61 protein-coding genes (2 of these 61 only partly in view) are annotated in these 54,026 nt (G+C 69.6%); 27 read left to right on the top strand and 34 right to left on the bottom strand.

Annotated elements, in window-relative coordinates; genetic code table 11:
• Positions 1-733 carry the 3' portion of a septum site-determining protein MinD gene (minD, locus tag JOD31_RS11755; RefSeq protein WP_020185972.1) on the top strand. It extends 83 nt beyond the left edge of the window, so only the last 733 of its 816 coding nucleotides appear in the window; the start codon falls outside the window, past its left edge; its stop codon occupies positions 731-733.
• Positions 730-999 carry a cell division topological specificity factor MinE gene (gene minE / locus JOD31_RS11760; RefSeq protein ID WP_204950550.1) on the top strand — a complete coding sequence of 90 codons (270 nt, stop codon included), beginning with the start codon at positions 730-732 and terminating at the stop codon, positions 997-999. The genes minD and minE overlap by 4 nt, the downstream gene beginning before the upstream one ends.
• Before the next feature lie 240 nt (positions 1,000-1,239).
• Here the strand turns inward: minE and JOD31_RS11765 are convergent, their stop codons facing one another.
• From JOD31_RS11765 to JOD31_RS11775, 3 genes are all read right to left on the bottom strand, one after another.
• Positions 1,240-1,974 carry a cytochrome c biogenesis CcdA family protein gene (locus JOD31_RS11765; protein WP_204950551.1) on the bottom strand — a complete coding sequence of 245 codons (735 nt, stop codon included), beginning with the start codon at positions 1,972-1,974 and terminating at the stop codon, positions 1,240-1,242.
• Positions 1,975-2,112: 138 nt separating this feature from the next.
• Positions 2,113-3,129, bottom strand: a complete 1,017-nt coding sequence (locus JOD31_RS11770; RefSeq protein WP_204950552.1) for a P1 family peptidase — start codon at positions 3,127-3,129, stop codon at positions 2,113-2,115.
• Positions 3,126-4,562: a cell wall hydrolase gene (locus tag JOD31_RS11775; RefSeq protein WP_246482478.1), complete on the bottom strand. Its 1,437-nt coding sequence runs from the start codon at positions 4,560-4,562 to the stop codon at positions 3,126-3,128. The genes JOD31_RS11770 and JOD31_RS11775 overlap by 4 nt, the downstream gene beginning before the upstream one ends.
• A 375-nt stretch (positions 4,563-4,937) precedes the next feature.
• Between JOD31_RS11775 and JOD31_RS11780 the strand changes: the two genes are divergently transcribed.
• Positions 4,938-5,795 (top strand): S1 family serine peptidase, encoded by an 858-nt coding sequence (locus tag JOD31_RS11780; protein WP_204950553.1) that lies wholly within the window; start codon positions 4,938-4,940, stop codon positions 5,793-5,795.
• An 89-nt stretch (positions 5,796-5,884) separates the two neighbouring features.
• Here the strand turns inward: JOD31_RS11780 and JOD31_RS11785 are convergent, their stop codons facing one another.
• The 9 genes from JOD31_RS11785 to JOD31_RS11825 form a co-directional block, all read right to left on the bottom strand.
• Entirely contained in the window at positions 5,885-6,406 is a 522-nt protein-coding gene (locus JOD31_RS11785; protein ID WP_204950554.1) for a hypothetical protein, read from the bottom strand.
• A 25-nt stretch (positions 6,407-6,431) separates the two neighbouring features.
• Positions 6,432-7,379: an ArgK/MeaB family GTPase gene (locus JOD31_RS11790; protein ID WP_204950555.1), complete on the bottom strand. Its 948-nt coding sequence runs from the start codon at positions 7,377-7,379 to the stop codon at positions 6,432-6,434.
• 97 nt (positions 7,380-7,476) lie between these two features.
• Complete coding sequence (locus JOD31_RS11795) at positions 7,477-7,887, bottom strand: hypothetical protein (protein WP_204950556.1); 411 nt, start codon at positions 7,885-7,887, stop codon at positions 7,477-7,479.
• Positions 7,888-8,012: 125 nt separating this feature from the next.
• Entirely contained in the window at positions 8,013-8,612 is a 600-nt protein-coding gene (locus tag JOD31_RS11800; RefSeq protein ID WP_204950557.1) for a glutathione S-transferase family protein, read from the bottom strand.
• A gap of 139 nt (positions 8,613-8,751) precedes the next feature.
• Complete coding sequence (locus JOD31_RS11805) at positions 8,752-8,964, bottom strand: cold-shock protein (protein WP_204950558.1); 213 nt, start codon at positions 8,962-8,964, stop codon at positions 8,752-8,754.
• A gap of 243 nt (positions 8,965-9,207) precedes the next feature.
• Entirely contained in the window at positions 9,208-10,056 is an 849-nt protein-coding gene (locus JOD31_RS11810) for a 23S rRNA (adenine(2030)-N(6))-methyltransferase RlmJ (protein WP_204950559.1), read from the bottom strand.
• Between the two features lie 15 nt (positions 10,057-10,071).
• On the bottom strand, positions 10,072-10,461 hold the full coding sequence (locus JOD31_RS11815) for a cupin domain-containing protein (RefSeq protein ID WP_271206174.1): 390 nt from the start codon (positions 10,459-10,461) through the stop codon (positions 10,072-10,074).
• A gap of 2 nt (positions 10,462-10,463) precedes the next feature.
• Positions 10,464-11,114 carry a ribonuclease T2 family protein gene (locus JOD31_RS11820; protein WP_204950561.1) on the bottom strand — a complete coding sequence of 217 codons (651 nt, stop codon included), beginning with the start codon at positions 11,112-11,114 and terminating at the stop codon, positions 10,464-10,466.
• Positions 11,111-11,581, bottom strand: coding sequence for a hypothetical protein (locus tag JOD31_RS11825; protein ID WP_204950562.1), 471 nt, complete (start codon positions 11,579-11,581; stop codon positions 11,111-11,113). The genes JOD31_RS11820 and JOD31_RS11825 overlap by 4 nt, the downstream gene beginning before the upstream one ends.
• 188 nt (positions 11,582-11,769) lie before the next feature.
• Here JOD31_RS11825 and JOD31_RS11830 point away from each other — a divergent pair, with 188 nt between their 5' ends.
• Positions 11,770-12,999 carry a type III PLP-dependent enzyme domain-containing protein gene (locus JOD31_RS11830; RefSeq protein ID WP_204950563.1) on the top strand — a complete coding sequence of 410 codons (1,230 nt, stop codon included), beginning with the start codon at positions 11,770-11,772 and terminating at the stop codon, positions 12,997-12,999.
• A gap of 11 nt (positions 13,000-13,010) precedes the next feature.
• Here JOD31_RS11830 and JOD31_RS11835 read toward each other — a convergent pair whose 3' ends face one another.
• Complete coding sequence (locus tag JOD31_RS11835; protein WP_204950564.1) at positions 13,011-14,069, bottom strand: DUF1176 domain-containing protein; 1,059 nt, start codon at positions 14,067-14,069, stop codon at positions 13,011-13,013.
• 108 nt (positions 14,070-14,177) lie between these two features.
• On the opposite strand from JOD31_RS11835, the gene JOD31_RS11840 reads away from it, so the two are divergent.
• Complete coding sequence (locus JOD31_RS11840) at positions 14,178-14,804, top strand: BA14K family protein (RefSeq protein ID WP_271206175.1); 627 nt, start codon at positions 14,178-14,180, stop codon at positions 14,802-14,804.
• Positions 14,805-14,961: 157 nt separating this feature from the next.
• A complete protein-coding gene (locus tag JOD31_RS11845) occupies positions 14,962-15,270 on the top strand; it encodes a DUF3072 domain-containing protein (protein WP_204950565.1) in 309 nt (102 codons plus the stop codon).
• A gap of 9 nt (positions 15,271-15,279) precedes the next feature.
• On the opposite strand, the gene JOD31_RS11850 is transcribed toward JOD31_RS11845, so the two are convergent.
• The 7 genes from JOD31_RS11850 to JOD31_RS11880 all read right to left on the bottom strand — a co-directional run bounded on the left by JOD31_RS11850 (position 15,280) and on the right by JOD31_RS11880 (position 20,624).
• Positions 15,280-15,642: a tRNA-binding protein gene (locus JOD31_RS11850; RefSeq protein ID WP_204950566.1), complete on the bottom strand. Its 363-nt coding sequence runs from the start codon at positions 15,640-15,642 to the stop codon at positions 15,280-15,282.
• A complete protein-coding gene (locus JOD31_RS11855) occupies positions 15,639-16,358 on the bottom strand; it encodes a TetR/AcrR family transcriptional regulator (protein WP_204950567.1) in 720 nt (239 codons plus the stop codon). Before JOD31_RS11855 ends, JOD31_RS11850 begins: the two co-directional genes overlap by 4 nt.
• Before the next feature lie 86 nt (positions 16,359-16,444).
• Positions 16,445-17,284, bottom strand: a complete 840-nt coding sequence (gene proC, locus JOD31_RS11860) for a pyrroline-5-carboxylate reductase (RefSeq protein ID WP_204950568.1) — start codon at positions 17,282-17,284, stop codon at positions 16,445-16,447.
• A gap of 16 nt (positions 17,285-17,300) precedes the next feature.
• Positions 17,301-17,801 (bottom strand): type III secretion system chaperone family protein, encoded by a 501-nt coding sequence (locus JOD31_RS11865; RefSeq protein WP_020185992.1) that lies wholly within the window; start codon positions 17,799-17,801, stop codon positions 17,301-17,303.
• A 199-nt stretch (positions 17,802-18,000) separates the two neighbouring features.
• The gene (locus tag JOD31_RS11870; protein ID WP_204950569.1) at positions 18,001-18,303 is read right to left on the bottom strand and encodes an accessory factor UbiK family protein; all 303 of its coding nucleotides are present in this window, start codon (positions 18,301-18,303) and stop codon (positions 18,001-18,003) included.
• A gap of 73 nt (positions 18,304-18,376) precedes the next feature.
• The gene (locus JOD31_RS11875) at positions 18,377-19,342 is read right to left on the bottom strand and encodes a class I SAM-dependent methyltransferase (protein WP_204950570.1); all 966 of its coding nucleotides are present in this window, start codon (positions 19,340-19,342) and stop codon (positions 18,377-18,379) included.
• Positions 19,343-19,445: 103 nt separating this feature from the next.
• A complete protein-coding gene (locus JOD31_RS11880) occupies positions 19,446-20,624 on the bottom strand; it encodes an MFS transporter (RefSeq protein ID WP_204950571.1) in 1,179 nt (392 codons plus the stop codon).
• Positions 20,625-20,734: 110 nt separating this feature from the next.
• On the opposite strand from JOD31_RS11880, the gene JOD31_RS11885 reads away from it, so the two are divergent.
• The 4 genes from JOD31_RS11885 to pgeF are packed head-to-tail and all read left to right on the top strand — an operon-like array spanning position 20,735 to position 24,573.
• Positions 20,735-21,667, top strand: coding sequence for a LysR family transcriptional regulator (locus JOD31_RS11885; RefSeq protein ID WP_204950572.1), 933 nt, complete (start codon positions 20,735-20,737; stop codon positions 21,665-21,667).
• 46 nt (positions 21,668-21,713) lie between these two features.
• Positions 21,714-22,532, top strand: a complete 819-nt coding sequence (gene lgt, locus JOD31_RS11890; RefSeq protein WP_204950573.1) for a prolipoprotein diacylglyceryl transferase — start codon at positions 21,714-21,716, stop codon at positions 22,530-22,532.
• A complete protein-coding gene (locus tag JOD31_RS11895; protein ID WP_204950574.1) occupies positions 22,529-23,791 on the top strand; it encodes a class I SAM-dependent methyltransferase in 1,263 nt (420 codons plus the stop codon). The genes lgt and JOD31_RS11895 overlap by 4 nt, the downstream gene beginning before the upstream one ends.
• Positions 23,788-24,573 carry a peptidoglycan editing factor PgeF gene (pgeF, locus tag JOD31_RS11900; protein WP_204950575.1) on the top strand — a complete coding sequence of 262 codons (786 nt, stop codon included), beginning with the start codon at positions 23,788-23,790 and terminating at the stop codon, positions 24,571-24,573. The genes JOD31_RS11895 and pgeF overlap by 4 nt, the downstream gene beginning before the upstream one ends.
• Before the next feature lie 6 nt (positions 24,574-24,579).
• Here pgeF and JOD31_RS11905 read toward each other — a convergent pair whose 3' ends face one another.
• Complete coding sequence (locus JOD31_RS11905; RefSeq protein ID WP_204950576.1) at positions 24,580-24,942, bottom strand: hypothetical protein; 363 nt, start codon at positions 24,940-24,942, stop codon at positions 24,580-24,582.
• A gap of 405 nt (positions 24,943-25,347) precedes the next feature.
• Here JOD31_RS11905 and JOD31_RS11910 point away from each other — a divergent pair, with 405 nt between their 5' ends.
• Positions 25,348-26,280: a ribose-phosphate pyrophosphokinase gene (locus tag JOD31_RS11910; protein WP_204950577.1), complete on the top strand. Its 933-nt coding sequence runs from the start codon at positions 25,348-25,350 to the stop codon at positions 26,278-26,280.
• Between the two features lie 22 nt (positions 26,281-26,302).
• Here JOD31_RS11910 and JOD31_RS11915 read toward each other — a convergent pair whose 3' ends face one another.
• Positions 26,303-26,680 (bottom strand): hypothetical protein, encoded by a 378-nt coding sequence (locus JOD31_RS11915; RefSeq protein ID WP_204950578.1) that lies wholly within the window; start codon positions 26,678-26,680, stop codon positions 26,303-26,305.
• A gap of 179 nt (positions 26,681-26,859) precedes the next feature.
• Here JOD31_RS11915 and JOD31_RS11920 point away from each other — a divergent pair, with 179 nt between their 5' ends.
• From JOD31_RS11920 to JOD31_RS11955, 8 genes are all read left to right on the top strand, one after another.
• A complete protein-coding gene (locus JOD31_RS11920) occupies positions 26,860-27,600 on the top strand; it encodes a 50S ribosomal protein L25/general stress protein Ctc (RefSeq protein WP_204950579.1) in 741 nt (246 codons plus the stop codon).
• Between the two features lie 71 nt (positions 27,601-27,671).
• Positions 27,672-28,280, top strand: a complete 609-nt coding sequence (gene pth / locus JOD31_RS11925; protein WP_204950580.1) for an aminoacyl-tRNA hydrolase — start codon at positions 27,672-27,674, stop codon at positions 28,278-28,280.
• 62 nt (positions 28,281-28,342) lie between these two features.
• Positions 28,343-28,642: a hypothetical protein gene (locus JOD31_RS11930; RefSeq protein WP_204950581.1), complete on the top strand. Its 300-nt coding sequence runs from the start codon at positions 28,343-28,345 to the stop codon at positions 28,640-28,642.
• Entirely contained in the window at positions 28,575-29,015 is a 441-nt protein-coding gene (locus JOD31_RS11935; RefSeq protein WP_204950582.1) for a PIN domain-containing protein, read from the top strand. Before JOD31_RS11930 ends, JOD31_RS11935 begins: the two co-directional genes overlap by 68 nt.
• 12 nt (positions 29,016-29,027) lie before the next feature.
• Positions 29,028-30,125: a redox-regulated ATPase YchF gene (gene ychF / locus JOD31_RS11940; RefSeq protein ID WP_204950583.1), complete on the top strand. Its 1,098-nt coding sequence runs from the start codon at positions 29,028-29,030 to the stop codon at positions 30,123-30,125.
• Positions 30,126-30,321: 196 nt separating this feature from the next.
• The gene (locus JOD31_RS11945) at positions 30,322-30,786 is read left to right on the top strand and encodes a MaoC family dehydratase (RefSeq protein ID WP_204950584.1); all 465 of its coding nucleotides are present in this window, start codon (positions 30,322-30,324) and stop codon (positions 30,784-30,786) included.
• On the top strand, positions 30,786-31,256 hold the full coding sequence (locus tag JOD31_RS11950; RefSeq protein ID WP_204950585.1) for a MaoC family dehydratase: 471 nt from the start codon (positions 30,786-30,788) through the stop codon (positions 31,254-31,256). The genes JOD31_RS11945 and JOD31_RS11950 overlap by 1 nt, the downstream gene beginning before the upstream one ends.
• 29 nt (positions 31,257-31,285) lie before the next feature.
• The gene (locus JOD31_RS11955) at positions 31,286-31,693 is read left to right on the top strand and encodes a hypothetical protein (protein ID WP_204950586.1); all 408 of its coding nucleotides are present in this window, start codon (positions 31,286-31,288) and stop codon (positions 31,691-31,693) included.
• A 9-nt stretch (positions 31,694-31,702) separates the two neighbouring features.
• On the opposite strand, the gene JOD31_RS11960 is transcribed toward JOD31_RS11955, so the two are convergent.
• The 4 genes from JOD31_RS11960 to petA all read right to left on the bottom strand — a co-directional run bounded on the left by JOD31_RS11960 (position 31,703) and on the right by petA (position 35,470).
• Complete coding sequence (locus JOD31_RS11960; RefSeq protein WP_204950587.1) at positions 31,703-32,581, bottom strand: S-methyl-5'-thioadenosine phosphorylase; 879 nt, start codon at positions 32,579-32,581, stop codon at positions 31,703-31,705.
• Positions 32,582-32,654: 73 nt separating this feature from the next.
• Positions 32,655-33,572 carry a cytochrome c1 gene (locus tag JOD31_RS11965; protein WP_246482479.1) on the bottom strand — a complete coding sequence of 306 codons (918 nt, stop codon included), beginning with the start codon at positions 33,570-33,572 and terminating at the stop codon, positions 32,655-32,657.
• Positions 33,573-33,580: 8 nt separating this feature from the next.
• A complete protein-coding gene (locus tag JOD31_RS11970; RefSeq protein WP_204950589.1) occupies positions 33,581-34,858 on the bottom strand; it encodes a cytochrome b in 1,278 nt (425 codons plus the stop codon).
• 48 nt (positions 34,859-34,906) lie between these two features.
• A complete protein-coding gene (petA, locus tag JOD31_RS11975; RefSeq protein WP_204950590.1) occupies positions 34,907-35,470 on the bottom strand; it encodes a ubiquinol-cytochrome c reductase iron-sulfur subunit in 564 nt (187 codons plus the stop codon).
• A 218-nt stretch (positions 35,471-35,688) separates the two neighbouring features.
• Here petA and JOD31_RS11980 point away from each other — a divergent pair, with 218 nt between their 5' ends.
• From JOD31_RS11980 to JOD31_RS12010, 7 genes are all read left to right on the top strand, one after another.
• Positions 35,689-36,162 carry a tRNA (cytidine(34)-2'-O)-methyltransferase gene (locus tag JOD31_RS11980; RefSeq protein ID WP_204950591.1) on the top strand — a complete coding sequence of 158 codons (474 nt, stop codon included), beginning with the start codon at positions 35,689-35,691 and terminating at the stop codon, positions 36,160-36,162.
• A 39-nt stretch (positions 36,163-36,201) separates the two neighbouring features.
• A complete protein-coding gene (gene hemF / locus JOD31_RS11985; protein ID WP_204950592.1) occupies positions 36,202-37,083 on the top strand; it encodes an oxygen-dependent coproporphyrinogen oxidase in 882 nt (293 codons plus the stop codon).
• A gap of 142 nt (positions 37,084-37,225) precedes the next feature.
• The gene (gene coxB / locus JOD31_RS11990; RefSeq protein ID WP_246482480.1) at positions 37,226-38,227 is read left to right on the top strand and encodes a cytochrome c oxidase subunit II; all 1,002 of its coding nucleotides are present in this window, start codon (positions 37,226-37,228) and stop codon (positions 38,225-38,227) included.
• Positions 38,228-38,402: 175 nt separating this feature from the next.
• Positions 38,403-40,940, top strand: coding sequence for a cytochrome c oxidase subunit I (ctaD, locus tag JOD31_RS11995; protein WP_204950593.1), 2,538 nt, complete (start codon positions 38,403-38,405; stop codon positions 40,938-40,940).
• Positions 40,941-41,175: 235 nt separating this feature from the next.
• Positions 41,176-41,571: a hypothetical protein gene (locus tag JOD31_RS12000; protein WP_204950594.1), complete on the top strand. Its 396-nt coding sequence runs from the start codon at positions 41,176-41,178 to the stop codon at positions 41,569-41,571.
• Positions 41,568-42,227 carry a cytochrome c oxidase assembly protein gene (locus JOD31_RS12005; RefSeq protein ID WP_246482481.1) on the top strand — a complete coding sequence of 220 codons (660 nt, stop codon included), beginning with the start codon at positions 41,568-41,570 and terminating at the stop codon, positions 42,225-42,227. Before JOD31_RS12000 ends, JOD31_RS12005 begins: the two co-directional genes overlap by 4 nt.
• On the top strand, positions 42,224-43,381 hold the full coding sequence (locus tag JOD31_RS12010; RefSeq protein ID WP_204950595.1) for a c-type cytochrome: 1,158 nt from the start codon (positions 42,224-42,226) through the stop codon (positions 43,379-43,381). Before JOD31_RS12005 ends, JOD31_RS12010 begins: the two co-directional genes overlap by 4 nt.
• A gap of 119 nt (positions 43,382-43,500) precedes the next feature.
• Here the strand turns inward: JOD31_RS12010 and JOD31_RS12015 are convergent, their stop codons facing one another.
• The 6 genes from JOD31_RS12015 to JOD31_RS12040 form a co-directional block, all read right to left on the bottom strand.
• A complete protein-coding gene (locus tag JOD31_RS12015) occupies positions 43,501-43,899 on the bottom strand; it encodes a TIGR02588 family protein (RefSeq protein WP_204950596.1) in 399 nt (132 codons plus the stop codon).
• A gap of 9 nt (positions 43,900-43,908) precedes the next feature.
• A complete protein-coding gene (locus tag JOD31_RS12020; RefSeq protein ID WP_204950597.1) occupies positions 43,909-44,754 on the bottom strand; it encodes a TIGR02587 family membrane protein in 846 nt (281 codons plus the stop codon).
• Between the two features lie 69 nt (positions 44,755-44,823).
• Positions 44,824-45,531: an ATP-binding cassette domain-containing protein gene (locus tag JOD31_RS12025; RefSeq protein ID WP_271206176.1), complete on the bottom strand. Its 708-nt coding sequence runs from the start codon at positions 45,529-45,531 to the stop codon at positions 44,824-44,826.
• A 235-nt stretch (positions 45,532-45,766) separates the two neighbouring features.
• Complete coding sequence (locus JOD31_RS12030) at positions 45,767-47,671, bottom strand: dipeptide/oligopeptide/nickel ABC transporter permease/ATP-binding protein (RefSeq protein WP_204950598.1); 1,905 nt, start codon at positions 47,669-47,671, stop codon at positions 45,767-45,769.
• Positions 47,668-48,615: an ABC transporter permease gene (locus JOD31_RS12035; RefSeq protein ID WP_204950599.1), complete on the bottom strand. Its 948-nt coding sequence runs from the start codon at positions 48,613-48,615 to the stop codon at positions 47,668-47,670. Before JOD31_RS12035 ends, JOD31_RS12030 begins: the two co-directional genes overlap by 4 nt.
• Entirely contained in the window at positions 48,612-50,189 is a 1,578-nt protein-coding gene (locus JOD31_RS12040; RefSeq protein WP_204950600.1) for an ABC transporter substrate-binding protein, read from the bottom strand. The genes JOD31_RS12035 and JOD31_RS12040 overlap by 4 nt, the downstream gene beginning before the upstream one ends.
• Before the next feature lie 206 nt (positions 50,190-50,395).
• Here JOD31_RS12040 and JOD31_RS12045 point away from each other — a divergent pair, with 206 nt between their 5' ends.
• A complete protein-coding gene (locus JOD31_RS12045) occupies positions 50,396-51,565 on the top strand; it encodes a calcium-binding protein (protein WP_204950601.1) in 1,170 nt (389 codons plus the stop codon).
• A gap of 75 nt (positions 51,566-51,640) precedes the next feature.
• On the opposite strand, the gene JOD31_RS12050 is transcribed toward JOD31_RS12045, so the two are convergent.
• Positions 51,641-52,543 carry a transporter gene (locus JOD31_RS12050; RefSeq protein ID WP_204950602.1) on the bottom strand — a complete coding sequence of 301 codons (903 nt, stop codon included), beginning with the start codon at positions 52,541-52,543 and terminating at the stop codon, positions 51,641-51,643.
• 256 nt (positions 52,544-52,799) lie between these two features.
• Positions 52,800-54,026: the 3' portion of an FAD-dependent oxidoreductase gene (locus tag JOD31_RS12055; RefSeq protein ID WP_246482482.1), read on the bottom strand. It continues 156 nt past the right edge of the window; 1,227 of the gene's 1,383 nt are visible here — the last part of the coding sequence; its start codon lies beyond the right edge, outside the window; it ends in the stop codon at positions 52,800-52,802.

Here is a 54,026-nt window from a genome sequence, read left to right on the forward strand (position 1 = left end):
CCAGACCGGGCAGAGCGTCGTCGTCATCGATTTCGACGTCGGGCTGCGCAATCTCGACCTCGTCATGGGGGCCGAGCGCCGGGTCGTCTATGACCTGATCAACGTGGTCCAGGGCGACGCCAACCTCAACCAGGCGCTGATCAAGGACAAGCGCGTGGAGAGCCTCTCGCTGCTGCCCGCCTCCCAGACGCGCGACAAGGACGCGCTGACGGCCGAGGGCGTGGAGCGCGTGATCAACGAGCTCAAGGGCCGCTTCGACTGGATCATCTGCGACAGCCCCGCCGGCATCGAGCGCGGCGCCTATTTCGCGATGCGCCACGCCGACCTCGCGGTCATCGTGACGAACCCGGAAGTCTCCTCGGTCCGCGACAGCGACCGCATCATCGGCCTGCTCGACTCGAAGACCGAGAAGGCCGAGCGCGGCGAGACCATGGAGAAGCTGCTGCTGCTCACCCGCTACGACCCCGTCCGGGCCGAGCGCGGCGACATGCTGAAGGTCGACGACATCCTCGAGATCCTGTCGATCCCGTTGCTCGGCATCATCCCGGAGAGCCCGGAGGTCCTGAAGGCCTCCAACCTCGGCTCGCCGGTGACGCTCGCCAACCCGCTGTCGGCGCCGGCGCGCGCCTACCTCGACGCGGCGCGGCGCCTGCGCGGCGAGACCATCGAGATGACGGTGCCGAGCGAGAAGAAGCGGCTGTTCGGCAACCTGTTCGGTCGGAGGGCGGCATGAGCGTTCTCAAGTTCTTCACGCGCCGCACCTCGGCGCCCGCCGCCCGCGAGCGCCTTCAGCTCCTGCTCGCCCACGAGCGCGCCGTGTTCGGCCGCACCGACCTCGTCGCCCAGCTCAAGGACGAGATCCTGGCCGTCATCGCGAAGCACATCGCGATCGATCCGGAGAAGGTGCGGATCAAGACCGACACCCGCGACACGCTGGCGACCCTCGAGGTCGACATCGAGATCCGCACGCCGAATGGCGGACTGAAGCTCGCCGGCTGACGGCGGCCCCGTTCGACGCGAAATGAAACGGCGCGCTCCTTGGAGCGCGCCGTTTTTCACTCACGCCGTTCCCTCGGCAGCTTCACGAGGAGCCACGCCGTCGTTCCGGGCGAAGTCCCGGCGCCCATCAGCCCGCCGTCTGAAGAGCATCTCGACCGTGGGATCATAGGCCCCGGGACATGCCCGGGGGCTACGGCTGCGGTCGGCCCATTCGAGGCTCGGTCGAAGCGCGCGCGCCGCTCACCCCAGCGTCGCGAGCCCCGGAAACGTCTCGAGCAGCCAGAACGACGCCGTGGTGGTGAAGCCGGTGAGGAAGGCGATCCCGGTCAGCACCAGCAATCCGCCCATGACCTTCTCGACCGTGCCAAGATGCGAGCGGAAGCGGCGGAGGAAGCCGACGAAGGGTTTCATCGCAAGCGCCGCGATCAGGAACGGCACGCCAAGGCCGAGCGCGTAGACGCCGAGCAGCCCCGCGCCGGCCGCCACCGTGGTCTCGGAAGCCGCGACCGACAGGATCGCCGCCAGCACCGGCCCGATGCAGGGCGTCCAGCCGAAGGCGAAGGCGAGCCCCATCACGTAGGCGCCCCAGAGTCCAACGGGCTTCTGCACCTCCAAGCGCGTGTCGCGCATCAAAAACGGAATGCGGAACAGCCCCAGAAAGTGCAGCCCCATCACGATGATCGCGACGCCCGCGATGGTGGCGAGCAGCGGCGCGTTCTGGAGCAGCAACCGGCCGAGCAGCGACGCGGTCGCGCCGAGCGCCACGAACACGGTGGAGAACCCCGCGACGAACAGCACGGCGGCCGCCAGCGCCCGGCCGGTGGCGGCCTTGGGCGCGTCGTCGGCGGTGAGCTTGTCGAGCGTCGTGCCGGCGAGGAAGCACAGGTAGGGCGGCACCAGCGGCAGCACGCAGGGGCTTAAGAAACTGATCGCCCCGGCCGCGAAGGCGGCGGGAATGGTGACGACGCCGATCATCTCACGCTCCGGTCGCGCGAGGTCTTTCGCGCCCCCCTGCCCTAGCCCGGCTTCGGGCCGAACGAAAGGCGCCCGTTCGGCGCGGCGCGGGAACGTGAAGTAAGGGGTCGCCCCGGCGCGCGCCCGCGCCCCGAAGCTCTACGACGGCCCGAACCGGTCCCGCCACGCGGCTTGCACGGCCGGAAGCGGCAGCGCCGTCGCCTCGTACACGCCACGGGCGACGGCGCGCGCAAGCGTCAGCGCCGCCACGTGCCCAAGCGCGGTCAAGGCCGCCACGCGATCCCCCTCGAGCTCCCGAAGGCCGGTCGCGGCCGAGAACACGACGTCGCCGTCGAGCGGCGAATGGCAGGGAACGAGCGCCCGCGCGAGCCCGTCCTGCGCCATGACGGCGAGCGCCTTCGCTTCCGCCTTGGTCAGGCGCGCGTCGGTCACGACGACGGCCAGCGTCGTATGCGCCCCGGCCTGCGGCTTCGCCGGCGGGAACAGCGCCTCGGGCGGAACCACGGGCGCCGGCCCGCGCCCGCCGAACTCGTCGCCGATTTCGAACGGCGCGGCCCAGAAATGCGCTCCCTCCCCGACCGTCGCGGAGCCCAGCGCATTGACGACGGCCAGCGCGCCCACCGTGACGCCGAGGTCTTCGAGGACCGCCGAGGCCGAGCCGAGCCCGCCTTTCAGCGTGGCGGTGCGCGCGCCGAGCCCCGCGCCGACCGAGCCCAGCGCGAAGTCCTCGCCGGCGGAGAGCGTCGCGCAATAGCCGAGGTCGCGGTAGGGCGGATAACGGCCCCAGTCCTTGTCCCCGCCGTTGTTCAGGTCGAACAGGATCGCGCCCGGCACGATCGGGACCCGCGCCGGTCCCACGGCGAAGCCGCGGCCGGCTTCCGCCAGCGCCGCCATCACCCCCGCGGCGGCGTCGAGGCCGAAGGCGGAGCCGCCGGAGAAGACCAGAGCATCGATCGCCTGCACCGTGCGCTCAGGGGAGAGCAGCTCGGTCTCGCGGACGCCCGGCCCCCCGCCGCGCACGTCGACCGAAGCGGCGGCGGGCCCATCGAACACGATCGCGGTGACGCCGGAGGCGAGCCCGGCGTCGTCGGCGTGGCCCACCCGGACGCCCGCGACGTCCGTCAGGAGGTTTCGGGCGCCCGCCCGGAGCCTCACGCGTCGCCCGGCTGGGGCGCGTGCCAGCGCACCCGGTAGAAGATATGGCGGCCGATCTTGTCGAGCTTGACCATGTCGCGGATCCAGCGCGGGCGGACGTAGGTCGCGTGATAATGCGTCGAAGAGCCGACCTCGGGAAGCCACGCGCCGCCCTCGGTCACGTCGCGGGCGATGCGGGTCGCCAAGCGCCATGCGTAGACGTTGTTCACCCGGTCCGGGATCCGGTCGCAGGCGAAGGAGAACTGGCAGGCGTTGCGCCAGGCCTTGTTCTGGTAGACGACGCCGCAGACGCTGTTCGGGTAATAGCCGGAGCGCGCGCGGTTCATCACCACCTGCGCCACCGCGTACTGGCCTTCGACCGGCTCGCCGCGCGCCTCGAAGTAGATCGCTTCGGCGAGGCACTTTTCCGACGAGGCGAGCTGGGCCTCGGGGATGAACAGGCGGCGGGAGATCCGGGTCTGGATGACGCCGTCGAGGCCGCCGCGGAGCGCCGCGGTCTCAGCTTCCGAGAGCGGGCCCTTGCCCAGCGGAGCGTCGTCGGCGCGGGCGTCGACCTTCGCAAGATGACCGGCGTCGCCCTTCGTCGGCGCCACCGGCATCGCCGCCACCGCCATGGGCGGCTCCGTCTCGGGCGTGGTGGTGCGCGGGATGTGGCCGCCGGACAGGAACGCGACGGACGGCGTCGAGCCGTCGTGATTGGCGCCGGCCTCGCGGCGCGTCATCGGCACGCGCGTCACCGCGCCGACGTCCTGAACCGTCGAATAGGCGCCGTCCTCGTCGAGGCCCTCGTCCTTGGGCGCGGCGTCCGCGACCTTGGCGGACAGCTCCGCGTGGTTCGGCCGCGGCGGCAGAATGATGGTCGGAGCGGCGCGGCGGCCGTCGCCGACCAGCGGCAGGACGCTCAGCACGCCGCGGCGGTCGGGATGAAGCAGCGCGCCGATCGCAGGCAGGGTCACGAACGCCTCGCCCGACTCGACCATCGCCGCGACCGTCGGCGCCGTCGGCTCGGGGGGCGGGAGGATGGCGCTCCGGTCGCCCTTCACGGTGCGGTCGAGGAACGCTTCGGGACCCTGGCCCTTGACCGCGGCCGCGACCACCTCGGCCTTCGGCTCCTCGGCCCCCCGCAGCAAAAGGTACTCGCCGCCGCCGAGCGGATCGACGGACAATTCGGGCCCGCGACCCGACGCGAACAGGTCGGCCGCCTCGAGCGAGACGAGATCGGCCGCGCGCCGATGCCCGGCTGCGAGATAGAGCGCGCGATCGCCTTCCTCCCCCCGTGCGCGGCCCGACGAGAGGCCGAAGGCGTCCTGCCGCGCGATGGAGGTCGTGGCGAAGGGAAGCGTTGCGGCCGCGAGCGCGAGGCGCAGCATGAACGGCCCGAGCCGCCGCTCCCGCCGTCCGCCGGCGCGCCGCTTCGTCTCCCGTGACGCCATCGAACGCGCACTCCACGCGACGCCGGGGCGGACCACGTCCGCCTCAGCCGAAACCACACACGGGTATGGTTTTCGCGTTTTAACCTTGAGGAGCGGTTAACGGGGGCGATTTTGGCGGCGGGCCGAAAATTTACGCTGTATGTAAAAGGGCTTAGCCGGGAGGCCCGAGAGGCTTTTATGCCGCTGGGTAAAATGGCGTAAAATTATTGGGGGTGCGGGGCGCTGGGCGTTCGGGATGCGTTCTCGTGTCTTACGGCGCGCCCGGCACACGAAATCCCTTCTTGAAATCCTCCTCTTCCTTCGCGTTAGGATGGCGTTCAGCCGGGAAATTCCACCGCGCTGGTTTCGTCGGACGCTCGCGAGGTATTTCTCTAAATGCCCAAGATCCCGGCATCTTATTTAAATTGCACCGTTTACCTCTATAAATCGACTGAAGATGCTGAGATCGGAAAAGCAGAAGGTGGTACGGGATTTTTTGCCTTCTACCCGATCGACGACAGCAACAAGGGTTATACGTGCATCGTATCGAATTGGCACGTCGCTGTCAGAGATGGATTTTCAGTCGCTCGAATAAACAGCCCAGATGGCGGATCAGATATAATCGACCTTGACCCTTCAGAATGGTATTTTCAACCCGGAATTGATGTAGCTGTCGCCATCTATCGGCACGATCATTTAAGACATAAGGGTTCATTTGTAAGGCCAGGTGATTTTATTACGAAAGAAATTATAACAAGGGAAGAAATCGGACCAGGAGAAGATGTATTCTTAATTGGCAGATTTGTCGATCACGATGGAGGCAAAGTAAACAAGCCATCCGTAAGATTTGGCAATATCAGCATGATGCACAGTAAGCTTATAAATCCTACCGACAAATTCAGTGATATGCTTTGCGTCGACCTTAGGTGTAGAGGCGGATATTCAGGATCTCCTGTATTTGTTTACAGAACTCCTGGGTTCGATTTAACACAGCCTCCTGCAAAAAATCTTGAACAATCATTTATTATGCTAGATGGCGTAATCCTTCTCATGATGCTCGGAATGCTTACGTCACAATTTCAAGAAACTTCAGAAATACGGAAAGGGATCAAAGCAACTCAAGATCAAAGTGAGCCTCCTAACGTTCCCGAAAAAGACCATGTCAAAATACTCAGCGGAATGTCGTTAGTTACGCCCAGCTGGGACATTGAAAGAGTAATTGCTGCCGCAGTGATCCAACACCACCGATCGTAAGTTGGCGGCGCGTCGCGGATCAGCCAATACGCGACGCGCCGCCTAAGCGCTCAACCCCGGCAGGGCGTTACCGGAGGAGCGCTATCTCGTTAGCTCGCGAGGGCCGCCTTCGCAGCGGCCTCCGACGCTTCGGCCTTCTCGATAATCTGCGGGTCGGCGAGCGACGCGGCGTAGCCCACCAACAGCGCCCCTCCCCGTTCCGTGTCGGCGACGGCCGACTTTAGCCGGTCGATACGCTCGATCTCGTCGCCATGCCGGGACCGACGCCAACGGTCGCGAAGGCTCGCCTGCTGCGGCGCCGACATCCCCGACAGCATCGCCGGGCCGTGTAGCGCAGCGGCGACAACCTCATCCGCTCCCTCGGCCAGAGCCGTCTCTAGCGCTGCACGCCGCTCGTCCTCTTTAAGCTCCGACAGTCGGCGGCGGATTTCGCCGGCCAAGATCGTATCGCTCGCGTTCGTCGAACGCGGCGGGGCGAAGGTCCGAGCTTCGACGGCCTCGATCTCGCGGCGCGCAGTGCGTAGCGCCGCATCGAACTCGCGCAGCGTCGGCTCCGCAGCTTTCCAGGCGGCGTCCTTCACCAGGCGATGGCGCGCAGGCAGCGTCTGCATCTCGTCGGCAAGTAATGAGGGCGCGTCAGGGGCCGGTCAGGCGGGCGGCGAGGCGTGTGGTGACTTCGCGTTCGCGGGCGAAGGCGCCGCCGGAGAGCTCACGGAGCAGCGGGGCCGCGGCGGCCACGCCGGCCGTGCCGAAGCGGGCCTTGAGAGCCGCTTTCAGCCGGGCTTCGGACTGCCGTCTGCGTTGCGGGACGAGCTGCCCGGTCGCCTTCAGATGCGCGAGGTGCTCGTCCACCAGCGCGGCGAGGTTTTCGACGCCATCGCCGGTCTCCGAGGACACCAGCGTCACCGGGGGGCGCCAGCCGTTGGCGCCGCCGCTCGCGAGCGTCAGCGCGCTTTCGAGGTCGTCGCGGGCGCGCGTGGCCGGGGCGCCGAGGTCCGCCTTGGTGACCGCCACGACGTCCGGCAGCTCCATCACGCCCGCCTTGATGAACTGCAGCGCGTCGCCGGAGGCGGGCTGCACGGCGAGGAGGATGGTGTCGGCGACCAGCGCCACGTCCGCCTCCGACTGGCCGACGCCGACCGTCTCCACGATCACCCGGTCGAACAGCGCCCGCATCAGGATGACCACGCCGAAGGCGAGGTCGGACAGGCCGCCGAGGCGGTCGCGCGCCGCGAGCGAGCGGACGAAGACGTCCTGGTCGTCGGGGTCGGTCGGGATGCGCGCGCGGTCGCCGAGCAGCGCGCCGCCGGAGCGCATGGACGAGGGATCGACCGCCACCACGCCGACCGAGAGGCCACGGCCGCGCAGGCGCTGCACAAGCGCGCCGGTGAGGGTGGACTTGCCGACGCCCGGCGGGCCGGTGAGGCCGATCACGTCGCCCTTCGGCTCGGCCTCCGCGGCGTCGAGCAGGGCCGCGACCTCGAGGCCGCCGGCGCCGCGCTCGAGCCGGGCGAGCGCGCGCGCAAGGCCAACCTTGCCGGCGCCGCGCAGGGTCTGGAGGTCGGGAAACGGCTGGGCTGTCACGGAAACTGGCGCACCGGGGGCGAGAGAAGCGTCAGCCTCCTCTCGCACGATTCCGCGGCGCCCGCGACGGCGCCTTCGTCGGCGGGGCGCCTCGGCGTCAGGGCTTCGGCGCGGCGTTCGTCGGGGCGGGTGCGGTCTTGTAGCGGTCGCAGGCGTCCTTCAGCATGCTGTCGGCTTTCTGCAGCGCCACGTTGAACACGCGCGACTTCTCCGGCGGGAACATGGCGCGCTGCGCCTTCGCCTTGTCCACGTCGCCCATCATGTAGTCGTAGAACACCTGCCGTTCGGCGACGTCGTTGATGTGCAGGTTCGCGACCTGAACCACGCAGCCGCACAGGTCTTTCGAGACCTTCGCCGTGCAGGCGGCGGTGTAGGCGGCGTCGACCTTCGCGGATTCGGCCGGATCGGCCGGCTGTTGCTGGCCCGACGACGGCGCGCCCTGCGCGAGGGCCGCGCCGCTGGCGGCGAGGAAAACGGCGGCCGCGAGGCCGAAGCGGGCGTGACGCATAGGTGAGGTCCTCCGACGCGGGCGGCGCCGTCTGTCGCGGCGCTCGCCTTCTTATGGCGCGCTTACGTTTGGCACGCCGCGTCCGGATCAGCCACCCCCGAGGGGGGCGACGATGGGCGAAAGCGTCAGTGCGCCGCGGTGGCGTCGTAGGCGGGAGTGGTGGCGCGGAAGGCGTCGAGCCATTCGACGAGTTTCGGATGCTGCGCGCGCCATTGTCCTTCAAAGCGGAAGTCGAGATAGCCGAGCGCGCAGGCGACCGCGATGGCGCCCACGTCGCCGTGCTCCACCGGCGGCGAGGCCTCAAGCGCGGCCAGCGCGCGGGCGACCTTGCCGGCCTGCATCTCGAGCCACTTCGGCTCGATCCTGGCCTCGTCGCGAAAGCGCCGCTCGTAGATCTGCAGCAGGGCGGCGTCCATCAGCCCGTCCGCGAGCGCCTGCGTCCGCAGCGCGGCGAAACGGGCGGAGGGGTCGGCGGGGATGATCTTCCCGCCGCCGGCGAGATGATCGAGGTATTCGAGGATCACGCGGCTGTCGAACAGCGTCGCGCCGTTCTCGAACTCGAGGGTCGGGATCTTGCCGAGCGGGTTGACGTCGCGGATCGGGTCAGCCGGGTCGGCGGTGTTTGTGGCCACCACGGTGAGGCGGTCGGACAGGCCGAGGATCGCGGCCGCGATCTTGACCTTGCGCCCGAATGGCGAGGGGGCGGCGGAACGCAGGATGAGCATGGCGTCTCCAGAGCATGAGGACCTTCGGACCCCCCGGCGGCGACCGTCAGGATCGCCGTCACCCTGTAGCACGGGGAGACGCGGCGGAAACGCGCGAAGCCCCGCCGCCCGCGATCCCTCTGCTCCGCCCGCAGGCGCGTCAGCCGACGGTGAGGTTGACCGCCTTGGGACCCTTGCCCTTGCGGTCCGGCTCGACCTCGAACGTCACCATCTGGCCTTCCTCAAGACCCGTTAGACCCGAGCGCGTCACGGCCGAGACATGCACGAAGATGTCGGCGCCGCCGCCGTCCGGCTTGATGAAGCCATACCCCTTCTCGGCGTTGAAGAACTTGACCGTCCCGCTTTGCGCCATGTGGCGCCCCCTTCGCTCGCATGTGAACCACCCGCGCCCCCTCCGGCGCGTATCGAACGCCGCCCGCCCGCCTGGGCTGCAAAGACGAAGGTTTCACCTGCGCCGCCTCGCCCATCACGCTCGGCCTCCCCATTTTGGTAACGTTTCGCACCTGCGAAAGGCAAGGCGAAAAGATGGCGCGTTCCAAGGGCGCGGCGCCTCAGGAGGGGGCAGATCGGCGTCGACGACGGGCGGACGCGCTGGTCAGGCGCTCAGTTCTTCAACGATCGCCCGCCCGCCTGCGTCCTGTTGGAGAGCCTGGGCGATTTCCGGCAGTCCGGAACGGCAGTCGTCGGCGAGCGTCCAAGGCGGGTTGGCGAGGATGAGCCCGGACCCGTTCAGCAGCCGGTCGTCTTCGCACCCGCGAACATGGACCTCGACGCGCAGCAGCTTGGGCCGGCCCGAAGCCTTCAGCGGCTCGATCAGCGCCTGGAGGTCGCGGGGGTCCTTCACCGGATACCAGAGCGCGAAGACGCCGGTCGGCCAAACGGCGTGCGCCGCGAGAAAGCGCTCCGCCATGCGGGCCAGTTCGCCCGGCTGCTCGTAGGGCGGATCGACCAGCACGAGGCCGCGGCGCTCCCGCGGCGGCAGCCAAGCGTTGAGCGCGGTCCAGCCGTCGATCTCGACCACCTTCACGCGCTTGTCCCGGCCCATCGCCTGCCCGAGGGCGGCGGCGTCCTTTGGGTGCAGCTCGCACAGGCGAAGGCGGTCGTCGTCGCGCGCGAGCCGGCGGACGATCTCCGGCGAGCCGGGATAGCGCCCCGGCCGCCCCGCGCCGTCGTCGAACTCGGCCAACACCTGGCGCCATGGCGCGAGCAGCCGCTCCGCCGCCTCCCCCAACCGCCGCCCGGCGAGGCGGCCGACGCCGTTCCGCCATTCCGCGGTCCGGCTCGCCTCCTCGCCTTCGAGATCGTAGACGCCGACGCCCGCATGGGTGTCGAGATACCCCCAGGGCGCACTCTTCAGGTTGAGGTGTTCGATGACGCGGGCGAGCAGGACGTGCTTGAGCACGTCCGCGAAATTGCCGGCGTGAAAGGCGTGACGGTAGTTCACGTGCGGCGACCGGCGTCAGGCGTCGTCGGACGGCGGCGGGAGCATGACCACGAAGTCCTTCTCGCAGGCCTCCACGACCGTCCAGACGCCGACGAATCCGGGCTCGATGACGATCGTGTCGCCGGCCTCGTAGTCGACCGGCTCGCCGCCCTCGGGCGTCAGCACGCAGCGACCGGACCGCAGACGGCACCACTCCCATTCGTCGTAGGCGACGCGCCACGCGCCCGGCGTCGCGGACCAGACGCCGGTGATCAGCCGTCCGTCCGGCGACTCGTAGTGCACCGAGGTCCGGAAGGTGGGCGCGCCTTCGACGATGAGCTCGGGCGCGGGCGCGCCGTCCTCGAACGCGGCGCCCGGTCCTCCCACGAGGTGCAGGCGCATGGCGGCTTCGACGTCGTCACCCACGGTCACTCTCCCCGCATCGGCGGAAACGCCACGCGGTCGGCGCGGCAGGCGCGGCGGTCGACCTCGCCGCAGGCGCGGAACTCCAGGTCCTTGGTCATGCAGATTCTCACTTCGCGCAGGTTTCGCCGCGCACAGTCGACCGCGACCATGTCCGCGTTCAAGCCGGGATTGGCCGCGACGAAGGCGCGCTCGACGTCGTCCGGCGAGGTCGTAAGCCAGCGGTCGAGCGCCCGGTAGGGCGTCGGGATCGTCACCTTGTCGTAGGCCGCGCGGGCTTTCGCGAAGTATCCGGCCGGATCGAGCCCCGAACACGTCCCGTGCTTGCGCCACTGATAGCGCACGAGGCCCGGGCTCGGCATGACGTCGAGCATCCCGTCGACGGTGCGGCGCGAGGGGCCGCGGCTGTCGGCGCCGCAGGACGACGGAAAGCCGCGCTCGTACTGCGGCCAGAGCCCGTGCAGCACAAAGGCGAAGGGCCTGGGACCCGCGCATTGCATGCGGTCGGCCCGTCGACCGCGGTCGGCGCAATAGGTCGGCGACCACGACAGCGAGAGCACGTAGAAGTCGAAGTCTCCGGCCCGCCCGCGTTCCTGCGCCGAGGCTGGGGCGATGGCGGCGAGCAGGAGCGCGGCGGCGAGAAGGCGTCGGATCACGGACGAACCATCTTGCAGCCCGGAGCGAAGGCGCGGTGACGATCGAGCCCGGTGACGCACCAGTTCACGCCCCAGCCGATGCCGGCGAAGCCGTCGCCCTCGATGATCTCGTAGAACACCCGGCGCGGGCGCCGGTCCGTGGTGAGGGTCTCGGCGGCGCAGAACCGGCGGGGCACGAAGCTCGCCCCCCAGCTGCGGTAGCCGATCTCCCGAGGGTGACCGACGGCCTCGAGAGCGAGGTCCGAGCCCCAGTAGCCGCGTTCGCGGGCGGCGAAGGCCGAGGTTATACGGCCGATCACGCCGCTGTCGCCGCAGGCCGGCAGGCGGCCCGAGAACCCGCGATAGAACGGCGCCGGTTCTACGACGGTCGCCGCGTAAGTCTTCGTCGTCGCATAATCCGCGGCCACGGCGGCGGGCGCGGTCGCGACCGCCGCGAGGATCGCGCAGGCGCCTGCAAAGCTCTTCATCCGACCCTCCGCTGCGTCGTCTTTGGGCGCACGCGCGCCCGAAAGCGACATCAAGCGCCTTACTGGTTAAAATCAAGCGTTTGCGCCCGACATGGTTACGTCGGCCGGCCGGTCTTTGGACCGTCGCGGAGCGGATGCTAACGTCCGGCCGCCCGACCGCCCGCTCGCGAAAGGATACGTCGCCCCCGATGCAGAGGTTCGAGACCGCCCAGGACGCCGCCCTCGCCCTCCGGCCCGACCAGCCCGTCTACGCGTTCCGGCCGAGCGTCCTGGCGACCGACGCCAAATCGTTTCTCAGCGCCTTCCGTGGACAGACGGCCTACGCCGTGAAGACCAACGGCGAGCCGTTCGTCCTCGACGAACTGGTGAAGGCGGGCGTGACGGCCTTCGACGTCGCGAGCCCGGCCGAGTTCGCCGCCGCGCGCGCCGCCTCAGCCGATGCCGGGATGTTCTACATGCACCCGGTGAAGGCGCAGTCGGACATCCGGCTCGCGCTCGAGACCTACGGCATCCGCCATGTCGCCCTGGACCACGAGGACGAGATCGCGAAGATCCTCCGGATCGTCCGCGCACAGGACATCGCGCCGAGCGACATCACGCTGTTCGTCAGGCTCGCGACCAAGGGGCACGCCGCCTACGAGCTGTCGAAGAAGTTCGGCGCGACCGCCGCCCACGCCGTCGAACTGCTGCAGCGCCTCGACCGGGTTGGCTTTCGCGCGGGCCTCACCTTCCACGTCGGCAGCCAGGTCGAGGATCTCGACACCTACGAGCGGGCGATCGGCACCGCCGCCTGGGTGAAGGGGCGCGCCGGAGTCGACATCACGGCGCTCGACATCGGCGGCGGCTTTCCCGCGCCCTACGGCCGCGACCTCAAGAAGGACGCGCGGCCGACGCCGGAAATCGGGAGCCTGGTCGCCAAGATCGAACAGGAGATCGACGCCTGGGGCCTCGGCGACCTGCCCCTGATCGCGGAGCCGGGCCGGGTCGTGGTGGCCCGCTCGCTGTCGGTGGTGGTCCGCGTGCTGTTGAAAAAGGGCCAGCGGCTCTACATCAACGACGGCGTCTGGAGCTCGCTCTCCGACAGCTGGACCGGCAAGATCACCCTGCCCGCCCGGCTGATCCCGGATCCCGCGCGCCGCCGCGCGCCGCGGTCCTCCGCGCCGAAGCTCGCGCCTTACCGGGTGATGGGCGCGACCTGCGACTCTGTCGACATCCTCTCTCGGCCATTCTGGCTGCCGGACACGGTGGACACCGGCGACTGGATCGAGATCGGCCACATCGGCGCCTACAGCCTCGCGCTGCGCACCCGGTTCAATGGCTTCTATCCCGACACCTTCGTGGAGGTGGCGACGCCCTATGAGGACGAGGAAGGCCTCGAAGGAGTCGCGACGGTCGAGAGCCGCGGCGCGGTGCGCTGAGCCGCCAAGCGTCAGCGCTCACCGCGGAACACGATCGGGAACTTGCCGGGCTCGCCGACGCCGTCGCACTCCTCCTTGGCCCGGTACTCGACCATGCGGAAGGCAGCGCCGCCCCACTCCCATGCCCCGACCTGCCCGCAATCGCCCTGGGCGCGGCCGCGGTCGAAGGCGGTGAGCTGCTTCTTCGCAGGGTCGTAGGCGACGTTCGAGAGCACGTCGACGCCGGTCCAGCCGACCGACTCCAGGAAAGCCGCGAACAGCAGCGGTTCGAACCGCCCCGCCGCCCGCGACGGATCTTCGAGAAAAAGAGTGAAATCGACGTTGGTCGCGCCCGAGGCGCAGACCATCGCCCAGAGGGTCAGCCCCCCGCCGAGATCCGCCGCGAAGGATTCCTCCGCCAGGAACGAGGCGTCGGTTTCGTTGCGGTCCCAGACCGGGCAGTCGCGATCGACCATGATCTGACGCAGGGCCGGGGGCGCATTCTCCCGGCTCACGTCGCGCACCTGCCCCGAACGCGCCGCCGGCGTGTCGCCGCCGACGAGAGCGACCAGCGCGTCCGGACGGTCGACGCGGCCCTGCGCGCGATCGACCTCGGCGAAGGCCGGCGCCAGACCCGGCAGAGCGAATTCGGCCGAAACGGCCCGGCGATCCTCCGCGATGATCTCGACCGCGAGCGTCTTGCCCCGCCGGAAGAAGGGCAGGAGCTTCCGGGTGGCCGCGTCGGAGAAGCGAATCTCGACGCCGCCGGCCGGCCCTGGGGCGCTTGCGAGATCGGCGCCTGAGGCGAAGCGGATCGGCGGGCCCCCGTCCACCGCGAGCGCCAGGCGGGGGCGGTTCAGGGCTTCGGCGACGTCGACCGACAGCGCCAGCCTGGGCTGGGCCTCCTTGAGGCCCGCGCGCTGGGCGACGAGCCTGGCCGAGTTCCCGGTCGTCTTGAGCGCCGTGGTCTCCACCCGGCAGTCAACCGCGGCCCCGCCAGCGCCGCAGACGACCGTCCAGCCCTCGAATTGCAGGGCGTTCGCCGCGCCGCCGGCGACGATCAGGACGAGGCTTGCGAGCAGACGGCGCATGGCGGGACGCGACCTCGGATGCAGCGGCGGAGGCGCGACCCTAATCCGGAATCACGCCGAGAGGTACCGGCCCGAAGGCTGACGTGTCGGAGGCGTCGTCACGCAGACGTGAGGCGCATCGCCGATGCGCGCGAAACCTTTCTCCGGACGGGGAAGTTATCTCCTGTGGGAGAGGCGCAGAAACTGGCGCGCACGCGCGCCCTCAAGAACCAGGAGCTTCACGATATGCGAAAGACGCTCGCCATAGCGATCGCCGCAACGATCGGCCTGACGGGAGTCGTCAGCGCCGAAGCCGCCCCGCTCCGCGCTCCGGAGCCGCGCGTGACGTTGGATCAGGTGCGCGCCCAAGCGCTCGCCGACATGCAGACCGGAAACATTCAGAAGGTGGATCGGCGCCGGTGGCGCGGCGGCGGACGCCACTGGGGTGGACGTCGCCACTACGGCGGTCGCCGGCATTACTCCAGCCGTCGCTATTATGGCGGCCGGCGCTATTACGGCGGACGGCGGTATTACGGTCGGCGCTACCACGGCCGGAGGTACTACCGTGACCGGGATTACGGCGGGTACGCCGCGGCCGGCATCGCCGGCCTTGCAGCCGGCGCGCTGATCGCCGGAGCGGCGAACGGCCGCAGCTATTCGCGCAGCGACAGCTACTGTGCGCAACGGTTCCGCTCGTACAATCCGCGAACCGGCACCTATACGGGCTATGACGGGCGTCAGCACGCCTGTCCGTAAGACGCCATGCGAACGGCGACGCCGACCAGCGTCGCACGTTCCTCCGAAGCCCCGGCGCGCGCCCCGCGCCGGGGCTTTTTCATGTCCGCCGTCGAGGAACCGTCATTCCCGCTGGGCGTTTCCCTTTGTGAACGAAGACAGAACGAGGACACGCCCCATGGCCGAAAGCCGCCCCCAAGCTCATGTCGACGCCCGCCGCGCGGCGGACCCCGATGCACCGACGCCCGGCGCGCCGGCTCATGAGGTTCATCCCAATCCGAAGACCGCGCCCGATCCCGAGAGCAATGCGGAAAAGGACCCGAGCGACTGGGTGTCCGGCGACGAGCCGATGACCGGCGCGCAGGCCTCCTACCTGAAGACCCTCTCGGAGGAGACCGGGGCCGAGGCTTACAAGCCGGATCTCACCAAGGCCGAAGCTTCGATGGCGATCGACGAGCTCAAGGACGCCCGCAACCGGAAGCGCTGACGCGAGCGTTCAGAACAGACGGCCGCCGTTCGGGACGGCGGTCGTCGGCGACAGCAGCACGACCTCGCCGTCAGCGTCGGGCACTCCGAGCGTCAGGACCTCGGACATGAACTTGCCGATCTGCCGCGGCGGAAAGTTCACCACCGCAACGACCTGGCGGCCGATCAGCGAGTCCGGCGTATAGTGCTTAGTGATCTGCGCCGACGATCGCTTCACGCCGATGTCCGGACCGAAGTCGATCCTGAGCTTGATCGCGGGCTTTCGCGCCTCGGGATAGGGCTCGGCTTCGACGACGACGCCGACGCGGACGTCGACCTTCAGGAAGTCGTCGAAGGCGATAACGGGTGCCGCGGTTTCGGCCGTTCCGCTCACGCAGCGCTCGCCACGTCTTCGGCGACGTCGTCCTTGCGGCGCTTGCGACCGAAGGCGCGGTCGCACACGTCGCGGAACGGAGCCGTCAAGCGCAGCGCGCCGTCAGCCCTTTGCGCCCAACGCTCGGCCTTGCGGAGCTCCTCATCGAGCGCCTTCATGGTGCGGGCGAGGCCCTGATCGGAATCGTTGAGGAAGGTCTCGAACACGCGCGCGTTGACGAGCACGAGCGCCTGCGCCCGGGCGGCTCCCAGCGGGCCGGACTCCTGCACGCCGGCCGCCGCGAGCATCCACTGCATCGACGAGACCGCAACCTTGTTCATCTCGGCCGCACCGAGCGGATCGCGCATCACGCCGCGGCGGGCGGCGCGCAATCCCTCACGGTAGGGAGCCAGCGCCTCGAAACGCCGCATCAGCACGTCGAAGAGACGCTCGCGCGCAGGCTCGTCCGCCATGTCCTTGACGTCGTGCTTGAGCACGTCGAGATCAATCTTGCGGACGAAGCCAGCAAGCACCGCGCCCTTCGAAGGGAACAGGCCACGAAGATCCGCCAGGCCGATCCCGGCCTGCTCGGCCAGATCGTGGAGACCGATGTCGCCCCAGGGCTTCTCGGCGAGCAGCGAAAACAGCGCGTCGATCGCCTTGTCGCGTGGATCGGGTCCGGGCTCAGACTTCGACGGCTTCGCCGAAGCGTCGCTGGACGATGGATTGCGTGCCATGGCGCGTCTCCTCGCGTGTCTGTGGTGACCGCTCGTCACACGATTATGGGCGCGCCGCGCGTCCGTTCCAAGGCGGCCCGTGCGGCTCAGCCCGCAAGTTCGCGGGAGCGCGCCGTCGCGGCCGCCACCGCCCGCTCCAGCAAAGGATCGAGGCCGTCGGCCGCCATCAGCACGCCCAGCGCCGCGGCCGTCGTGCCGTTCGGAGAGGTCACGTTCTTGCGCAGCGTTTCCGGCGTTTCGGGCGAACGGTGCAGCAGTTCGCCCGCTCCCTCGACGGTGGCCCGCGCGAGCTTGCCGGCGAGGTCCGGCGGCAACCCGGCCGCGACGCCTGCGCGGGCGAGCGATTCCGCCATAAGGAACACGTAAGCCGGGCCCGAACCGGACACGCCGGTGACGGCGTCGATCAGCGCCTCGTCGTCGACCCACACCACCTCGCCGCAGGCCTGCAGCAGGCGGTCCGCCAAAGCCCGCTGCGCCGCGCTGACGCCCTCGCCCGCGACGCAGGCCGTGATCCCGCGGCCGACGGAGGCCGGCGTGTTCGGCATGGTCCGCACCACGGCGGCGCCGTTGGGAAGCCCGCTGCGCAGCGTCTTGAGCGTCGTTCCGGCGAGGATGGACACGACGACCGTATCGGGGCTTACGAACCCTGCGACGCTTGGAAGCGCGTCGGCCGCCATCTGCGGCTTGACCGCGAAGAGGATCGCGGCCGGCGGCGGCAGGTTCCCCGGCTCAGGCGCGAGGATGACGCCCTGTGCGCTGAGGCGCTCCGCGACGTCAGGCGGCAGTCCGGGATCGACGACGGCGACCAGCGCCGGATCGAGCCCGCCCGCAAGCCACCCGTCCAGAAGGGCGCCGCCCATCTTGCCGGCCCCCACGAGAAGGATCGGGCCGCCCGGAGAGAGCGGCCCGATGGAATGCTCGGTCATGAAAGGCTCAACGCCGTCACGCCTCCCCCGCCGTTTCGAAAGCCACCACCTGCATGGCCTCCTCGGCGCTCTTGCCTGCCCAGACCACGAACTGGAACGCTTGGTAGTGACGTTCGCAGGCTTCGAGGGCCCCTTGCAGCAGGGCTTCGCATTGGGGGGCGCTCGCCTCCGCCCCGCCGGTGAGCAGGAGAGAGTGCCGGTAGACCACCACGCCCTCCTTGCTCCACAGATCGAAGTGACCCAGCCACATCTGCTCGTTGACGAGCGTCAGGAGCTGGAGAATCTCCACCTTGCGGCGGTCGGGAACCTTGAGGTCGAAGGCGCAGGCGAGGTGAAGGGACTCCAGATCGTCCATCCACGTGAGAGACACGTGGTAATCGGACCAGGATCCATCGACGGAAATCGTGATCTCGTCGTCGTCGGACCGGTCGAAAGACCAGTCGTTCAACGTCGCGATGCGTTCGATCATGTCGACAGGGTGGCCGTGACGCTCGGCGTCCACGTCGATGAGAGCCATGAGCTCCTCCCCAGGTGAAGGCCCTGCTCGAGGGCGTGGGAACGACGTCGCGCGTGACCTGCGGACCAAGGGCGGTCCGCCGACCGAGGCTCCGGATCGCGTGGCGCAAAGCCAGCGATTCGAGCCCCCTCAAACAGTATATGGCGCCCGTTTCCGCGCTGCACACATGCTGTCGTACTTGTATGAGCGGATCGGCCCGTCAAATCGCGACTGTGTCTTCCGGACCGCTGCCGCCTTGCGGCGTCGAGGTCGCGCCCGCGAGCTTCGCTTCGAGCGCGTCGAGCCGGGCGGAGAGCGTCTCGTTCTCCTCGCGCGCCTTTACCGCCATGGCGCGCACGATCTCGAACTCGTCGCGGCGGACGAGGTCGAGATCCGCGAGGATCTTGCTGGCCTGCGCCCGCACGATCGTCTCGACCTCGCGCTTCACCCCGGAGGCGGCGCCGGCGGCGTCGGTCATCAGGCGTCCGATCTCGTCGAACACGCGGCCGCGGGTCTCGGTCATGGGGTCAGGCCTTTCGCAGGGAAAACGCTCGTCACACATGGCCCGCCGCCGCCCTCCCCGCAAGATCGGACGCTCATGCGGCAGCCGGCTTCCGCGCCACGAGGAAGGCGTCCACGTCCGGAGCGTCGCTCGGAACCGGCCTGAAGGGCACCGCGAGACGCGCCAGCGCGTAGGCGAGGACGAGGCTGACGTGCCAAGACCACCGGTGCCCGACATACCGGGCTTGGGGCGGCGGATCCGTCCGGCGCGCGAGCAGACGCCACAGCCAGAGAATGACGCCCTGATGGGGCGAGACCGGCAGCGTCTCCAGAGCGACGACCTCGAGGCCGAGCTCCGCCGCCAGCGCACGGAACGCGCCCGCGTTCCACCATGTCACGTGGTGCGGCGGCAGATTGAGTGGAAAGTTAGGAATGTCCGTCAGCGGCGACGGGTGCAGCGGCGCCGCGAGGATCAGCAGGCCGCCGGGTTTCAGCAGCTTCGCCATCAGCCTGGCGTGGCCGAGCGGATCAGTCACGTGCTCGATGACGTGGAACGCCGTCGCGACGTCATAGGCGGCGGGATTCGCCTCCGCATGGCGCTCGAGCGTCTCGCGGATCACCGTCTCGTCGGCGCCTGGGCCGGCGTAGGGGTCGAGCCCGACGAACCGGGCGTGCGGCAGGTGGCGGCGAAACAGGCCCGGGCCGCAGCCGATGTCGATCACCGTGGCGCCTTCGGGCACGGAGCGGGCCGCGCGACGGAAATCGACGCGGCGGTCGACCTCTTCCGTCAGCCCCTTGTGGATGTCCCACTTGGCGTAGAACCGGGCGTAGAAGGCCGCGTCGCCGACGATCGGCGGATCGAAGAACATGAGGCCCGACGGGCTTTCGTACAGCGTCAGCCGCTTCACGCCTTTGAACAGGCGCGCCACGTCCACCCCCTGCCCGAACCGCCAGAGGTGCCGCACGAACTTGGTCGACACGCTTTGCACCGCGCGGGCCGGCTCGCCGGTGATCGGGCAGGTCGGGCCGACGGCTCCGGACGTCTCGGCGGATGTCATCATGATGTTCGCCGCCGGAAGGCGCCTTTACGCAACTGCGAGATGCCCTGTATCGCCCGCGCGGCCGGCGGCGTCCATGGAAAGCGTGGGCGAGCCGGACGCCTGCTCAGGTCCGGCAGCTCGCCGCCGCCATCGGCGTCGGGCGGTCAAGCCGCAGGCTGAAGGCCGCGACGGCGAGCCCGGCGAAGGTGATCGCGGCCGCCACCAACGGCACCGACCAGAGCCCCGGCCCGTGGTCGATCGTCGCCCCGCCGGCCCAGGCGCCGATGGCGTTGCCGAGGTTGAAGGCTGCGATGTTGAGGCTGGAGGCGAGGTTGCGGCCATCCGCGCCGGCCTTCTCCATCACCCGCATCTGCAACGGAGCGACGGTGGCGAAGCTCGCCGCGCCGAGCAGGCCGAGGACCGCGACCATGGCGATCTTGTCGTAGGCGGCGACGGTGGTCAGCGCGAGCGTCAGCCCGAGCGCGGCCAGCGTGCCGATCAGCGCCAGCCCGACGTTGCGGTCCGCGAAGCGCCCGCCGGCGAGATTGCCGACCGCGAGCCCCGCGCCGAACACCAGCAGGATCGGCGAGACCGCGGCCTCTGAAAACCCGGTCAGCTCCGTCAACAGCGGCTGCACATAGGTGAAGGCGGCGAAGACGCCGGCGAAGCCCAGCACGGTCATTAGGAAGCCGAGCTGCAGCTGCGGGTTCTTCAGGCTTGCGAGCTCGCGCTTCAGCGGCGGGGCGGGCTCGGAGGCGACGTCGCGCGGCACCGCGAGCGCAATGATCACGAACGCGACGAGGCCGATTACGACGACCGCCCAGAACGTCGACCGCCAGCCGAACGCGAGGCCGAGCCAGGCGCCGGCGGGCACGCCGAGCAGGGTCGCCGCGGTGAGGCCGGTGAACATCACGGCGATCGCGGACGCCTTCCGCTCCTGCGGCACAAGGCCGGTGGCGACCACAGAGCCGACGCCGAAGAAAGTGCCGTGGGCGAGGGAGGTGACTACCCGCGCCGCCATCAGCCAGCCGTAGTCGGGAGCGAGCGCGCAGGCGAGGTTGCCCACCACGAACACCCCCATCAGCGCGAGCAGCACGGTCTTCCGCGGCAGCTGGCGGCTCGCGATGGTGAGGACGGGGGCGCCGATGAACACCCCGAGCGCGTAGCCCGAGATCAGCAGTCCGGCGGCGGGGATGGAGACGCCGAGGTCTCCGGAGACCTGCATCAGCAGGCCCATGATGACGAACTCGGTGGTGCCGATGCCGAAGGCGCCGGCGGCGAGCGCATAGACCGCGAGGGGCATGGAAGCCGCTCCTGAACGCGTGGAGTGGAAGGATTGGCGTCAAGGTAGCGGACCCGGCGTCTTTGGATTAGCCTTCACAAGATCCAACCACCTGTGACGCGAAGGAATTAATGAGCCGATCCGACGCCAATCGCGCCGCCGAGATGGAGACCTTCGTCCGCGTGGTGGAGCGGGGCGATTTCTCGGCCGCCGCGCGCGAGCTTCGACAATCGCCGTCCGCCGTCAGCAAGCTGGTCGCCCGGCTCGAGACGCGGCTCGGCGCTCAGCTCATGACCCGCACCACGCGCAAGCTGCTGCTCACGGCCGAGGGCGAGGCCTTCTATGACCGTGCGACGCGCATTCTCGCCGACATCGACGAGGCCGAGCGGGAGGCCTCCGGCGGCGCGGTTCCCAAAGGCCGCGTCCGGGTGAACTGCAGCGTGTCGTTCGGGCAGCTCTACGTGCTGCCGCTGGTGCCGGCGTTCCTCGCCCGCTATCCGGAGGTGACGCTCGACATCGTGCTGACCGATCAGGTGGTGGATCTGTTGGAGCAACGCGCCGACGTGGCGATCCGCATCGGGTCGCTCGCCTCCTCCCGCCTCGTCGCCCGCAGGCTCGGCGAGAGCCGTCTGGCGGTCGTCGCCTCGCCGGACCACCTCGCCCGCCACGGGGTCCCGAAGACGCTGGAGGACCTCGAGCGACATCCTCGAATCGGGTTCAACTTCACCCGCCGGACGCCCGGCTGGCCGTTCCTCATCGACGGACGGACGGTGACCGTCCCACCCATCGGCCCGGTCCAGGTCGGCGATGGCGAGACCTCGCGATTGCTGGCGCTCGCGGGCGTCGGCCTCGCCCGCCACGCGCTGTTTCACATCGGGTCCGACATCGCGGCGGGAACGCTTGTGCCGGTGCTCGAGGAGTTGAACCCCGGCGACACCGAGGAGATCCACGCCGTGTTCGTCGGCCGCCCGGGCCGGCTCCCGGCCCGCACGCGCGCCTTCCTCGATTTTCTGGCTGAGGCCGCGGGCGAGCTGAACCGCAGCGGCTGGACCACCCCGCCTTGACGCTGGGCGTCGCCACGTCCATCACCGCGCCGACCCTGGAGCGCGCATGCCGCTGTTCGCAATTCCGTTTCCGATGATCGATCCGATCGCGGTGTCCGTCGGCCCGCTCGCGGTCCGCTGGTACGCGCTGGCCTATGTGGCCGGGCTGCTGATCGGGTGGTGGCTCGCCAAGCGCATCGCCGCCAACGACGCCCTTTGGGGCGCGACGCGACGTCCGACGCCGCTCGAGGTCGACGATCTTATTCTGTGGGTCGCCTTCGGCGTGATCCTCGGCGGCCGCGTCGGCTATGTGCTGTTCTACAACCCGCTCTATTACCTCGACAATCCGCTTGAGGCGCTGCAGGTCTGGCACGGCGGCATGAGCTTCCACGGCGGGCTCGCCGGCGCGGCGCTCGGGATCATCCTGTTCGCTCGGTCCCGCACCCTGCCGGCGCTGCCGATCTTCGACCTTTGCTCGGCGGTCGCGCCCATCGGCCTGTTCTTCGGCCGGGTCGCGAACTTCATCAACGGCGAGCTGTTCGGCCGCGTGACCGATGTGCCTTGGGCGATGGTCTTCCCCACCGCGGACGCCCAGCCGCGGCACCCGAGTCAGCTCTATCAGGCCGCGCTCGAAGGGCTGGCGCTGTTCGTGCTGGTTCAGGTCCTCGTGCGCACCGGCGCGCTGAAGCGTCCCGGCCTCGTCGGGGGCGCCTTCCTCGCGGGCTATGCCGTCTGCCGCATCGTCGGCGAGGAGTTCCGAGAGCCGGACGCGCAGATCGGCTTCCTGCCCGGCGGCCTGACGATGGGCATGGTGCTGTCGCTGCCCATGCTGGCGCTCGGCGTCGTCGTCGTGGTCCTCGCGCTGAAGCGCGCCCGGCGGGCATGACCCCGCTCGGCCGCGAGATCGCCGAGACGATCGCGCAGGACGGGCCGATCACCGTGGAGCGCTACATGGCGCTCTGCCTCGGGCACCCCTCTCACGGCTACTACGCCACCCGCGACCCCTTCGGCGCCGGCGGCGACTTCGTCACCGCGCCCGAGATCAGCCAGATGTTCGGCGAACTCGTGGGCCTGTGGTGCGCCGAGGTGTGGCGGCGCATGGGCGAGCCCGCACGCGTGCAGCTCATCGAGCTCGGCCCCGGCCGCGGCACGCTGATGGCGGACGCGCTGCGGGCGGCGAAGGCCGTACTCGGCTTTCGCGACGCGCTCGACGTGACGCTGGTGGAAACCAGCCCGACGCTGCGGGAGATCCAGCGGGAGAAACTGGCCGCGACTGGCGTTCCGATCCGCTGGGCTTCAACGATCGAGGATGCGCTCAGGGGTCCCTCCCCTTGCAAAGGGGAGGGTGGCCCCGCGCCAGCGGGGTCGGGTGGGGTCGGGGCCGCAGAGCGCTCGACATCCGAGGCCCCACCCGACCTCGGCTTCGCCGAGGCCACCCTCCCCACGCCTGCGGCGCGAGGAGGGCTGATCGCGCCTTCTGCGACGGGAGCGTCTCTTCCCGTCCTTGTGCTCGCCAACGAGTTCTTCGACGCGCTCCCCATCCGCCAGTTCGTGCGCACCGAGGCCGGCTGGCGCGAACGGATGGTGGGGCTCGTCGACGGGGCGCTCGCCTTCGGCCTCGCCTCCGAACCGCCCGCGGGCCTGCCGCTGCCCTCCCGACCCACCGGCTTCGTGCTGGAGCTCAACCCGCAGGGCGTCGCGATCGCGACCCGCCTCGGCGCCCACCTCGCGATTCACGGCGGCGCGGCGCTCGCGCTCGACTATGGCGAAGGCCACAGCGCCGGCGACACGCTGCAGGCGATGCGGCGCCATGGCTTCGTCGATCCGCTGGCGGAGCCCGGCGCAGCCGACCTGACCGCGCAGGTCGATTTCGGCGCGCTCGCCCGCGCGGTGCGGGCGGCCGGCGCCACGACGATGGCGCTGCTGCCGCAGGCCGACCTGCTCGAACGGCTCGGCCTTCACGCCCGCGCGGCGCAGCTCACGCGAAACGCCACGCCCGCGCAGGCCGAAGCGGTCGAGGCCGCCGTCCGGCGATTGACCGACCGCTCCCCTTCCGGCATGGGCGCGCTGTTCAAGGCGCTGGCCATCGGTGATCCGAGTCTCGGCGCCCCTCCCGGTTTCGAACTCGACGGAGAACCGCGATGACCCTGACAGTCCCGACCGTCCAGTCCGAGGCTCTGGCCGTGCTTCCGGGCGTGCGCCATGCTTTCTTCACCCGGCAGGGCGGCGTCTCCACGGGCGTGCTGTCGAGCCTGAACGGCGGCCTCGGCGCCAAGGACGATCCGGCGAACGTGCACGAGAACCGCCGTCGCATGGCGGCGACGCTGGGCCTGGAGGCCGGTCGGATCGCCCTGCCCTGGCAGGTGCACTCGGCGGACGTCGCGGTCGCGACCGCGCCATGGACGCGCGAGACCGCGCCGCATGTGGACGCGGTTGTCGTGGCGATCCCCGGCCTCGCCGCGGGCGTCACCATCGCCGACTGCGGGCCGATCCTGTTCGCCGACGCCGAAGCCCGCGTGGTCGCCGCCGCCCACGCCGGCTGGCAGGGCGCATTCAAGGGCGTGGCCGAGGCGACGCTAGCGAGGATGGAGGAGCTGGGCGCCCGCCGAGAGCGTGTGGTCGCCGCGCTCGGCCCCTGCATCCGCCAGGCGAGCTACGAGGTCGGGCCCGAGTTCGCCGCCCGCTTCGCAGCGGTCGACGCCGACAACGCCCGTTTCTTCGAACCCTCGGGCAAGCCGGGCCACGCGCTGTTCGACCTCGGCGGCTACGTCGTGGCGCGGCTGAAGGCCGCCGGCGTCGGCACGGTGGAGGACCTCGGCCTCGACACCTACGCCGACGAGGAGCGTTTCTTCAGCTACCGCCGCATGACCCACCGCGGCGAGGACGACTACGGCCGGCTGGTGGCCGCAATCGCGCTGTCGGACTAGTCCGACCTAGGGCGGGCCAAACTCGATGGCGATCGAGTAGTTCAACCCCGACGTCTGAACGCCGCTGACCTTAAGAATGTAGACTTGGTTCGGCGTCAGGCTCGACACGTCGAGCGTCGAGACCGCCGCGCGGGTGGCCAGCGTTCCTGTGAAGGCGTCCGATCCGACGAGGGCTCCGTCGCTCGTGGTGAGGTCGACGTTGACGCCGACGAAGCGCGTCCGGTTGTAGATGTTCCAGGTGATCGTCGCCCGCATTTCGTTCGACGGCGCGGTGAAGCGGACCACGTGGGAGATCTCGCCGGTCCCGCTCCTCGGCACCTGCCCAGTGAGAACCATCACGTCGTTTTGCGACACGCGGTCCAGAAACACGCTGACCTTCCGGCCAGAGAGCGAAAAGTACAGACTTTCCGCTTGCGACGGCGACGCGCAGAGCGCGGCGACGAAGATCGCGGCCCATCGAAATCTCATCGTGAACATGCCGGCGCCCCCTCGGCTTGCGCGATCATGCTCCCGCTGTTTCGTCACCGCAAGTAAAGACTAAGTCGGAACGCCCCCTTCACTTGTAGGTAAGCATGCCGCCCCCTTCGCCTGGACGATCGCCGCCGAGCGGCGGCCGTAAAGGCTTCTGTGACCCTTCTGCGACGAAGGTGCGCATCCGGCTCGCAGTCGGTTGAGAGCGGTTGGAATAGTTGTTAAGAGCCGCACGCCTTTCCTCGGCGTCACGGTCGTGGGCAGCACAACGGCGCCGCGGGGCGCGCACGAAGGTCGTTCAGCATGAAGGTCGTCGCCGGCAACTCCAACCGCGGGCTCGCCGAAGCCATCGCGGCCTATCTCGCCACGCCGCTCACCCGCTGCAACGTGCGCCGCTTCGCGGACATGGAGGTGTTCGTCGAGATCCTGGAGAACGTGCGCGGCGAGGACGTGTTCGTCGTCCAGTCGACCTCGTTCCCGGCGAACGACCACCTGATGGAGCTGCTGATCATCATCGACGCGCTGCGGCGCTCCTCGGCGCGCCGCATCACGGCCGTCATGCCCTACTTCGGCTACGCCCGGCAGGACCGCCGCGCCTCCGGCCGGACGCCGATCTCGGCGAAGCTCGTGGCCAACATGATCACCCAGGCCGGGGCCGACCGCGTCATGACTCTCGACCTGCACGCCGGGCAGATCCAGGGCTTCTTCGACATCCCCACCGACAACCTGTTCGCGGCGCCCGTGATGGTGCGCGACATCAAGGACCGGCTGCCGACCGACAACGTCATGGTCGTCTCGCCGGACGTCGGCGGCGTGGTGCGCGCCCGCGCCATCGCCAAGCGCATCGACGCCCAGCTCGCCATCGTCGACAAGCGCCGCGAGCGCCCGGGCGAGTCGGAGGTGATGAACGTCATCGGCGACGTCGAAGGCCGATCCTGCATCCTGGTCGACGACATCGTCGATTCCGGCGGCACGCTGGTGAACGCCGCCGAGGCTCTGCTCGCGAAGGGCGCGAAGGACGTCTACGCCTACCTGACGCACGGCGTGCTGTCGGGCGGCGCGGTCGCCCGCGTCACCGCCTCCAAGATCAAGGAAATGGTGATCACTGACTCGATCCAGCCGACCGAGGCGGTGCGGGTCGCGAAGAACATCCGCGTGATCTCGATCGCGACGCTGATCGGAGAAGCCATCGCGCGGACGTCCAGCGAAGAATCGGTGTCGAGCCTGTTCGATTGATCCGATCAGGCGCCGCCGCCGGTCAGCGGCGCGCCGTCCCACGCTCGTACCGCCGGATCGTCGTCGTCCGGCGCGTCTCGACGACAGCCGGCTCGTAGCCGGGAACGTCCGCCTCGACCCACATGCCGCGCACCTGCTGGGGCAGGCGCCGGGATGTGAACACCGGTTCGAACAGCCCGTAGAAATCGTCCTCCAGCAGCACGCGCGGCCCTCGCTCCACGACGACCTGCCGTGCGGCGTCCCGCAGCGGCAGTTGCGGGCCGTAATAGCGCTCGGCGGCGCTCGGCCGGTAGGAGCGCTCCACGGGCCGCGTGACGACGCGCTCCGCAGGGTCGGCCGCCGTGGCGGCCCCCGAGCCGAGGGTGAGAAGAACGAGGACCAAGCCTCCGACGCGCATCATGCCGACCTCCCGGGAACTGCAGCATGGAGATGGAGCGCTGCGACCGGCCGTCGAGACCGGACACGTTGCGCGGGAACGGCGTTTCTGCTAGCTCACGCGCGCGGCGTCCCACACCCCTGGAGGGGTTCGCCGCCTGAGGCCGTCCGCATCGGGCGGCCATTTCATTTCGGAGAACTGATATGTCCGCGACCAAGCCGCTCAAGGCCGAAGCGCGCGAGAAGGCCGGTAAGGGGGCCGCCCGCGCACTTCGCCGTCAAGGCAAGATTCCCGCCGTGATCTACGGCGGCAAGAAGCCCCCCGTCAGCATCGCGCTCGACGGCCACGAGGCGTTCAAGCTGCTGCACGCCGGCGGCTTCAAGACCACGATTTTCGAGATCGACACCGGCGGGGCCAAGGAGCGGGTCATTCCGCGCGACTACCAGCGCGACGTCGTGACCGACACCCTGCTGCACGTCGACTTCTTCCGCGTCACCAAGTCGTCGATCGTCGACGTCGAGGTCCCGGTACACTTCCTGAACGACGAGGCCGCCCCCGGCATCAAGCGCGGCGGCGTTCTGAACGTCGTGCTGCACACGGTGCACGTGGAGGCGGGCATCGACGACATCCCGTCCGCGATCGAAGTCGACCTGACGGGCCTCGAGATCGGCGACATCGTCCACGCCAGCTCCGTGAAGCTGCCGCAGGGCGTCGCGTTCAAGGCCGAGAACCTCGAAGAGCTGACGATCGCCACCATCGCCGCGCCGACCGTGGTCGCGGAAGAGGTGGCCGAGGAGCAGGCTGAGGCCGCCGCCGAGAACCGCGGCGAGACCATCGAGCCGGAAGAAGGCGCCGAGAGCGAAGGCGAGACGGCGGCCGACGAGGCCGACGCCAAGCAGGACGAGGACAAGAAGTCCGAGAGCCGCAAGTCGCAGGACGATTGATCGATCCGCGCGTCATGCCCGCGACCGCGCGGGCATGACGCGACGGGCCGTCCCTGTTGGGAGCTTCCGACATGCTGCTCCTGGTCGGCCTCGGCAATCCGGGGTCGAAGTACGAGAAGAACCGGCACAACATCGGCTTCATGGCCGTCGACCGGATCGCGTCCCGCCACGGCTTCGGCCCCTGGCGGGCGCGCTTTCAGGGCGAGACGGCGGAGGGCGCGATCGGCGGCGTGATGACGCTGCTGCTGAAGCCGCGCACCTACATGAACGAAAGCGGCCGCGCCGTGGCCGAGGCCGCCCGCTTCTTCAAGATCCCCCTGCCAGACATCGTGGCGCTGCACGACGAGCTCGACCTCGCGCCGGGCAAGCTGCGCGTGAAGGTCGGCGGCGGCAACGCCGGCCACAACGGCCTGCGCTCGATCACCGCCCATATGGGCAACGACTACAAACGCGTCCGCCTGGGGATCGGCCACCCCGGCAAGGACGCGGTGCTGTCCTATGTGCTGAACGACTTCGGCAAGTCCGAAATGGGCTGGGTCGACGTGCTGACCGAGGCCGTCGCGGACGCCGCCGACCTGCTGGCGGGCGGGCAGGACGCGAGCTTCCAGAACAAGGTCCACCTCAGGATGGAGGCGGCAGGCTTCGGCGAGGTGGAGAAGCTCGGAGCGCCCAAGACCTGACGCCCCGCGCCTTGACCGGCGGACACGGAAACACGAAGTTCGTGTCGAGGAGCGCAGGACCTATGAAGAACGTGACGATTTCGATGGACGACGATGTGTTGAGCTGGGTGCGTGTGGAGGCCGCAAAGCGGGGTGAGAGCGTTTCGCGCTACTTTGCGACCCTCGCTTTGGAGCGAAAGCAGCAGGGTCCGCATGTCAGCCAACGCGAGAGCCTGGAACGGTTCCTGTCCTATCCGAGGCGGGATCTGACGCGCGCCGACGGGACGCTGCCGAGCCGCGAAGAGATCTACGACGATGCGTTGCTTCATCGATTCGAACATCCTGATCTATCTTCGGGACCGGCGAAGCCCGGCGAAGACTGAGCGCGCGACCGGGTGGGTGCGTGAACTGTCGGACCGCGAGGGCCTCGTCGTCAGCCCCCAGGTGATCAACGAGTTCACGGCGGTGCTCACCCGGAAGCTCAGGATGTTCAGCCTCTCCGAAGTGGAGCCGATGGTCGCCGAGATCGGCCGCTGGTGCGATGCGCCGCTGACGTTCGAGACCTCGAGCCTCGCCTTCGGGGTTCACGAGCGGTTCGGCTTCGCCTGGTGGGACAGCCTCATCGTCGCCTCCGCGCTCCAGTCGAACTGCGAGCTTCTGCTGTCCGAGGACATGAGCCATGGCCAGCGCATAGGCCCGCTCATGACCATCAATCCCTTTCTCGTCCGACCGGACGAGATCCTCTCTCAAGACTGATCGGTTCCTGCCATGGGCTTCAAATGCGGCATCGTCGGCCTGCCGAACGTCGGCAAGTCGACCCTCTTCAACGCGCTGACGCAGACCGCCGCCGCCCAGGCCGCGAACTATCCGTTCTGCACCATCGAGCCCAACGTCGGCGAGGTCGCGGTGCCCGATCCGCGGCTTGGCAAGCTCGCCGCGATCGCCGGCTCCAAGGAGATCATCCCGACGCGGCTGACCTTCGTGGACATCGCGGGCCTCGTGCGCGGCGCGTCGAAGGGCGAAGGCCTCGGCAACCAGTTCCTCGCCCACATCCGCGAGGTCGACGCCATCGCCTACGTCCTGCGCTGCTTCGAGGACGACGACATCACCCATGTCGAAGGCAAGATCGACCCGCTGTCCGACGCCGACACCGTCGAGACCGAGCTGATGATCGCCGACCTCGAGAGCCTCGAGAAGCGGGTGGTCGCACTCGAGAAGCGGGCGCGCTCGAACGACAAGGAGGCGAAGGAGCAGCTCGAGCTCGTCAACCGCGTGCTCCCGCTGCTGCGCGACGGCAAGCCGGCCCGCCTCGCCAAGATCTCGGACGACGAGCGGCCCGCCTTCGACGCGCTCAACCTGCTGACCTCGAAGCCGGTGCTCTACGTCGCCAACGTGGACGAAGGCTCCGCCGTGGACGGCAACGCCTACTCCGCGCGGGTCGAGGAGCGCGCGAAGGCCGAAGGCGCGGTCGCGGTCGCGATCTCTGCCCGCATCGAGAGCGAGATCGCGGTGCTTCCGGAGGACGAGCGGACGGAGTACCTCGAAGCGCTCGGCCTGCACGAGCCCGGCCTCGACCGCCTGATCAACGCCGGCTACCAACTGCTTGGGCTCGTGACCTACTTCACCGTCGGCCCCAAGGAGACCCGCGCCTGGACGATCGAGCGCGGCACCAAGGCGCCCGCGGCGGCGGGCGTGATCCACTCCGATTTCGAGAAGGGCTTCATCCGCTCCGAGACCATCGCCTACGACGACTACGTCACGCTGAAGGGTGAGACGGGCGCGAAGGACGCTGGCAAGATGCGGCTCGAAGGCAAGGAGTACGTCGTCGCCGACGGCGACGTGCTGCACTTCCGCTTCGCGAACTGAGCGTTGTTTCGGTATCCATCGATCCGCTGAACCAGGCCGTCGTTCCGGGCGAAGTCCCGGAACCCATCAGCCCACCGGGTCAGATTTGTCCGGATACGTCGGGGTTATGGGTCCCGGCACTTCGGCCAGGGCGACGGCGGAGCGAGGAACGCAAGGCGCATTCCCTGACGCCGAACCTGCTCAAGGAGCGCCACAGATGCCCAACCCCCGCTACGCCTTCGAGGACTTCGCGCCCGGCGACACGGCGGAGTACGGCGACCTCGTCGTCGATCGCGACGACATGGTGGCCTTCGCCGAGGAGTACGATCCGCAGCCGATGCACCTGTCGGAGCAGGCCGCGCGCTCCAGCATGCTGGGCGAGTTGATCGCGTCCGGCTGGTACACGGCGGCGCTGCTGATGCGGATGAACTGCGACCGCTGGCTCGTCGACAGCACCTCGATGGGCTCACCGGGCGTCGACAGCGTCGAGTGGCGCGCGCCGGTGCGCGCCGGCGACCGGCTGACGGTGCGGAGCGAGGTCGTCGCCGCCCGCGCCTCCCGCAGCCGGCCGGAGATGGGCGTGGTCTCCTTCGCCTTCGATGTCGTGAACCAGGACGGCGTGGTCGTGATGCGGCAGGTCAACGCGGTGATGTTCGGCCGTCGCGACGCGGGAGCGGTCTGATGCATCTCGAGGACTACGCCCCCGGCGACCGCGCCGAGATCGGCTCGCACCTGTTCACGGCCGACGAAATCCTGCGCTTTGCGCGCAAGTACGACACCCAGGCCTTTCATCTCTCCGAGGAGGCCGGCCTCGCCGGCCCGTTCAAGGGCCTTGCGGCCTCCGGCTGGCACACTTCAGCGGTGTGGATGAAGCTGATGATAGCCTTCCAGACCCGGATGGCGAAGGAACGGATGGCGGCGGGCCTGCCGGTCGGCCGCGTCGGCCCCTCCCCCGGCTTCCGGGATCTGCGCTGGAAAGCGCCCGTCATGGCCGGCGACACCCTGACATACTTTTCGGAAGTGCTGGAGACGCGGCCGAGCGCGTCCCGCCCCGGCTGGGGCGTGCTCACGGCCCGCAACACGGCGACGAACCAGCACGGCGTTGAGGTTTTCGAGTTCACCAGCGCAGTGTTCGTCGGCGTGCGGCCCTGAGCGCGGATAACGTTCGCGCGAGGGGCGGAATGTTCTCGGGCCCGGCGCGTTATTCAGCGCGGAGCGGCCGGATCGAATCGCGTGCACGCGACGAGGACACCCGAATGACCCTGCCCAAAATTGCTGCGCTGACGCTCGCCGGCGTCGCCGTCCCGCTGCTCGGCCTGAGCGAGGCGACCGCGCGCCCGCTGGCTTCCGTAGCGGCGCCGCTGGCGCCCACGGCGGGAGCCGGCCTGCTGCTCGTCGAAGATGACGACGACGACCGTCGCCGCGACGGCGCGCGCGTCCGCTCGGGCGACGACGATGATGACGATGACGACCGGTCGCGCCGTAGGCAGGGCCGCGACGGCGATGAGGACGATGACGACGACGCCATGTTCGGCCGGAACGACGACGATGACGACGGCCGCCGCGGACGCGGGGAGCGCGACGACTGACGCCGTGCGTCAGCGGGGGCCGAACACCCGCCCGGCGACCGCGTCGAGCTTCGCCAGCAGTTGCGGATCGCGGTGCTCCGGCGCGGTGACGATGGCGTAGTCGAGCGCCCGGTCGGATCCGAGCGGGCACGGCTCGTGCTCCTCGGGGAAATCGGCGGCGAGCCGCGCCACCAGGCGGCGGGCCTTGTCGCCGTTGGCGTGCATCACCGCGAGAATGTCGGCGACGTCGACCCCGGCCTCGTGCGGCCGCCAGGCGTCGTAGTCCGTCACCATCCCGACAGTCGCGTAGGACAGCTCCGCCTCGCGGGCGAGCTTGGCTTCGGGCATGTTCGTCATACCGACGATGGACGCGCCCATGGCCTTGTAGGCGACGGATTCCGCCCGAGTGGAGAACTGCGGGCCTTCCATGCAGACGTAGACGCCGCCGACCACATGCGGCACGCCTTCGGCCGCCGCGGCCCGGGCGATCCGCGCCACGAGGTTCGGAGCGACGGGGTCGGAGAACGCCACATGCGCCACGCAGCCGGGGCCGAAGAAGGTGGGCTGGCGGCGGAAGGTGCGGTCGATGAACTGGTCCGCCAGCACGAAGGTCCCCGGCGGAAGCTCCTCGCGGTAGGAGCCGCAGGCCGAGAGCGACACGAGATCAGTGACGCCCGCCCGCTTCAGGACGTCGATGTTCGCGCGGTAGTCGATGTCGGAGGGCGACAGCCGGTGGCCGGCGCCATGGCGGGGCAGGAAGACGATCGTGGTCGCGCCGATCCGGCCGCGCTTCGGCTTGGCCGAAGGCAGCCCCCAAGGACTCGCGAGATCGAGCTCCTCGACGTCTTCGAGGCCGGGCAGATCGTAGATCCCCGACCCGCCGATCACGCCCAGAACGGCCTTCGCCATCGTTCGCTCCTGACAATGAAAAACGGCGGACCCGAAGGCCCGCCGCTCTATAGCACGGGGTCGCCCGCCAGAATCAGGCGATCGCCTTCGGCTTCGCGCCGGCCCAGATGCGCTTCTTGACCAGATAGACCAGCGAGCCGAACACCAGCAGCCAGATCATGACCACAAAGCCGGTCTGCTTGCGGACCGCGAGGTGCGGCTCTGCCGCCCACATCATGAAGGCCGCGGCGTCCTTGCCGTACTGGTCCACCGTGGTCGGCGTGCCGTCGGTGTACTCCACCTGGCCGTCCTGGATCGGCTTCGCCATCGCGATCCAGTGGTTGGGGAAGTACTTGTTGTAGTGCAGGTTCGCCGCAGCCGGCTTTGCGCCGGCCGGGGGCTCCTCGTAGCCCGTCAGCAGGGCATGGATGTAGTCCGGCCCCTGCTCCTGGTACTGGGCGACGATGTCCCACAGGAACCACGGGAAGCCGCGCTCGTAGGTCCGGGCCTTGGCCAGCAGCGAGAAATCCGGCGGATAGGCGCCGCCGTTAGCGGCGCGGGCCGCCTGCTCGTTGGGGAACGCCTTCGGAAAGGCGTCCGACAGGCGGGCCTTGCGGGTGAACATCTCACCCTCGTCGTTCGGACCGTCCTGGACCTCGTACTCGCTGGCGATCGCGCGCGCCTGGCCCTCGTTGAAGCCGAGGCCGCCCGGCTCCATCAGGTTTCGGAAGGAGACCAGCGAGAGCGAATGACAGCTCGAGCAGACCTCCTTGTAGATCTTGAAGCCGCGCTGCAGCTGGGCCTGGTCGAACTTTCCGAACGGACCCCAGAAGGTCCATTTCTGCATCGGCGGCTGCGGCGTGTGGTGGGCGCCGCCTTCCTGCGCGCCCTCCCCGCCGGCCGCGAGCGCCCCGCTGGCGCCGGCCAGCGCGCCGAGGCCGATGACGGCCGCGGCGGCGACGGCGCGAAGAGAACGCAGGCTCATGGTCTTGCCTTCGAAACGCAGGGTCATGGGCCCGATCATCCCTTCGTCTCGGGCGACGCCGCCGCGCCGCCCGGGAAGCCATGGCCGCCCGAAGGACCGAGGACCGATTCCGCGATCGAGGCCGGGAGCGGCTTGGTCTTTTCGATCCTGCCCAGGACGGGAATGACGATCAGGAAGTGGATGAAGTACCAGGCGGTCGCGATGCGGGCGTAGGTGATGTAGGGCTCCTCGGCCGGCTTCGAGCCGAGCCAGCCCAGGATCACCGCGTCCGCCACGAAGATCCAGAAGAAGATCTTGAACATCGGACGGTACTTGGCCGAGCGCACCTTCGACGTGTCGAGCCACGGCAGGATGAACAGCACGGCGATGGCGCCGAACATCATCAGCACGCCGCCGAGCTTGGACGGGATCGCGCGCAGGATCGCGTAGAACGGCAGGAAGTACCATTCCGGCACGATGTGCGACGGCGTCACCAGCGGGTTCGCCTCGATGTAGTTGTCGGCGTGGCCGAGGTAGTTCGGGATGTAGAACACGAACCAGGCGAAGAACGCGATGAAGCAGATCATCGCGAAGCCGTCCTTGATGGTCGCGTAGGGCGTGAAGGGCAGCGTGTCCTTGCGGAAATCCTTCACCTCGACGCCGGTCGGGTTGTTCTGCCCGACATGATGGAGAGCCCAGATGTGCAGCGCGACCACGCCCGCGATCATGAAGGGCAGCAGGTAATGCAGCGCGAAGAAGCGGTTCAGCGTCGGGTTATCGACGGAGAAGCCGCCCCACAGCCAGGTCACCACGGCCTGGCCCACGCCCGGGATCGCCGAGAACAGGTTGGTGATCACGGTGGCGCCCCAGAACGACATCTGGCCCCAGGGCAGCACGTAGCCCATGAAGGCGGTCGCCATCATCAGCAGGAAGATCAGCACGCCGAGGATCCACAGGATCTCGCGGGGCGCCTTGTACGAGCCGTAGTACATGCCGCGGAACATGTGGATGTACACGGCGATGAAGAACATCGAGGCGCCGTTGGCGTGCAGGTAGCGCAGCAGCCAACCGTAGTTCACGTCGCGCATGATCTTCTCGACCGAGGCGAAGGCCTTGGTCGCTTCCGGCGTGTAGTGCATCGCGAGCACCACGCCGGTCAGGATCTGGGCGACCAGCATGAACATCAGGATGCCGCCGAAGGTCCAGAAGTAGTTCAGGTTGCGCGGCACCGGGTAGGCGATCGCGCTGGAGTGCACCAGGCCGACGATCGGCAAGCGGCTCTCGAACCATTTGGCGAGACCGCTTTTCGGCTGGTAGGTCGAATGTCCTTGCATCGAATTCACCTCGTCGCGCCGCGCGGGCGTGAACCTGCGGGGGCGGCCTCAGCCGATGGTGATCTTGGTGTCGCTGTCGAAGGCGTAGGGCGGGATGTGGAGGTTCTCCGGCGCCGGCCCTTTGCGGATGCGTCCCGCACTGTCGTAGTGCGAACCGTGGCAGGGGCAGAGCCAGCCGTCGAATTCGCCGGACTTCGAGGTCGGAACGCAGCCGAGATGGGTGCAGATGCCGGTGACGATCAGCCAGTTCTCCTTGCCTTTCGCCGCGCGGTTCTCGTCCGTCGCTTCAGCGTCCGGGGCGAGGTTCTCGTTGCGCGCGTTGCGGTCGGGCAGCTGGCTGACCTTGACGGCCTTCGCCTCTTCGATGTCCTTCGCCGTGCGGTTCCACACGAACACCGGCTTGCCGCGCCATTTGACCGTGATGATCTGGCCTTCAGCGATCTGGCTGATGTCGACTTCGCTGGTCGCGAGCGCGAGCGCCGAGGCGTCGGGGTTCATCTGAGCCACGAACGGCCACACGGTGAACCCGGCCCCGACGGCGGCTGCGGCCCCCGTCGCCAGATACAGAAAGTCGCGACGGGTCGGCTCGGCGGCGTCGTGCGTGGCTGCCACGATCAGTCTCTCCCAAAAGCTTCCTCAGTGCGGCGGAACGGCAGGCGAAGCTCGTCGGTCCAACGCGCGGCCGTCCTTTGGAACGGCTCTTATCTCTTGCGCGCTTTGTCGCACCCGATGTCGCGGCCTGTCCAGCCCGCCTAAGACTTTAGGACACAGTGTCGCATCTTCACCACCCGGATTCCGCCACGATTCCGTTATGGGAGGCTATTTTCCCTTTGCGTCTCGCGCTTTACCAACCCGACATCCCCCAGAACGCGGGCACCCTGCTGCGGCTCGCAGCCTGCCTCGGCGTCGCGGTCGACATCATCGAACCGGCGGGATTCCCTGTGTCCGATCGGGCATTTCGCCGCGCGGGGCTCGACTACCTCGACCATGTGGAGATCGTTCGCCACGTCTCGTTCGCGGCGTTCGAGCAGGCTCGCCAGGCCGCGGGCGCGCGGCTGGTGCTTCTGACGACGCGAGGCGCGGTCGCCTATGTGGACGCCGCCTTCCGGGCCGACGACGTGCTGATGCTGGGCCGCGAATCGGCCGGCGTCCCGGACGCCGTCCACGCCGCAGCTGATCTGCGCGTGGTGGTGCCGATCCGCGCCGAACTCCGCTCGCTCAACGTCGCGGTCGCCGGCGCGATCGCCCTCGGCGAGGCGCTGCGCCAGACCGCGGGGTTTCCATCCCGCCGCTCACCACCCTAAATGCCGGCCTCCCGCCCTCGCACTCGCGGATCGGTCGCCATGCCCTCGCCTCTCGTCGACGTCGACTCCCGAAAGACCCGCGTCCGCGCCTGGTTCGAGGAGCTTCGCGACCGGATCCACGCCTCGTTCGAGGCGCTCGAGGACGAAGCGCCGGGCGACGCGCCGGCCGGCCGGTTCGAGCGCACGCCCTGGTCGCGCAAGGACCACACCGGCGCGGACGGCGGCGGAGGCGTCATGGGCATCATGAAAGGCCGGCTGTTCGAGAAGGTCGGCGTGCACTGCTCGACTGTCTACGGCGAGTTCGCGCCCGAGTTCCGCAAGGACATCCCCGGCGCGATGGAGTCGCCCGGCTTCTGGGCCTCGGGCATCTCGCTGATCGCCCACCCCGTGAACCCGAACGTGCCGACCGTGCACATGAACACCCGCTTCGTCGTGACGAGCCGCGCGTGGTTCGGCGGCGGCGCCGACCTCACGCCCGTGCTCGATCGGCGTCGCACGCAGGAGGATCCGGACACGGTCGCCTTCCACGCCGCCTTCGAGCGCGCCTGCGAGGGCCACGCGGTTGCGGACTACGCCCGCTACAAGGCGTGGTGCGACGAGTACTTCTTCCTGAAGCACCGCAACGAGCCGCGCGGCATCGGCGGCGTGTTCTACGACTGGTTGGACAGCGGCGACTTCGAAGCGGACTTCGCCTTCACCCGCTCGATCGGCGAACGCTTCGCCGAGGTCTATCCGGAGATCGTACGCGCCAATTTTGCGAAGGACTGGACCGAGGCCGACCGCGCCGAGCAGTTGGTGCGCCGCGGCCGCTACGTGGAGTTCAACCTGCTGCACGACCGCGGCACCATCTTCGGCCTGAAGACCGGCGGCAACGTCGCGTCGATCCTGTCGTCGCTGCCTCCGCTCGCCGCCTGGCCGTAGAGCGGCCCGCGTCATCGACCGCGCCGTCGCTCCGGGCTCTCGCTTCACAGGCCCGTGATCTTGTTGGAAAAGCGCCAATTCGTGACGCTTTCGCACTGGCGCGGCGGACCTCGGCGCTTAGTTCGACCCAAGCAAGCACGTCTTGGGGGCCACCATCATCGCCGCACGCATTCTGATCCGCCTTCCGGCGTTCGGGCTGGTCGCTCTCGCGCTCGGGGCCTGCTCCGGCGTGCAGTCCGCGCTCGACCCCGCCGGCCGCGAGGCGCGCGACGTTGCGGACCTGTTCTGGGTCATGTTGATCGGCGCGGGCGTGGTCTGGACGATCGTGCTGGGCGTCGCGGTCTACGCCACCCGTGTCCGCACCGACGCACACGAGGAAATCGTCGGCAAGCGGCTCATCCTCTGGGGCGGCGTCGTGTTCCCCGTGGTCGTGCTGGCCGCCCTGCTGGTCTACGGGCTGCGGCTGATGCCGGAGCTGCGCCAGCCGGGCGAAGGCCTGCGGGTCGACGTCGCCGGCGAGCAGTTCTGGTGGCGCGTGCGCTACAAGCCGCTGAACGGCCCGGAGGTCGTGAGCGCCAACGAAATCCGCATGCCGGTCGGCGAGCGCGTCGAGTTCGCGCTGACGAGCCCGCATGTGATCCACGCCTTCTGGATCCCGACGCTCGGCGGCAAGGTGGACATGATCCCCGGCCGCGAGAATCGGCTGGTGCTGGAGGCGGAGAAGCCGGGGACCTACCGCGGCGTCTGCGCCGAGTTCTGCGGCGCGAGCCACGCGCTGATGGCCTTCGACGTCGTCGTGATGGAGAAGCCGGCGTTCGACGCCTGGCTCGCCGCGCAGGCCGCGCCGCAGCCGGCCCCGACCGGCGATCTCGCGCGCGGCCGCGACCTGTTCCTGCAGAACGGCTGCGGAGCGTGCCATGCCGTGGCCGGGACCGAGGCCAAGGGCGAGGTCGGCCCCGACCTCACCCGCTTCGGCGCCCGCAAGACGCTCGGAGCCGGCACGCTGCCGAACACCGCCGACAACGTCGCCCGCTTCATCGCCGAGACCGACACGGTGAAGCCGCGCGTGACCATGCCCGCCTACCCCGCCCTGCCGCGCGACGACCTGACGGCGATCGCCGCCTATCTCGGGAGCCTGAAGTGATGGCGATCGTGGCCGCGCCCTTCCTGATCCCTCCTCAAGCGAAGCTTGGGGAGGGTGGCCCTTCGCGGAGCGAAGGGTCGGGTGGGGCCTCGGGCGTCGAGCGCCATCCTGAACCCACCCCACCCGGCCGGGCTTCGCCCGTCCACCCTCCCCTCTCCGAGGGAGGGAGAAGAGCATGACCGACGCCGCGCTCGCCTCCCCCCAGGACGATCCGGAGGTCCGCAAGGGCCAGGAGGAACGCCTCGAGAAGGTCTGGGAGACGCCGAAGGGCGTTCGCTACTGGTCGGCCGTGAACAATTCCGAGGTCGGGATCTGGTACACCGCGACCGCGCTGTTCTTCTTCCTGTTCGCGGGCGTGCTGGGGCTGCTGATCCGCACGCAGCTCGCCGTTCCGGACAACGATTTCCTGTCCGCCACCTTCTACAATCAGGTCTTCACGCTGCACGGCACGGCGATGATGTTCCTGTTCGCGATCCCGATCTTCGAGGCGGTCGCGATCCTGATCCTGCCGGAGATGCTGGGCGCCCGCGACCTGCCCTTCCCGCGGCTGTCCGCCTTCGGCTACTGGAGCTTCCTGCTCGGCGGCGTGTTCGTCTGCGGCTCGATCTTCTTCAACGCCGCGCCCGACGGCGGCTGGTTCATGTACCCGCCGCTGACCACCGACGAGAAGCAGACCGGCATCGGCGCCGACGTCTGGCTGCTGGGGCTGTCCTTCATCGAGGTGGCGTCGATCGCTGCCGCGGTGGAGCTCATCGTCGGAACTTTAAAATGCCGGCCGCCGGGCATGCGCATCAACCTTATGCCGCTCTACGCCTGGTACGTGCTGGTGGTCGCCGGCATGATCCTGTTCGCCTTCCCACCGCTGATCGCGGGCGACATCCTGTTCGAGCTCGAGCGGATGTTCGGCTGGCCGTTCTTCGATCCCGCCAAGGGCGGCGATCCGCTGCTGTGGCAGCACCTGTTCTGGATCTTCGGCCACCCCGAGGTCTACATCATCTTCCTGCCGGCGATCGCGCTGCTCGCGATGATCGTGCCGACCTTCGCGCAGCGTCCGATCCTCGGCTACTCGTGGATCGTGCTGGCGGCGGTGGGCACCGGCTTCCTGTCGTTCGGCCTGTGGGTCCACCACATGTTCACGACCGGGCTGCCCGCGATCTCGCTCGCCTTCTTCTCGGCCGCGTCGGAAGCGGTCGCGATCCCGACCGGGGTGCAGATCTTCGTGTTCCTTGCGACGCTGCTCGCGGGCCGGGTGATCTACTCCGTGCCGATGCTCTACGCGGTCGGGGCGCTCGCGATCTTCGTGTTCGGCGGCCTCACCGGCGTCATGGTGGCGCTCGCGCCGTTCGACTGGCAAGCGCACGACAGCCACTTCGTGGTGGCGCACCTGCACTACACCCTGATCGGCGGCATGTTCTTCCCGCTACTCGCGGGCATCTATTACTACTTCCCCTTCGTGATGGACCGCAGACTGTCGGACCGGCTGGGTAAGATCAGCTTCTGGCTGCTGTTCGTGGGTTTCAACGTCACCTTCCTGCCGATGCACATCACGGGCCTTCGCGGCATGCCGCGCCGGGTGTTCACCTACGCGGAAGGGCTCGGCTTCGACACGCTCAACATGGTCTCGACCGTGGGCGCCTTCGTGTTCGCGGCCGGCGTGCTGGTGGTGGCCTGGGACATCCTGCGGCCGAGGGGCAAGGAGCCGCTCGCGCCGCGCAACGTCTGGAACGCCGGCACGCTGGAGTGGCTCTCCCCAAATCCGGGCAAGGAGTGGGGCGTGCGCACCGTACCGATCGTCTCCACGCGGTACCCGCTCTGGGACCAGCCGAACTTCGTGCGGGACTACGACGAGGGCCGGTTCTACCTCCCCGACGCCGAGGAGGGAAAACGCGAAACGCTGATCACCTCCGTGCTCGACGCCCGGCCGATCCAGTGCCTGCGCGTGCCGGGCAACACCTTCATCACCATGGGGGCGGCCTTCCTCACCGGCGGCGCCTTCATTGCGGCAACCTTCTACGCCTGGACGCTGACGATCGGCTTCTCGATCGCGGCGCTGATCGCGATCCTGATCTGGCTCTGGACCGGCACCGCGATCATCCCGGAGAAGAAGGACAAGGACGTCGGCCTTGGCCTCCGGCTGCCGCTCTACGTCTCCGGACCGGATTCGGTCGGCTGGTGGGCGATGTTCATCACGATGATCGGCGACATGTCGGCCTTCGCGAGCCTGATCTTCGGCTACTTCTTCTACTGGACGATCCACGCCACGGGCTTCCCGCCTGCGGACGCCGCGGGTCCCGGCCTGCTGTGGCCGTTCACGGCGCTGGTGCTCACAATCGCGTCGTGGGGCGCGATGCTGCTCGCCCGCCGGGCGAACGCCGCCGACCGGCCGCCGTCGCTACGGCTGTGGCTCGCCCTGTCCGTCGTCCTCGCGGTCGGCGGCGGCGCGGCGCTGCTGTGGGGGCCGCACACCACCGGCCTCGACCCGACCTCCCACGTGTACCCCGCGACGGTCTGGGTCATCGCGATCTGGACCGCGGTCCACGTCGGCGTCGGCGTGATCATGACGCTCTACTGTCTGGCGCGCTCGGTCGGCTCCAAGCTGACCAAGGAGCACGACATCGACATCCACAACGTCGTGCTGTTCTGGCACTTCGCTCTGATCACCATGGCGGTCAGCGTCGCGACCATCGCCCTGTTCCCGCTGGTGGCGCGATGATCGGCGTCGAAGGTCACGTCATCCCGGACGGCGCGGAGCGCCGGGCCGGGAACCACGCCGTCGTCCTCCGGCTTGACCGGAGGACCCATCTCGGACGTAGAGCTCAACGCCTGGCATGGATGGTCCGGTCAAGCCGGACCATGACGGCGGGGGTGGGTCACGGCCTCATTCGGATGATGATCCCGGCTCTGCGCTGCGCTTCGGCCGGGTTGACGCCGCACGCGGAGGCCTGTGCATGATCGCCTCCACCCGCGCCAACCTCGTCACTCTCGTCACCGCGCCCACCGTCTGGGCGCTGCATTTCCTCGTGTCCTACACCGCCGCCGCGGGTTACTGCGCCAAGACCATGGCGGACGCGCGGGTGATGACCGGCGCGGCGTGGCCGGACATCACCATCGCCCGCCTCGTCATCCTGGCCGCGACGGTGGTCGCCGTCGCAATCATCGCGCTTTGCACGCGGCAGGCCTGGGGCCACTGGCGGAGCGGCGACGTGGACCCGCCGTTCGACGAGCCGAGCTTCGAGGGCCGGCAGGGCTTCCTGGGCTTCGCCACGCTGCTCCTTTGCGGGCTCTCGGTCGTGGGCGTGATCTTCGTGGCGCTGCCGGCCGTGTTCATCGGAGACTGCCGATGAACCGCAAGCTCCTCCTCGGCGCAGGTCTCGCCGCGCTCGCGCTCGCCTGGGCGCCGCAGACCAGCGCCCTGATCGGCCACGGCTTCACCGGCCACATGATCCGGCACATGGGCGTGGTGGCGATCGCCGCGCCCCTGCTCGCGCTCAGCGTCGCGGGCTCCCGCTACGATCTGTCGGACCGCCATCCGCTGCTGTTCGCGGCCGTCCCCGCCTCGCTGGTGGAGCTGATCGTGGTGTGGGGCTGGCACACGCCCGCCGCCCACGATCTCGCTCGCGGAAGCGACCTCGCCTACCTCGGCGAGCAGGCCTCGTTCCTGCTCTCCGGCCTCTGGGTCTGGCTCGCCTGCTTCGGCTACGGGGCCGCGACCAAGGCGGGGCGCACCGCCGCGGGCGTGGTGGCGATGCTGCTCACCTCGATCCACATGACGCTGCTCGGCGCGCTGCTCGCCATGAGCGTCCGGCCGCTCTACGCGGCGCATCACCAGGCGAGCGAGGCGCTGACGCTGCTCAACCCGCTCGACGACCAGCAGCTCGGCGGCGTGATGATGTTGCTGATCGGCGGCGCGGCCTACCTCGCCGGCGGCGTCGCCCTCGTCGGCCGCCTGCTCTCCGACGACCGCGCCCCGTCGGCGCTCACCCGCGGTGGCCGGCCATGAGCGGGTTCCTCAACCGCGGCGTGAACGTCCGCGTGACCCCCAAGCGCGCCGGTATCGCGGCGGTGGCGGCTGTCGCGGCCGGCCTCGCCTTCGGCTGGTCGGGCCTGTTCAACATCTCGGCCAGCACCAAGCACTGGCCGGTGACGGACTGGTTCCTGCACTGGGTGATGATCAACTCCGTCGAGACCTGGTCGATCGGCGTCGAAGTTCCGGACAACCTCGACGACCGGGCGCTGATCGCCCGCGGCGCCGGGCACTACGCCACCGGCTGCGCCTCCTGCCATGGCGCGCCGGGCCGCCCGCGCTCGCCGCTGACCGACGTGATGAGCCCCCCGCCGCCGGACCTCGACGCCAAGGTCCCGACCTGGGAGACCGCGCACCTCTTCACCATCGTGAAGCACGGCGTGAAGTTCTCCGGCATGCCGGCCTGGGTCTCGTTCGACGAACGCGAGGACGAGGTCTGGTCGGTCGTCGCCTTCCTGAAGAAGCTGCCGGGCATGACGCCGGACGAGTACAAGGCGCTCGCCATGGGGGCCGAGACCGACGGCGCCGTCGGCGGCCTCGTGGCGCTCGCGCATGGCCCGCAAGGCCGCGGCCCGCGAGAAGACACGCTCGCCGACTGCGCCCGCTGCCACGGGCGCGACGGCCTGGGACGGGACGGCGACGCCTTCCCGGTGATCGCCGGCCAGTCGGAGGACTACCTGTTCGACGCGCTGTCGGCCTACGCCGTGGGCAAGCGCCACAGCGGCATCATGCAGCCCGCGGCGGCCCGTCTGCCTTACTCGGAGCTCGCGGCGCTGGCCGAGCACTACGCCAACCAGCCGGCCGCGCGCCCGAAGGACGCGCCGACGCCCGATCCGGCGCTCGTGGCCACGGGCGAGACAATCGCGCGCGAGGGCGTGCGCGCCACCGGCACCCCCGCCTGCCAGTCCTGCCACGGCCCTTCTGCCGCAGCGCGCAACCCCGCCTACCCCTCGCTCGCGGGGCAGCACGCGTCCTACCTCGAGACGCAGCTGCATCTCTGGGAGAAGGAGCACGATTCCCGCGGCGGCGGGCCGTTCCGCGAGATCATGCGCAAGGTCGCGTTCCGCCTGACGCCGGAGGAGATCCGCGCCGTCGCCGCCTACTACGCCTCGCTGCCGCCGGGGAAGTGAGGGGCGGCGGCGTCACCTGAGAGTCCGCTCGAGAGACGCAACGTCTCGGCCCCCTCCCCGCAAGGAGGAGGGGAGAAAAAACGGCGGCGCAGTCGCCTTCAAAGGCTGGGAATGGGGCGCTACGGCTTCCGGTACGACGTCGCCCGGATCGTGAGTTCCGCTCCCGCGGGATCCCGCGCGAACACCACGCCGGCCTGCTTCGACGACTTTCGCGCCACGTAGTCGAGCGTCACCTCGGCGCTCTCGAGCACCGCATCGCCCTGCTTCAGCTCGGCGAGCATCAGGATTTCCGCCGCGGTCGAGGCGCCCTCGTTCTTCGCGGTGAAGCGGACCACGTAGCCGCCGGGGCCCTGGCTGACGTCGTCGACGGTGGCTATGATCGCGGGCGGCCCGTCCTCGTAGGTCAGCGCCTCGTGGGTCAGCACCCCCAGCACGCCGACGACAAGGGCGGCGCCCAGCCCCGCGACGCCCCACTCCAGCCATCCGACCCGCCGCGTCTCGGCGCCTTCCTCGGCCATGTCCGTTCCCTATACGATGAGCCGCGCGAAGGCGGCGCCCACGGCGGCGGGGAAGCCCAGCGTCACGCACAGCCGGAGCGCAGCCTCGATCCCGAGATCGTCGAAGCGGCCGAAGGTCCACATGAGGGCGAAGCACACGAGCAACGACAGCGCGTAGCCGACGACGGTGTAGCGCGCGAACAGGCTCCAGAAGCCGGCGCCCTCGGGCTCCACCGGCTCTTGGCCGGCGTACTGCAGCACGTAGACCACGGAGTGCATCGCGGCGAGCGAGACGAGGACCAGCACGATGGCGTGAAACGGCGTCATCTCGGCCGAGATCAGGTCGACCTCCTCGGTCGGCGCGACGCTGAAGCAGAGGTAGATGGCGCCGGCCGCCATGAACAGCAGCTCCGCCCAGTAGCCCGCCTCGCGGGCGTGCCGTTCGTCGCTTTCGTCCGGCTTGCCGAACTGGCCCTGCGCCACCACCGCGCCGAGGCTCGCCGGGACGCTCTCGATCACGATCGCTCCCATGATCTCGTCGAACGACATCCGCGGCTCGATCAGGCCGAACAGGCTGAGGATCACCGCGGAGGTGACGACGCCGACCGCGAAGGCGACCAGCGCGTCGCGGATGTCGTCGCGCCAGCACGTCGTCTCTTCGAAACCGATGAAGCGCGACAGGCCGACGAGCAGCGGGATCAGCCCCGCGACGAGCGCCAGCATCCGCCAGCGGTCGAGGCTGGCGCCCAGCGACCACATCTCCATGGTCATCAGCACGGGCAGCGAGAACACCACCGCGCCGCCGACCGCCCGGCCGACGCCCGCGAGAAACTCGACTTCGATCTCGCGGCGGGACGGGCTTTGCGCGGACGCCATGAATGCGGGTTCCGGAGGGCCGCCGGCGGATGCCGGCGTCGGCGCTAGATCGCGCCGGCGCGGCCGGCGTCAAGCGGCTAAACGGCGCGCGGCGTCAACGAGTTCGCAGGTGTACTCCTCGCGCGGCGCGGCGAGCACCGTGCGGCAGGCGCCCTCCTCCACCACCCGGCCGCGGCGCATCACCATCACCCGGTCGCACAGCGCCTCGACCACAGCGAGGTCGTGGCTGACGAAGACGAGACTCAGCCCGCTGCCGTCCCGCAGCTCCCGGAGCAGCGCGAGCACCTGCGCCTGCACCGACACGTCGAGCGCCGAGACCGGCTCGTCGAGCACGACGATCGCGGGCTCCGCCGCCAGCGCCCGGGCGACCCCGATACGCTGCAGCTGTCCGCCGGAGAACTCGTGCGGGTGGCGGCCGGCGTGCCCGGGCGCGAGCCCCACGCGCGTAAACAGCTCCGCCACCCGGGCCTTCCGGCGCGCGGCGTCCCAGCCCTTCAGCCCGATCATCGGCGCCTCGACGCTGGCGCCCACCGTCTTGCGCGGGTTCATGGCGCTCGCCGGATCCTGGAACACCATCTGCACGCGCCGCTGCAGCCGGCGGCGATCGCCCGACCGGCCGAGATCGAGCGTCTCGCCGTCGAGCGCGACCGCTCCGGCGCTCGGCTGCAGCAGCCCGACCAGCATGCGCGCGAGCGTGGATTTGCCGGAGCCGCTCTCGCCGACGATCCCGAGCGTCTCGCCCGGCCGGAGCGCGAAGCTGACGCGATCGACCGCCACAAGCGCCGGACGCGCCGCGCCGAACCACCCGCCGCCTCCGCCGAAGCTGCGGGTGACGGCGCGGGCTTCGAGCAGGGGCGACGACGCATTCCGTGCTTCGAGACCCCGTCCTGCGGACGGCTCCTCAGCATGAGGAGGTGGAGAGTCGCCGGGGAGTCTCAATCCAAGGCCTCCTCATGCCGAGGAGGCCCGAAAGGCCGTCTCGAAGCACGCACCCCATCACCGAGCCATCCCCTCACGCCGCCTCTCCCAAAAGCTCACGCCAGCGGATGCAGCGCACACGGCGATCGTCGCCCGCGTCCTCGAGCGGGATCGGCCCCGCCCGGCAGGCGTCGATCGCGTGGTCGCAGCGGGGAGCGAAGGCGCAGCCGTCGGGGCGCGCGTCGATCGCGGGCGGCGCGCCGGGGATGGGCGCGAGCGGCTTGTCCGGCTGCCCGAGCTGCGGCGCGCAGGCGATCAGGCGGGCGGCGTAGGGGTGTAGCGGGCGTTCGGCGACGGCGCGCGCGGGGCCCTCCTCCACGATCTCGCCGGCGTACATCACCGCGATCCGGTCGCAGAGGTGGGCGACCACGCCGACGTCGTGGCTGACGAAGATCAGCGCCGCGCCGCGCTCGCGCCGGATGCGGGCGAACAGCTCCAGAATTCGTCCTTGCGTCGTCGCGTCGAGCGCGGTCGTCGGCTCGTCCGCGATCAGCACGTCGGGGGCGTTCGCGAGCGCCATGGCGACGCCGACGCGCTGGCGCTGGCCGCCGGAAAGCTCGTGCGGGTAGGCCCGCGCGATGCGCCCGGGGTCCGGCAGGCCCACGTCCGCCATCAGCGCCCTCGCCCGCGCGCGAAGCGCCTTCGCGCCCTCGCCCGGTCCGGGCCGGATCGCCTCCACGATCTGCGCATCGATCCGCATCAGCGGATTCAGCGTCGTCAGCGGATCCTGGAACACATAGGCGATGCGGTCGCCCCTGAGGCGCCGCAGGGCGTCGAGGCTGAGGTCAAGCACATCATCGCCGCCGATCCGCACCTCGCCGGACACGATCGTCCCCGGCGGCGTCGGCGCGAGCCGCGCGAGCGAAAGCGCGGTGACAGACTTGCCCGAGCCGCTTTCGCCCACGATTCCCAGCGCCTCGCCGGCCCGAAGCGCGAAGGAGACGTCCCGGATCGCCGGGAAGCTCCCGCGCGGCGTTGCGAAGGCGGTGGAGAGGGCTCGGACGTCGAGGACGGAATTAGCGAGAGCGCCGCTCGCTTCGTGCCCCAGCGTTCCCGACGCTGCCCTCCCCCGCTCCACCCGCGTCGCCGGCTGCGGGACGCCGGTCTCGGCGCCCTTCATGCGGGGGTCAAGCGCGTCGCGTAGGCCGTCGCCCAGCAGGTTGAGGCCGACGACGAGCACGAACACCACGACGCCGGGCGCCGCCGCCACATGGGGCGCGGCCGCCACCACCTTGCGGCCGTCGCCCAGCATGGAGCCGAGGTCCGCCTGCGGCGGCTGCGCGCCGAGGCCGAGGAAGGAGAGGCCCGCGGTCTCGAGGATCATCCAGCCGATGGTCGTGGCGGCGGTGACGATGAGCAGCGGGGCGACGTTCGGGAGCACTTCGCTGACGAGGATCCGCAGATCCGAAAACCCGGCGAGGCGGGCCGCGGCCACATAGTCCCGCCGCACGATCCCGAGCGCCTGCCCTCTCACCGCGCGGGCGAAGAACGGCACGTTGACGATGGCGATCGCGAGCGCGGCGTTGGTCAGGCCCGGCCCCAGCGCCGCGACCACGGCGAGCGCGAGGAGCAGGTAGGGAAAGGCCATCAGCACGTCGACCAGCCGCATCAGCGCGCCATCGACCCAGCGGCCGTAGAAGGCGGCGACGAGGCCGATGATCCCGCCGACCAGCGCCGCCGCGAGCGTCGCCGCGACGCCGACCGCGAGGCTGACGCGCAGCCCGAAGATCAGCCGCGCGAGGATGTCGCGGCCGAGCTGGTCCGTGCCGAGCAGATGCCCCGCCGCGCCCGGCGCCGCCAGCCGGTTGGCGGGCTCGGTGGCGTTGGGGTCGAGCAGCGGGAGGAACGGCGCCGCCAGCGCCAGCGCCACGAAGCCCAGCACCAGCGCGAGGCCCGCCACCGCGAAGGGCTGCCGCAGGAGCCGGGCGAGAACGCTCACACCTCGATCCTCGGGTCGAGGGCGGCCTGCGCGAGGTCGGTGACGACGTTGATCGCCACATAGAGCGCGGCGACCGCCAGCACCCCGCCCTGCACCAGCAGGATGTCGCGCCGGCCTATGGCCTCCACCAGCATGCGGCCGACACCCGGCCACTGGAACACGGTCTCCACATAGACCGCGCCGCCCAGCACGTAGCCCGCCTGAAGCCCGATGACGGGGACGACCGCGACCAGCGCGCTTTTCAGCGCATGGACCGAGATCACCCAGTCCTCCTCCACCCCCTTGGCGCGGGCGGTGCGCACGAAATCCTGCCGCAGCACGTCGAGCATGGCGGCGCGGGTGAGCCGGCCGAGGATCGCGGTCGCGACCACCGCAAGCGTCACGGCCGGCAGCACGAGATGGCGCAACAGATCGGCGATCCCGCCTCCCCCAAACAGCGCGCCCATGCCGCCGGTCGGGAACCAGCCGAGCCCGACCGAAAGCCAGAGGACGAGCAGGAGCCCCAGGAAGAACGAGGGCGTGGAAACGCCGAGCAGCAAGGCCAGGCCGATAGCGCGGTCGACCCAGCCGTTCTGCCGCACGGCGGAGGCGACGCCCGCGGCGAGGCCGAACAGCGCGCTTAAGCCCAGCGCCGCGGCGGCGAGGATCAACGTGGGCCCGAGCCGCTCCAGCACCTCGTCGAGCACCGGCCGGTCGAGCGCGTAGGAGCGCCCGAGGTCGCCGGTGAGCGCGTTCCCGACCCAGGCAAGGTAGCGGACGGGAAGCGAACGATCGAGGCCGAGCTCCGCGTTCAGCCGGGCGACGCTCTCGGGCGTGGCGTAGGAACCGAGGATCGCGAGCGCGGGATCGCCGGGCACGAGCGCGATCACGAGGAACACCACCACCGTGACGCCGAACAGCACGGGGACCGCGAGCGCGAGGCGGCGGAGGGCGTAGGACCTCATCGCTTGCGCACCCCCTTGAGCTCCAGCAGCGACGAGGGCTCCAAAGTCACCCCCTCGACGCCTCGCGCGGTCACCGCCGTCTGCTTGGCGGAGGCGACGAAGGCCCAGGGCGCGGCGTCGTGCACGAGCCGGTCGATGCGTCGGTAGAGCCCGGCGCGCGTCTCGGCGTCAGTCTCCTTGCGCGCGGCGTCGATCAGGCGGTCAAGCTCCGGGTCGGAGAAGCCGCCGGCGTTGAAGCCGCCTTTGTCGGCGACGGCCTCCGAGCGCAGGGCGAGATAGGGCAGCGTGTCGGGGTCGTTGGTCGCCCAGGCCATCTCCGCCATCCCTGCGCCCTTCAGGCCGCCGTTGACGCGGGCGAGATAGGCGTTCCACTCGAAGGTCTCGATCACGGCCGTGAGCCCAACGCGGGCGAGGTCCGCCTGGATCGCGGTCGCCATAGCAAGCGGCTCCAGCATGCCGGAGCCGCCTTCGGCCGCAAGCAGGGTGAGCGTCGTGCCCTCGGCGCCGGCCTCGCGGATCAGCGCGCGGGCGCGTTCGGGATCGTGCGGGTAAGGCCCCAGCGCCGGGTCGTGGGCCACGCCGAACGCGGGCGAGATCGGGCCAGCCGGCACGGTGGCCGCGTTCGACAGAACGTCCTCCGCGATCGTGCGCTTGTCGATCGCGAGGTTCACCGCCCGGCGCACCCGCACGTCCCGGAGCGGCCCCTCGGCCGCGTTCAGGATGAGGAACCAGAGGTGCGGCGCCGGCGCATCAAGCAGGGCGAAGCGGGCGGGGTCGCGGAAGCTCGCGAGTTGGTCCGGCGGGACCTCCACCATCAGGTCGAGCCCGCCCGCCAGCATCTCGCTCGCCCGGGCGTTGGCGTCCGGGATCGGGCGGAACGCGATCCGCGCCAGCGACGGCTTATCGCCCCAGTAGGCGTCGTTGCGCACGAGCGCCACCTGCCGGCCGCTCTCCCAGCGCTCAAACCGAAACGGACCCGTGCCGACGGGCGCGCGGCCGAAGCCTTTGCCTGCCGCCTTCGCCGCCGCCGGCGAGACCATGTAGCCGATGGGGTAGGCCAGATGCGCGAGCAGCGGCGCGTAGGGCTCATCGAGCCTCAGCCGCACGGTGAGCGGATCGACGACCTCCACCGCCGTCACCGGCGTGAGGAAGAACGCGAGCGGAAACGGCCCGGCGTCCGCGTTCGGATGCTTCGGGTCGAGCAGGCGCGCGAGGTTGAACCAGACGGCCTCCGCGTCGAACGCCGTCCCGTCGTGAAAGCGCACGTTCGGGCGGAGATGGAAGGTGTAGGCCCGCCCGTCCTCCGACATCTCCCAGCGCTCGGCGAGCGCGGGCGCGGGCTCCAGCGATCCGGGGCGAAACCGCACCAGCCCCTCGAACAGGTTGGCGAGGATGCGAAAATCGTTCGCGGCGGTCACCGTCGCCGGATCGAGCGACTTGGGCTCCGCCATCTGGCCCACGACCAGCGTGTCCTTCGGCGTCGCCGTGCGCCCCGGCCCGGTGGCGACGAGGGCGGCGATCCCGAGCGCGAGGCCGAGGACGCAGATCGTGAAGCCGGTCGCGGCGCGGCCCATGTCCCCTCCCGGTTCGGCTGCAGGCCTCCTCCGTTATAGGCCGCGTCGTGCGTCCGTCAGGGTCGTCGAGAGGTCAGGAGAAATCTACCCGGCATAGACAGCCAAAGATCCATCCTGCGCCACTCGACCGCAGTCATGGACTTTCACTTGAAACGCAACGCGATGCCCATACTCTCCACGCCCCGCAATAATCGAAGGTGCAATCCATGGCATATGTGCTGGGCACGGGTCAGAACGACGTCCTCGACTACAGCTCAGGCGTCACCGACGGCGGAGACACTATCCTAGGTGGCAGCGGCGAAGACGTGATCTACGGCCGCGGTGGCAACGACACCATCTACGGCGGCAACGACGTTTCGACGAACTACCTCGGCGCCGACATCCTGTACGGCGGCGACGGCGACGATCTGCTGGTCGGCGACAAGGGCGTCGACACGCTCTATGGAGGCGACGGCGCCGACACCTTCGCGATGCGCTACGAGACCGAGATCGACGACGTCTATGGGGAGAGCGGCGTCGACACCTTGTCGTTCTTCGGGTTCGACCGTGCGGTCAACGTCAATCTCGCAAAGAAATCCTATTACGTCGAAGGCGCCACGGAGGGCGCACATGTCGTGTCCGGCGTCGAAAACGTCCTGGGCGACGGCGGCGACGACATAATCGTGGGCGACACGCGCAACAATCGCCTGGAGGGCGACCTCGGCGACGACACGCTCGACGGCGGCGCCGGCAACGACTACCTGCAGGGCGGCTCCGGCGCGGACCGGCTGATCGGACGGGACGGGAACGACCGGATCTACGGCGGCAGCGACAGCGACCAGCTGTTCGGCGGCGCAGGAAATGACCGGCTCTACGGCGGGACCTTCGCCGATCGGCTGTACGGCGACGCCGGCGACGACGTGGTGTCGGGCGACGACGGCGACGACCTCGTCTACGGCGGCGACGGGGCCGACAAGCTGCTCGGCGGTCTCGGTCAAGACAAGCTCTACGGCGGCGACGGGAACGACACGCTCTACGGCCAGGACGGGAACGACGTGCTCCGCGGCGATGCGGGCGCCGACACTCTGATCGGCGGGAGCGGCGACGACACGTTGACCGGCGGCGCGGGCGCCGACCGGCTTTCAGGCGGGGCCGGAAGCGACACCTTCGTTTTCGCGGGGCTCGCGGAACGCGACGTGATCACCGACTTCGCCGCCGGATTGTCGTCGCCGGACGTCATCCAGATGAACTCGAGCGTCTACGCCTCCTTCGCCGACGTGATCGACCACGCCCGGGACACCGCCTCGGGCGCGCTGATCACCTACGACAAGGGCAGCATCCTGCTGGCGCACGTCAGCGTGGCGGACCTCCACGCCAACGACTTCGTCTTCGTCTAGCAGAAGCTCAGGCGGCGTTCGAACGCGCTTCCGCGTCGTCCGAACGCCGCCTGAGCTTCGTAATGTCCCCGACTGTCAGAGCACCTTAAGCAGCCGGATGGTCGCCCGCAGATCTTCCCTGAAGCTGCCCTTGGCGTCCAGGTCATGCTGAAGCAGGCCGAGCACCTGGAAGTCAGGCGTCAGAAACTTTGAAACTTCAAACCTGATCTGGTCGGCCTTGGTGGCGGAACCGTTCGAGACGCCGTCGAGCTTCTGCTCGCCGCCCCAGAGTTTCGAATAGCCCAGCGCAACCCGAAGGGTGGAGTCCGAGGGCGGCGCATAAGACAGCCAGCCCTGGAACTGATAGGTCTCGTCCTGCGTCAGACGGCCGGAGCCCCGCGCCACGGCGTCCTTGTTCGCGCCGTACCACACCACGTCGCCGTTTAACTGCAGGGTGAACGGCCCCGCCGTGTGGACATAGCCCGCCTGCATGTCGAACTTCCACCGGTTCTCGCCGAGATTGAGGGTCTCGCCCGCGTCGTAGGCGCCGAGCGGCACGAACAGATAGGGCGTGATCGCGAAGTACCGTCCCGCCTCCGCATCGTTCAGAAGCCAGACCGGCGCAGCTAGGATCGGGTCGGCCATCCCCTTTGCGGAATCGAGATGCGCGCCGCCGAGCTTGCCGTCGAACAGCCCGCCGAAAGGCAGAAGCACCTGTGGCGCGACGGTGAACCCGCCGACGTCCATGTAATGAACGAAGCGCAGGGTCTCGACGAGCGAATTGAGCTTCGTGCCGTCCTTGATTTCGGCGCCCCCGACCGGCTTGAAGCTGCTCCGGGTCGTGAAGGTGGTGTAGGAGAGCGCAACCGTGGCGCCCGTAGGCGCAGGAATATAGTCGGTCGAGTTCACGTCGACGGCGTACGACGGCAGGCTGGACATCAGGACGACGGCTGTCGCCGAAAGGGCTGCGCCGAGCGCTTTCACGGGTGTCATGGTCATGAGTCTCCTGTCCCCAGAACGAGCCGAGCTCGTGGGATTGCGTGTTTCAGCGAGATGATGCGTGTGCGCCGGCGGCGGCCGCCTTCGCTCGTGGAGCGTTAGCGCGGAGCGCCTGGGGGATCGCGCTTGGCGGGCGGGAACCGCGTCCGGAACGCCGGGGTGATCTCGCCGGCCCTGACGGCGCGGGCGGGACCGTCGGACCGCAGCGGCGCGTCCGTCGGCGCGCGACGGGATCCGATAGGGAGGCGTCGGGCGGTCAGCGGCAGCATGCGTCGGCCCGCCGCCCGCCGACGTCGATCATCTCGCCGATCGTGACGAACTTCTCGCGCGGCTTGCCCGCACGCCGCCCGCGTTCCACTTCCGCTGCGTCGATCCGTTTCCAGGCCGCGTAGTCGACCACGGAGCCGCTGCGTGGGGCCGCGCCTGCGATCAGGCGCTCCGCGGCGAGCGGCGGAGCGGCGAGGCTGGCGAGGTCCGCAAGCACGCGCTCGACGGTGCCGGCGCTGCAAGCCCTGTTGGCGCCGATCGTTCCCTCGGGGCCTCGCTTGCTCCAGCCGCAGACGTAGAGCCCGGGAACGACCGCGCTTGCGGCGACGACCCTGCCCTCGATGTTGGCGTGGACTCCGCGGGCCTCGTCGTAGGGCGCTCCGGCGAGCGGCGCCGAGCGCCGACCAATGCTGGAGAACAGCAGACCGCACTCGATCGCGACGAGTTCGGCGCCGGCGTCGCCCTCGCCGCACCGCGTCCGGCGGAACATGGCGCGTTCGACGCGGCCGTCTCCCTCGATCGCGATCGGATCGAGATGAAAGCGGAAGACGCAGCGCCGCGGCTTCGTCCGGGGACCGCGGGCGAAGGCCTCCAGCATGCCGAGCGCCGCCCGTGTGTCGGGGCCCGCGTTCGCCGGCGACGCGAAACTGTGGGGCGCGAGGTCGTCCTCGTCGAGCGCGGGTTCGCAGCTTGTGAGATCGCTGAACTCGTGGAGCTCCTTCGGGGAGAAGCGGGTCTCGCAAGGGCCGCGGCGGCCAACGACGTGCACCTCCCGGATGCGGCTTTCCGCAAGGGCGCCGAGGGCGTGCTCAGCGATGTCGGTGTGACGCAGCTCGTCCGCGGTCTTCAGCAGAATGCGGGCGACGTCGAGCGCGACGTTGCCGTGGCCGACGACCACCGCGCGTTCCGACGAGAGGTCGAAGCGGAGGTGGCTGTAGTCCGGATGGCCGTTGTACCAGCCGACGAACTCGCCCGCGGAGCGGCTCCCCGCCAGCCCCTCGCCGGGAACCCCCATGCGTCGGTCCACCATGGCCCCGGTCGCGAGGATCACCGCGTGGTAAGAGGCGCGCAGCGTCTCCAACGGCACGTCCTCGCCGATCGCGACGCCGCCGACGTAGCGGAAGCCGGGGGTATGGGCGATGCGGTCGAAGACGGCGGCGACCTGCTTCAGCTTCGGATGATCCGGCGCGACGCCGGATCGCACGAGGCCGAACGG

Origin of the sequence: Methylopila capsulata (assembly GCF_016907975.1) — a bacterium.
Lineage (GTDB): Bacteria > Pseudomonadota > Alphaproteobacteria > Rhizobiales > Methylopilaceae > Methylopila > Methylopila capsulata.

Coding starts and splice junctions, on each gene's coding strand:
- minE (WP_204950550.1), top strand. CDS start 730: ATGAGCGTTCTCAAGTTCTTCACGCGCCGCACCTCGGCGCCCGCCGCC.
- JOD31_RS11765 (WP_204950551.1), bottom strand. CDS start 1,974: ATGATCGGCGTCGTCACCATTCCCGCCGCCTTCGCGGCCGGGGCGATC.
- JOD31_RS11775 (WP_246482478.1), bottom strand. CDS start 4,562: ATGGCGTCACGGGAGACGAAGCGGCGCGCCGGCGGACGGCGGGAGCGG.
- JOD31_RS11780 (WP_204950553.1), top strand. CDS start 4,938: ATGCCCAAGATCCCGGCATCTTATTTAAATTGCACCGTTTACCTCTAT.
- JOD31_RS11785 (WP_204950554.1), bottom strand. CDS start 6,406: ATGCAGACGCTGCCTGCGCGCCATCGCCTGGTGAAGGACGCCGCCTGG.
- JOD31_RS11795 (WP_204950556.1), bottom strand. CDS start 7,887: ATGCGTCACGCCCGCTTCGGCCTCGCGGCCGCCGTTTTCCTCGCCGCC.
- JOD31_RS11800 (WP_204950557.1), bottom strand. CDS start 8,612: ATGCTCATCCTGCGTTCCGCCGCCCCCTCGCCATTCGGGCGCAAGGTC.
- JOD31_RS11805 (WP_204950558.1), bottom strand. CDS start 8,964: ATGGCGCAAAGCGGGACGGTCAAGTTCTTCAACGCCGAGAAGGGGTAT.
- JOD31_RS11825 (WP_204950562.1), bottom strand. CDS start 11,581: ATGAAGAGCTTTGCAGGCGCCTGCGCGATCCTCGCGGCGGTCGCGACC.
- JOD31_RS11830 (WP_204950563.1), top strand. CDS start 11,770: ATGCAGAGGTTCGAGACCGCCCAGGACGCCGCCCTCGCCCTCCGGCCC.
- JOD31_RS11835 (WP_204950564.1), bottom strand. CDS start 14,069: ATGCGCCGTCTGCTCGCAAGCCTCGTCCTGATCGTCGCCGGCGGCGCG.
- JOD31_RS11845 (WP_204950565.1), top strand. CDS start 14,962: ATGGCCGAAAGCCGCCCCCAAGCTCATGTCGACGCCCGCCGCGCGGCG.
- JOD31_RS11855 (WP_204950567.1), bottom strand. CDS start 16,358: ATGGCACGCAATCCATCGTCCAGCGACGCTTCGGCGAAGCCGTCGAAG.
- proC (WP_204950568.1), bottom strand. CDS start 17,284: ATGACCGAGCATTCCATCGGGCCGCTCTCTCCGGGCGGCCCGATCCTT.
- JOD31_RS11865 (WP_020185992.1), bottom strand. CDS start 17,801: ATGGCTCTCATCGACGTGGACGCCGAGCGTCACGGCCACCCTGTCGAC.
- JOD31_RS11870 (WP_204950569.1), bottom strand. CDS start 18,303: ATGACCGAGACCCGCGGCCGCGTGTTCGACGAGATCGGACGCCTGATG.
- JOD31_RS11875 (WP_204950570.1), bottom strand. CDS start 19,342: ATGATGACATCCGCCGAGACGTCCGGAGCCGTCGGCCCGACCTGCCCG.
- JOD31_RS11880 (WP_204950571.1), bottom strand. CDS start 20,624: ATGCCCCTCGCGGTCTATGCGCTCGCCGCCGGCGCCTTCGGCATCGGC.
- JOD31_RS11885 (WP_204950572.1), top strand. CDS start 20,735: ATGAGCCGATCCGACGCCAATCGCGCCGCCGAGATGGAGACCTTCGTC.
- lgt (WP_204950573.1), top strand. CDS start 21,714: ATGCCGCTGTTCGCAATTCCGTTTCCGATGATCGATCCGATCGCGGTG.
- JOD31_RS11895 (WP_204950574.1), top strand. CDS start 22,529: ATGACCCCGCTCGGCCGCGAGATCGCCGAGACGATCGCGCAGGACGGG.
- pgeF (WP_204950575.1), top strand. CDS start 23,788: ATGACCCTGACAGTCCCGACCGTCCAGTCCGAGGCTCTGGCCGTGCTT.
- JOD31_RS11910 (WP_204950577.1), top strand. CDS start 25,348: ATGAAGGTCGTCGCCGGCAACTCCAACCGCGGGCTCGCCGAAGCCATC.
- JOD31_RS11915 (WP_204950578.1), bottom strand. CDS start 26,680: ATGATGCGCGTCGGAGGCTTGGTCCTCGTTCTTCTCACCCTCGGCTCG.
- JOD31_RS11920 (WP_204950579.1), top strand. CDS start 26,860: ATGTCCGCGACCAAGCCGCTCAAGGCCGAAGCGCGCGAGAAGGCCGGT.
- pth (WP_204950580.1), top strand. CDS start 27,672: ATGCTGCTCCTGGTCGGCCTCGGCAATCCGGGGTCGAAGTACGAGAAG.
- JOD31_RS11930 (WP_204950581.1), top strand. CDS start 28,343: ATGAAGAACGTGACGATTTCGATGGACGACGATGTGTTGAGCTGGGTG.
- JOD31_RS11935 (WP_204950582.1), top strand. CDS start 28,575: ATGCGTTGCTTCATCGATTCGAACATCCTGATCTATCTTCGGGACCGG.
- ychF (WP_204950583.1), top strand. CDS start 29,028: ATGGGCTTCAAATGCGGCATCGTCGGCCTGCCGAACGTCGGCAAGTCG.
- JOD31_RS11945 (WP_204950584.1), top strand. CDS start 30,322: ATGCCCAACCCCCGCTACGCCTTCGAGGACTTCGCGCCCGGCGACACG.
- JOD31_RS11950 (WP_204950585.1), top strand. CDS start 30,786: ATGCATCTCGAGGACTACGCCCCCGGCGACCGCGCCGAGATCGGCTCG.
- JOD31_RS11955 (WP_204950586.1), top strand. CDS start 31,286: ATGTTCTCGGGCCCGGCGCGTTATTCAGCGCGGAGCGGCCGGATCGAA.
- JOD31_RS11960 (WP_204950587.1), bottom strand. CDS start 32,581: ATGGCGAAGGCCGTTCTGGGCGTGATCGGCGGGTCGGGGATCTACGAT.
- JOD31_RS11965 (WP_246482479.1), bottom strand. CDS start 33,572: ATGACCCTGCGTTTCGAAGGCAAGACCATGAGCCTGCGTTCTCTTCGC.
- JOD31_RS11970 (WP_204950589.1), bottom strand. CDS start 34,858: ATGCAAGGACATTCGACCTACCAGCCGAAAAGCGGTCTCGCCAAATGG.
- hemF (WP_204950592.1), top strand. CDS start 36,202: ATGCCCTCGCCTCTCGTCGACGTCGACTCCCGAAAGACCCGCGTCCGC.
- ctaD (WP_204950593.1), top strand. CDS start 38,403: ATGACCGACGCCGCGCTCGCCTCCCCCCAGGACGATCCGGAGGTCCGC.
- JOD31_RS12000 (WP_204950594.1), top strand. CDS start 41,176: ATGATCGCCTCCACCCGCGCCAACCTCGTCACTCTCGTCACCGCGCCC.
- JOD31_RS12005 (WP_246482481.1), top strand. CDS start 41,568: ATGAACCGCAAGCTCCTCCTCGGCGCAGGTCTCGCCGCGCTCGCGCTC.
- JOD31_RS12010 (WP_204950595.1), top strand. CDS start 42,224: ATGAGCGGGTTCCTCAACCGCGGCGTGAACGTCCGCGTGACCCCCAAG.
- JOD31_RS12015 (WP_204950596.1), bottom strand. CDS start 43,899: ATGGCCGAGGAAGGCGCCGAGACGCGGCGGGTCGGATGGCTGGAGTGG.
- JOD31_RS12020 (WP_204950597.1), bottom strand. CDS start 44,754: ATGGCGTCCGCGCAAAGCCCGTCCCGCCGCGAGATCGAAGTCGAGTTT.
- JOD31_RS12035 (WP_204950599.1), bottom strand. CDS start 48,615: ATGAGGTCCTACGCCCTCCGCCGCCTCGCGCTCGCGGTCCCCGTGCTG.
- JOD31_RS12040 (WP_204950600.1), bottom strand. CDS start 50,189: ATGGGCCGCGCCGCGACCGGCTTCACGATCTGCGTCCTCGGCCTCGCG.
- JOD31_RS12045 (WP_204950601.1), top strand. CDS start 50,396: ATGGCATATGTGCTGGGCACGGGTCAGAACGACGTCCTCGACTACAGC.
- JOD31_RS12050 (WP_204950602.1), bottom strand. CDS start 52,543: ATGACCATGACACCCGTGAAAGCGCTCGGCGCAGCCCTTTCGGCGACA.